54 protein-coding genes (2 of these 54 only partly in view) are annotated in these 57,671 nt (G+C 54.9%); 34 read left to right on the top strand and 20 right to left on the bottom strand.

Annotated features, from left to right (window positions below):
- The 7 genes from ACIQW9_RS06335 to ACIQW9_RS06305 all read right to left on the bottom strand — a co-directional run.
- Positions 1 to 288, bottom strand: the 5' portion of a protein-coding gene (locus ACIQW9_RS06335) for a glutathione binding-like protein (protein WP_402334351.1). Its footprint begins 405 nt before the window's first position; the window shows 288 of its 693 coding nt (coding positions 1-288); the start codon lies at positions 286 to 288; its stop codon lies off the left edge, out of view.
- Positions 289 to 414: 126 nt separating this feature from the next.
- Complete coding sequence (locus ACIQW9_RS06330) at positions 415 to 1,119, bottom strand: histidine phosphatase family protein (RefSeq protein ID WP_402334349.1); 705 nt, start codon at positions 1,117 to 1,119, stop codon at positions 415 to 417.
- A gap of 150 nt (positions 1,120 to 1,269) precedes the next feature.
- Entirely contained in the window at positions 1,270 to 2,694 is a 1,425-nt protein-coding gene (locus tag ACIQW9_RS06325; RefSeq protein ID WP_402334347.1) for an efflux transporter outer membrane subunit, read from the bottom strand.
- 17 nt (positions 2,695 to 2,711) lie between these two features.
- Positions 2,712 to 5,801 carry a multidrug efflux RND transporter permease subunit gene (locus tag ACIQW9_RS06320; protein WP_402334344.1) on the bottom strand — a complete coding sequence of 1,030 codons (3,090 nt, stop codon included), beginning with the start codon at positions 5,799 to 5,801 and terminating at the stop codon, positions 2,712 to 2,714.
- Positions 5,798 to 8,938 carry an MdtB/MuxB family multidrug efflux RND transporter permease subunit gene (locus tag ACIQW9_RS06315; RefSeq protein WP_402334341.1) on the bottom strand — a complete coding sequence of 1,047 codons (3,141 nt, stop codon included), beginning with the start codon at positions 8,936 to 8,938 and terminating at the stop codon, positions 5,798 to 5,800. The genes ACIQW9_RS06320 and ACIQW9_RS06315 overlap by 4 nt, the downstream gene beginning before the upstream one ends.
- 9 nt (positions 8,939 to 8,947) lie before the next feature.
- On the bottom strand, positions 8,948 to 10,231 hold the full coding sequence (locus ACIQW9_RS06310; RefSeq protein WP_402334338.1) for an MdtA/MuxA family multidrug efflux RND transporter periplasmic adaptor subunit: 1,284 nt from the start codon (positions 10,229 to 10,231) through the stop codon (positions 8,948 to 8,950).
- A 406-nt stretch (positions 10,232 to 10,637) separates the two neighbouring features.
- Positions 10,638 to 11,417, bottom strand: a complete 780-nt coding sequence (locus ACIQW9_RS06305) for an oxepin-CoA hydrolase, alternative type (protein ID WP_402334335.1) — start codon at positions 11,415 to 11,417, stop codon at positions 10,638 to 10,640.
- A gap of 238 nt (positions 11,418 to 11,655) precedes the next feature.
- Here ACIQW9_RS06305 and ACIQW9_RS06300 point away from each other — a divergent pair, with 238 nt between their 5' ends.
- The 16 genes from ACIQW9_RS06300 to ACIQW9_RS06225 all read left to right on the top strand — a co-directional run bounded on the left by ACIQW9_RS06300 (position 11,656) and on the right by ACIQW9_RS06225 (position 29,643).
- Entirely contained in the window at positions 11,656 to 13,359 is a 1,704-nt protein-coding gene (locus ACIQW9_RS06300; RefSeq protein WP_402334332.1) for a GspE/PulE family protein, read from the top strand.
- A gap of 446 nt (positions 13,360 to 13,805) precedes the next feature.
- Complete coding sequence (locus ACIQW9_RS06295; protein ID WP_402334329.1) at positions 13,806 to 15,035, top strand: type II secretion system F family protein; 1,230 nt, start codon at positions 13,806 to 13,808, stop codon at positions 15,033 to 15,035.
- A gap of 8 nt (positions 15,036 to 15,043) precedes the next feature.
- Complete coding sequence (locus ACIQW9_RS06290; RefSeq protein WP_402334326.1) at positions 15,044 to 15,601, top strand: type II secretion system protein; 558 nt, start codon at positions 15,044 to 15,046, stop codon at positions 15,599 to 15,601.
- A gap of 31 nt (positions 15,602 to 15,632) precedes the next feature.
- The gene (locus ACIQW9_RS06285) at positions 15,633 to 16,097 is read left to right on the top strand and encodes a type II secretion system protein (protein WP_402334323.1); all 465 of its coding nucleotides are present in this window, start codon (positions 15,633 to 15,635) and stop codon (positions 16,095 to 16,097) included.
- A 73-nt stretch (positions 16,098 to 16,170) separates the two neighbouring features.
- Complete coding sequence (locus tag ACIQW9_RS06280; protein ID WP_402334320.1) at positions 16,171 to 16,686, top strand: prepilin-type N-terminal cleavage/methylation domain-containing protein; 516 nt, start codon at positions 16,171 to 16,173, stop codon at positions 16,684 to 16,686.
- Entirely contained in the window at positions 16,676 to 17,239 is a 564-nt protein-coding gene (locus tag ACIQW9_RS06275) for a type II secretion system protein (RefSeq protein WP_402334317.1), read from the top strand. The genes ACIQW9_RS06280 and ACIQW9_RS06275 overlap by 11 nt, the downstream gene beginning before the upstream one ends.
- A complete protein-coding gene (locus tag ACIQW9_RS06270; RefSeq protein ID WP_402334315.1) occupies positions 17,236 to 18,117 on the top strand; it encodes a prepilin-type N-terminal cleavage/methylation domain-containing protein in 882 nt (293 codons plus the stop codon). The genes ACIQW9_RS06275 and ACIQW9_RS06270 overlap by 4 nt, the downstream gene beginning before the upstream one ends.
- A gap of 35 nt (positions 18,118 to 18,152) precedes the next feature.
- The gene (locus tag ACIQW9_RS06265; RefSeq protein ID WP_402334313.1) at positions 18,153 to 18,584 is read left to right on the top strand and encodes an agglutinin biogenesis protein MshP; all 432 of its coding nucleotides are present in this window, start codon (positions 18,153 to 18,155) and stop codon (positions 18,582 to 18,584) included.
- 252 nt (positions 18,585 to 18,836) lie between these two features.
- The gene (locus ACIQW9_RS06260) at positions 18,837 to 22,889 is read left to right on the top strand and encodes a DUF6701 domain-containing protein (RefSeq protein WP_402334310.1); all 4,053 of its coding nucleotides are present in this window, start codon (positions 18,837 to 18,839) and stop codon (positions 22,887 to 22,889) included.
- A 255-nt stretch (positions 22,890 to 23,144) separates the two neighbouring features.
- A complete protein-coding gene (locus tag ACIQW9_RS06255) occupies positions 23,145 to 23,987 on the top strand; it encodes an agglutinin biogenesis protein MshI (protein WP_402337917.1) in 843 nt (280 codons plus the stop codon).
- Positions 23,984 to 24,712 (top strand): PilN domain-containing protein, encoded by a 729-nt coding sequence (locus ACIQW9_RS06250; RefSeq protein ID WP_402334307.1) that lies wholly within the window; start codon positions 23,984 to 23,986, stop codon positions 24,710 to 24,712. Before ACIQW9_RS06255 ends, ACIQW9_RS06250 begins: the two co-directional genes overlap by 4 nt.
- Positions 24,713 to 24,750: 38 nt before the next feature.
- Positions 24,751 to 25,413, top strand: coding sequence for an MSHA biogenesis protein MshJ (locus ACIQW9_RS06245; RefSeq protein WP_402334304.1), 663 nt, complete (start codon positions 24,751 to 24,753; stop codon positions 25,411 to 25,413).
- Positions 25,398 to 25,778, top strand: coding sequence for a hypothetical protein (locus ACIQW9_RS06240; protein WP_402334302.1), 381 nt, complete (start codon positions 25,398 to 25,400; stop codon positions 25,776 to 25,778). The genes ACIQW9_RS06245 and ACIQW9_RS06240 overlap by 16 nt, the downstream gene beginning before the upstream one ends.
- A gap of 14 nt (positions 25,779 to 25,792) precedes the next feature.
- Entirely contained in the window at positions 25,793 to 27,541 is a 1,749-nt protein-coding gene (gene mshL / locus ACIQW9_RS06235; protein ID WP_402334299.1) for a pilus (MSHA type) biogenesis protein MshL, read from the top strand.
- Positions 27,542 to 27,550: 9 nt separating this feature from the next.
- Positions 27,551 to 28,447 carry an ExeA family protein gene (locus ACIQW9_RS06230; RefSeq protein ID WP_402334296.1) on the top strand — a complete coding sequence of 299 codons (897 nt, stop codon included), beginning with the start codon at positions 27,551 to 27,553 and terminating at the stop codon, positions 28,445 to 28,447.
- Positions 28,444 to 29,643: a tetratricopeptide repeat protein gene (locus ACIQW9_RS06225; protein ID WP_402334293.1), complete on the top strand. Its 1,200-nt coding sequence runs from the start codon at positions 28,444 to 28,446 to the stop codon at positions 29,641 to 29,643. The genes ACIQW9_RS06230 and ACIQW9_RS06225 overlap by 4 nt, the downstream gene beginning before the upstream one ends.
- A gap of 63 nt (positions 29,644 to 29,706) precedes the next feature.
- Here the strand turns inward: ACIQW9_RS06225 and ACIQW9_RS06220 are convergent, their stop codons facing one another.
- Positions 29,707 to 30,168 (bottom strand): putative toxin-antitoxin system toxin component, PIN family, encoded by a 462-nt coding sequence (locus ACIQW9_RS06220; RefSeq protein WP_402337915.1) that lies wholly within the window; start codon positions 30,166 to 30,168, stop codon positions 29,707 to 29,709.
- Between the two features lie 30 nt (positions 30,169 to 30,198).
- Between ACIQW9_RS06220 and yaaA the strand changes: the two genes are divergently transcribed.
- Positions 30,199 to 30,975, top strand: coding sequence for a peroxide stress protein YaaA (gene yaaA, locus ACIQW9_RS06215; protein ID WP_402334290.1), 777 nt, complete (start codon positions 30,199 to 30,201; stop codon positions 30,973 to 30,975).
- 65 nt (positions 30,976 to 31,040) lie between these two features.
- Here yaaA and ACIQW9_RS06210 read toward each other — a convergent pair whose 3' ends face one another.
- On the bottom strand, positions 31,041 to 31,838 hold the full coding sequence (locus ACIQW9_RS06210; RefSeq protein WP_041322390.1) for an outer membrane protein assembly factor BamD: 798 nt from the start codon (positions 31,836 to 31,838) through the stop codon (positions 31,041 to 31,043).
- Positions 31,839 to 31,930: 92 nt separating this feature from the next.
- Between ACIQW9_RS06210 and ACIQW9_RS06205 the strand changes: the two genes are divergently transcribed.
- Both ACIQW9_RS06205 and pgeF read left to right on the top strand, forming a co-directional pair.
- Positions 31,931 to 32,911: an RluA family pseudouridine synthase gene (locus ACIQW9_RS06205; protein WP_402334287.1), complete on the top strand. Its 981-nt coding sequence runs from the start codon at positions 31,931 to 31,933 to the stop codon at positions 32,909 to 32,911.
- A 46-nt stretch (positions 32,912 to 32,957) separates the two neighbouring features.
- A complete protein-coding gene (pgeF, locus tag ACIQW9_RS06200) occupies positions 32,958 to 33,710 on the top strand; it encodes a peptidoglycan editing factor PgeF (RefSeq protein WP_402334284.1) in 753 nt (250 codons plus the stop codon).
- A 31-nt stretch (positions 33,711 to 33,741) separates the two neighbouring features.
- On the opposite strand, the gene ACIQW9_RS06195 is transcribed toward pgeF, so the two are convergent.
- The gene (locus ACIQW9_RS06195) at positions 33,742 to 34,005 is read right to left on the bottom strand and encodes a hypothetical protein (protein WP_402334281.1); all 264 of its coding nucleotides are present in this window, start codon (positions 34,003 to 34,005) and stop codon (positions 33,742 to 33,744) included.
- 55 nt (positions 34,006 to 34,060) lie between these two features.
- Between ACIQW9_RS06195 and ACIQW9_RS06190 the strand changes: the two genes are divergently transcribed.
- The 5 genes from ACIQW9_RS06190 to ACIQW9_RS06170 all read left to right on the top strand — a co-directional run bounded on the left by ACIQW9_RS06190 (position 34,061) and on the right by ACIQW9_RS06170 (position 39,562).
- Positions 34,061 to 35,674, top strand: a complete 1,614-nt coding sequence (locus tag ACIQW9_RS06190) for a PHA/PHB synthase family protein (protein ID WP_402334278.1) — start codon at positions 34,061 to 34,063, stop codon at positions 35,672 to 35,674.
- Between the two features lie 182 nt (positions 35,675 to 35,856).
- Entirely contained in the window at positions 35,857 to 36,429 is a 573-nt protein-coding gene (gene phaR / locus ACIQW9_RS06185; RefSeq protein WP_011871395.1) for a polyhydroxyalkanoate synthesis repressor PhaR, read from the top strand.
- Between the two features lie 88 nt (positions 36,430 to 36,517).
- Complete coding sequence (gene rimO / locus ACIQW9_RS06180; RefSeq protein WP_011871394.1) at positions 36,518 to 37,882, top strand: 30S ribosomal protein S12 methylthiotransferase RimO; 1,365 nt, start codon at positions 36,518 to 36,520, stop codon at positions 37,880 to 37,882.
- Positions 37,879 to 38,379, top strand: coding sequence for a hypothetical protein (locus ACIQW9_RS06175; RefSeq protein WP_402334274.1), 501 nt, complete (start codon positions 37,879 to 37,881; stop codon positions 38,377 to 38,379). Before rimO ends, ACIQW9_RS06175 begins: the two co-directional genes overlap by 4 nt.
- Before the next feature lie 16 nt (positions 38,380 to 38,395).
- Positions 38,396 to 39,562 carry a cystathionine beta-lyase gene (locus ACIQW9_RS06170; RefSeq protein WP_402334271.1) on the top strand — a complete coding sequence of 389 codons (1,167 nt, stop codon included), beginning with the start codon at positions 38,396 to 38,398 and terminating at the stop codon, positions 39,560 to 39,562.
- Positions 39,563 to 39,589: 27 nt separating this feature from the next.
- Here the strand turns inward: ACIQW9_RS06170 and ACIQW9_RS06165 are convergent, their stop codons facing one another.
- The 5 genes from ACIQW9_RS06165 to mfd all read right to left on the bottom strand — a co-directional run bounded on the left by ACIQW9_RS06165 (position 39,590) and on the right by mfd (position 47,452).
- A complete protein-coding gene (locus ACIQW9_RS06165; RefSeq protein WP_402334268.1) occupies positions 39,590 to 40,189 on the bottom strand; it encodes a hypothetical protein in 600 nt (199 codons plus the stop codon).
- Positions 40,190 to 40,660: 471 nt separating this feature from the next.
- Entirely contained in the window at positions 40,661 to 41,020 is a 360-nt protein-coding gene (locus ACIQW9_RS06160; protein ID WP_011871390.1) for a membrane protein, read from the bottom strand.
- Positions 41,021 to 41,242: 222 nt separating this feature from the next.
- Complete coding sequence (locus ACIQW9_RS06155) at positions 41,243 to 42,913, bottom strand: L-lactate permease (protein ID WP_402337913.1); 1,671 nt, start codon at positions 42,911 to 42,913, stop codon at positions 41,243 to 41,245.
- Between the two features lie 221 nt (positions 42,914 to 43,134).
- Positions 43,135 to 43,980 carry a phosphoserine phosphatase SerB gene (gene serB / locus ACIQW9_RS06150; RefSeq protein WP_402334265.1) on the bottom strand — a complete coding sequence of 282 codons (846 nt, stop codon included), beginning with the start codon at positions 43,978 to 43,980 and terminating at the stop codon, positions 43,135 to 43,137.
- Between the two features lie 25 nt (positions 43,981 to 44,005).
- Entirely contained in the window at positions 44,006 to 47,452 is a 3,447-nt protein-coding gene (mfd, locus tag ACIQW9_RS06145) for a transcription-repair coupling factor (RefSeq protein ID WP_402334261.1), read from the bottom strand.
- 221 nt (positions 47,453 to 47,673) lie between these two features.
- Here mfd and ispD point away from each other — a divergent pair, with 221 nt between their 5' ends.
- The 4 genes from ispD to ACIQW9_RS06125 all read left to right on the top strand — a co-directional run bounded on the left by ispD (position 47,674) and on the right by ACIQW9_RS06125 (position 49,746).
- Entirely contained in the window at positions 47,674 to 48,372 is a 699-nt protein-coding gene (gene ispD / locus ACIQW9_RS06140) for a 2-C-methyl-D-erythritol 4-phosphate cytidylyltransferase (RefSeq protein ID WP_402334259.1), read from the top strand.
- Positions 48,369 to 48,875: a 2-C-methyl-D-erythritol 2,4-cyclodiphosphate synthase gene (ispF, locus tag ACIQW9_RS06135; protein WP_402334257.1), complete on the top strand. Its 507-nt coding sequence runs from the start codon at positions 48,369 to 48,371 to the stop codon at positions 48,873 to 48,875. The genes ispD and ispF overlap by 4 nt, the downstream gene beginning before the upstream one ends.
- 84 nt (positions 48,876 to 48,959) lie before the next feature.
- Positions 48,960 to 49,256 (top strand): encapsulin-associated ferritin-like protein, encoded by a 297-nt coding sequence (locus tag ACIQW9_RS06130; protein WP_402334254.1) that lies wholly within the window; start codon positions 48,960 to 48,962, stop codon positions 49,254 to 49,256.
- Positions 49,257 to 49,446: 190 nt separating this feature from the next.
- Positions 49,447 to 49,746, top strand: coding sequence for a hypothetical protein (locus tag ACIQW9_RS06125; protein WP_011871382.1), 300 nt, complete (start codon positions 49,447 to 49,449; stop codon positions 49,744 to 49,746).
- 138 nt (positions 49,747 to 49,884) lie between these two features.
- Here ACIQW9_RS06125 and ACIQW9_RS06120 read toward each other — a convergent pair whose 3' ends face one another.
- Positions 49,885 to 51,252 (bottom strand): ATP-binding protein, encoded by a 1,368-nt coding sequence (locus tag ACIQW9_RS06120; protein ID WP_402334251.1) that lies wholly within the window; start codon positions 51,250 to 51,252, stop codon positions 49,885 to 49,887.
- Positions 51,253 to 51,282: 30 nt separating this feature from the next.
- Entirely contained in the window at positions 51,283 to 52,050 is a 768-nt protein-coding gene (gene ompR, locus ACIQW9_RS06115; RefSeq protein WP_402334248.1) for a two-component system response regulator OmpR, read from the bottom strand.
- A gap of 173 nt (positions 52,051 to 52,223) precedes the next feature.
- On the opposite strand from ompR, the gene ACIQW9_RS06110 reads away from it, so the two are divergent.
- On the top strand, positions 52,224 to 52,553 hold the full coding sequence (locus ACIQW9_RS06110; RefSeq protein WP_402334245.1) for a hypothetical protein: 330 nt from the start codon (positions 52,224 to 52,226) through the stop codon (positions 52,551 to 52,553).
- A 108-nt stretch (positions 52,554 to 52,661) separates the two neighbouring features.
- Here the strand turns inward: ACIQW9_RS06110 and ACIQW9_RS06105 are convergent, their stop codons facing one another.
- From ACIQW9_RS06105 to flgA, 3 genes are all read right to left on the bottom strand, one after another.
- Entirely contained in the window at positions 52,662 to 53,108 is a 447-nt protein-coding gene (locus tag ACIQW9_RS06105) for a flagella synthesis protein FlgN (protein ID WP_402334242.1), read from the bottom strand.
- Positions 53,109 to 53,148: 40 nt separating this feature from the next.
- Positions 53,149 to 53,457 (bottom strand): flagellar biosynthesis anti-sigma factor FlgM, encoded by a 309-nt coding sequence (gene flgM, locus ACIQW9_RS06100; protein ID WP_402334239.1) that lies wholly within the window; start codon positions 53,455 to 53,457, stop codon positions 53,149 to 53,151.
- Positions 53,458 to 53,578: 121 nt separating this feature from the next.
- Complete coding sequence (flgA, locus tag ACIQW9_RS06095) at positions 53,579 to 54,286, bottom strand: flagellar basal body P-ring formation chaperone FlgA (protein WP_402334237.1); 708 nt, start codon at positions 54,284 to 54,286, stop codon at positions 53,579 to 53,581.
- A 187-nt stretch (positions 54,287 to 54,473) separates the two neighbouring features.
- On the opposite strand from flgA, the gene flgB reads away from it, so the two are divergent.
- From flgB to flgF, 5 genes are all read left to right on the top strand, one after another.
- Positions 54,474 to 54,893: a flagellar basal body rod protein FlgB gene (gene flgB / locus ACIQW9_RS06090; RefSeq protein WP_402334234.1), complete on the top strand. Its 420-nt coding sequence runs from the start codon at positions 54,474 to 54,476 to the stop codon at positions 54,891 to 54,893.
- Between the two features lie 2 nt (positions 54,894 to 54,895).
- Complete coding sequence (gene flgC / locus ACIQW9_RS06085; RefSeq protein ID WP_353156669.1) at positions 54,896 to 55,300, top strand: flagellar basal body rod protein FlgC; 405 nt, start codon at positions 54,896 to 54,898, stop codon at positions 55,298 to 55,300.
- A gap of 18 nt (positions 55,301 to 55,318) precedes the next feature.
- Positions 55,319 to 55,987 carry a flagellar hook assembly protein FlgD gene (locus ACIQW9_RS06080; RefSeq protein WP_402334231.1) on the top strand — a complete coding sequence of 223 codons (669 nt, stop codon included), beginning with the start codon at positions 55,319 to 55,321 and terminating at the stop codon, positions 55,985 to 55,987.
- Positions 55,988 to 56,017: 30 nt separating this feature from the next.
- Positions 56,018 to 57,262 (top strand): flagellar hook protein FlgE, encoded by a 1,245-nt coding sequence (flgE, locus tag ACIQW9_RS06075; RefSeq protein WP_402334228.1) that lies wholly within the window; start codon positions 56,018 to 56,020, stop codon positions 57,260 to 57,262.
- Between the two features lie 68 nt (positions 57,263 to 57,330).
- Positions 57,331 to 57,671: the start of a flagellar basal-body rod protein FlgF gene (gene flgF / locus ACIQW9_RS06070; RefSeq protein ID WP_402334225.1), read on the top strand. 400 nt of this gene lie beyond the right edge of the window; 341 of the gene's 741 nt are visible here — the first part of the coding sequence; it begins with the start codon at positions 57,331 to 57,333; its stop codon lies off the right edge, out of view.

Here is a 57,671-nt window from a genome sequence, read left to right as displayed (position 1 = left end):
GGTCGTGAATTTTTCGCGATCGGTCGCGCCGAGAAATCTGCCTGCCTTGCTGGCGAGATAAACCAGAATGGCGCCCGATTCAAACAAGGACATCGGTTTACCGTCCGGCCCCTTGCTGTCAACAATTGCCGGGATTTTATTGTTGGGCGAAATCGCCAGAAACTCCGCTGTGAACTGGTCGCCGGCGCCGATATCGACATGATGCATGCGATAAGGGAAGCCGCATTCTTCCAGCATGATGTGAATTTTGTGACCGTTGGGCGTGGCAGTGGAATAGAGGTCTATCAATTTTTTCTCCTGAAGTAGCCGTGGTGTACAAAAACGCATGCGCAAACTTTGTACGATTATGCAGAAATTCGGGTGCGTCTGCATGGTCTGACAATTTGCCGGCCCAGAACAGACGAAGGTATGCGCTTACAGTCCGCGCGATTTACGGTATTGATGCAGCACTTCTTCCATTGTGGTGTATCGCGATTCTGTCTGCAGCGGCAGTAGCGGCGCGTAATTGATTGTTTGCACGACCCAGTCGTTGGCGCGTTCGCCGACATCCAGCACATTGATGCAGCCGGGCGATTGTTCCAGATTGCCGAGGAATAGCCGCTGGCCGGTGATGGCGTAGGACAGCACGGCGCGATTCACGCCGCCATGCAATACCAGCAGCACCGTATCCCACGATGTATCTGCGCGCAGTCTATCGATGACGGGATGTATGCGATCGATCAACTGGCCGACGCTTTCGCCTGCGAGAAATTGCCTGTGTTCCTCTGCCATGCAGGAGAAGGCGCTGGTGAAGGCTTCTTCCAGATCATCGTCGAGGATGTCTTCCAGCACGCCGCCGCGCACTTCCTGAAATTCCGGCCATTGTTCGAGTTCGATTTGCTGGCCGGTTTCTGCCAGCACGCGCAGCGCAGATTCGATCGTGCGCGGCAGATTTGATACGATCACGCGGTCGAAACGTATGTCTTGTTGCGCAAAGACCTGTCCGGCAGCGCTGGTTTGCCTGCAGCCCTGTTCATTCAGCGGTACTTCATCCGGCGCATAGGGCGTGCCGTCGGCGTCGAAGTAGGTCACACTGCCGTGGCGCATCAGATAGACACGCCGCCTTTTTGTTGCGCTCATGTGTAATTCATTTCGGGGTTGAATGGATCAATCTGGCCGGCGCAAAACATTTTTCTGCCGACAGCCAGTTCTTGGGTAGTGTTCACCTAGAAAATACAGCAAAGGGTGAATGCAGAAGATTTTAAGCTGAATATCGAAATATGCGCGACGCTATCCTTGTGATTTTTTGATGGGTGGAATATCCGTTTCCCAGCGCCCGGCAATATTTTTCAGCAGCAGATTGACGGCGGCGAGTTGCCGGTTGCGCGTATTGAGCAGGGTATTTTCACTGCTCAAGGCCGTGGTTTGTGCAATCACTACATTCAGATAACTGACGGTGCCGGCACGGTACTGATCGAGTGTGATTTCCAGCGTACGTTGCGCCGATTGCAGGGCCTCCTGCTGCAGTTGTGCTTCCTGTTGCAACTGGTAGGCCAGGACGAGATTGTCCTCGACTTCCTGCAGCGCAATCAGCACGGTTTGCCGATAGCTTGAGGTTGCCTGATCCGCAGCAGCGTGCGCCTGCGCACTGGCGAGCTGGCGCTGGCCGCCATCGAGAATGGCCTGTGCCAGCGATACGCCCAGCGACCAGAATAAATTGGGTGCACTGATCAGATTTGCCATCGAAGTATGGCTGTAACCGCCGCTGGCCGATAACGTCAGGGCAGGGAAGAAGGCGGCGTTGGTCACACCTATCTGTGCATAGGCGGCGGCCACCCGTCTCTGTGCGGCGGCAATGTCGGGGCGCCGTTCAAGCAAGGTGGCCGGCAGCATTTGCGGCACCTTGGGTGCGGTCGGCAATAGGGCGTTGCGCTCCAGTCCCAATGCCGAAGGTGGAATGCCGAGCAGGACGGCGATGGCATGCTCCAGCAGCGCACGTTGCGCCGTCGCTTCAGCCACTTGCGCCTGTGCAGTTTTGAGCTGGGTTTGCGCCTGCAACACGTCGGTGCGGGCTGCTACGCCGCTGTCGTAGCGAAATTGCGTGAGATCGAGCGAGCGTTGGTATGCCACGACACTGCGTTCCAGTAGCGATAGCTGCGCATCGGTCGTGCGCAGCGTGAAATAGGTTTGCGCCAGTGTGGCCTGGACCGACAGACGTGCGGCAGCCAGGTCATCCACGCTGGCTTGCAAGGATGCCTGCGCGCCCGTGACGGCTTGCGACAGGCGTCCCCACAGATCGACTTCCCAACTGGCGCTGGCTGACAGCGTAACGTTGTTGCTCGGATTTTGTGCCGCCGTTCTGCCGGGTGTCGAAGGGTTGCTGTCGCGCGTGCCGCTCAGGCCTGCCGATAAGGTCGGCAGCATAGCGCTGTGGCTGGCGGCTAGTACGGCACGCGCATTGGCAATCTGCGCCACCAGCGACTTCAGGTTTTCGTTGCCGACGATTACCCTGCTTTCCAGATCGTTGAGCAGCGGATCATTGAAAAGTGTCCACCAATCGTCCGGAATCGGCTGGTTGTCTATCGCAGCGGCGTGCTGCCAGATATCGATTTGCTTGTATTGTGACGGCGCCGGGGCCGGCGTCGGTGGCGCAGGAACGCTGGCGCACGCGGCAAGCAGCAGGGCGGGGGCGAGTATGCGTAAGTAGGGGCGCATGGAAAATCCTCGGTAACTCAAGCCGGAACAAGTCGGGCGGACATGCTGCGCTTGCCCGGATCTCTACGCAGCTTGTCCATCAGAACGAACACCACCGGCGTCGTGTACAGCGTCAGCAACTGGCTCAGGATCAGGCCGCCGACAATCGCGATACCCAGCGGCTGGCGCAATTCGGCACCGTCGCCGCTGCCCAGCGCCAGCGGCAATGCGCCGAAGATGGCGGCAACCGTCGTCATCAGAATCGGCCGCACGCGTAACAGCGCGGCGCGGTAAATTGCCGGGCCGGCGGTGATCGCACCGTGGCGTTGCCGGGTAATGGCGAAGTCGATCATCATGATGGCGTTCTTCTTGACGATGCCGATCAGCAGAATCACGCCTATCAGCGCAATGATGGAAAACTCGGTATTGAACATTTTCAATGCGAGTAGTGCACCGACGCCGGCTGAGGGCAGGGTCGAGAGGATGGTGATCGGATGAATCAGGCTTTCGTAAAGAATGCCCAGCACCAGATAGATGACGATAATCGCAGCGGCAATCAGCCAGGGTTGCGACGATAAGGATTCCTGGAAGGCGTTGGCGGTTCCCTGAAAGCTGCCGCGTATCGAGACTGGCACGCCCAGCCTGGCAATGGCAGCGTTCAAGGCATCGGTCGCTTGCGAGAGCGAAACGCCTAAAGGCAGATTAAAGCTGATGGTTTGTGCCGGCGCGCCGCTTTGATGGCTGACGGCCAATGGCGTGTTGGTGGTTTCTACACGCGCGAAAGCAGACAGCGGCACCTGCCCGCCTGAAGTATTGGTCAGATACAAACGCGACAACGTCTCCGGCCCCTGCAGGAATTCGGGCGCCAGTTCCATGACGACGCGATATTGATTGAGCGGATTGTAGATCACGCCGACCTGGCGCTGGCCGAACGCATTGTTCAGCGTGGTATCGATGGTGCTCATCGACAAGCCCAGGCGTGTTGCCGCATCGCGATCGATCAGCAGCGATGTTTGCATGCCTTTATCCTGCTGATCGGTATTGACGTCGGTCAGTTCGGGAAGCTGGGACAAGGCATTCATCACGCGCGGCCCCCAGATGCGCAGATCTTCGGGTGTGTCGGCCTGCAGCGTGTATTGATATTGCGCGTTGGCTTGCCGGCCGCCGATGCGGATATCCTGTACCGGCACCATGAACAGATTGGCGCCCGGTTCATGCGCCAGTTTTTTACGCAGCCGTGCCACGACAGCATCTGCCGATATCCTGCGCTCGGCCAGGGGCTTGAGCGAGATGTAAAAATTGGCGGAGTTGATCTGGCCGCCGCCGGTAAAGCCGCTGACATTGGCTACTGCAGGATCGGTGCGAATGATGCGCATGAACGTATCCAGCCGTTTTTGCATCATCTGGAACGAGCTGCCCTGATCCGCCTGCACGCCACCGACCAGGACCCCGGTATCCTGTTGCGGGAAAAATGTTTTGGGAATTGCCACATACAGGTAAACATTGAGCGCAATGACTGCTACCAGCGCCACCAGCGCGACCGCCTGATGGCGCAATGTCCAGATCAGCGAGTGGCGATAACCGCGAATGACAGCCCGGTTGAACCAGGCGAGGATGCGCCCGATACGGCCGGGGCTGCGTTTTGCAGTGCGCTGCTTGAGCAGGGTGGCCGCCATCATCGGTGTGGTCGTCAGAGACACCACCATCGAGACCAGTATGGCCGCGCTCAACACAACGGCAAATTCACGGAACAGACGTCCGACGATGCCGCCCATCATCAATAGCGGTATGAACACCGCAATCAGCGACAGGCTGATCGATACCACGGTAAAACCGATTTCGCGCGCGCCTTTCAGTGCCGCCTCGCGCGGCGTCAAACCTTGCTCCAGATAACGGGTAATGTTTTCCAGCACGACGATGGCATCGTCCACCACGAAGCCGGTTGCCACGGTCAATGCCATCGCCGATAGATTATCCAGGCTGTAACCGGACAGATACATGACGCCGAGCGTGCCGGCCAGCGATACCGGTACCGCCACGGCGGGAATCAGCGTGGCGCGCCAATTGCGCAGGAACAGCAGCACGACGAGAATCACCAGACCGATCGAGATGGCCATGGTGCGCTCCACTTCACGCAGGGAGGCGCGAATGGTGGGCGTACGGTCGCTGATCACGTTCACGTCGATGGCCTGTGGAATCGATGCCTGCAGGTGCGGCAGGATATCGCGTACGCGCTGCACGGTTTCGATAATGTTGGCGCCCGGTTCCTTCAGCAGAAAGAGCACGATGGCCGGCTGGCCGTTGGCGACGCCATAGTTGCGTACATCCTGCACGGAATCGATGACATTGGCGACATCGCGCAAACGTACTGCCGCACCATCGCGATAACTGAGCAGGACGGGCGCAAATTCGGCTGCAGTACGCGCCTGATCGTTGGCGCCGATTTGCCAGTAACGGTCATCTTCTTCCACTGCGCCTTTGGGGCGATTGGCATTGGTGCCGGAGATGGCAAGACGCACGTTGTCCAGCGCGATGCCCATGGCTGCCAGCTTGTCCGGATTGAGTTCTATCCGCACGGCAGGCAGTGCACCGCCGCCCACATTCACCTGGCCAATGCCTCTGACTTGCGAGAGGCGTTGCGCCAGCACGGTCGATGCCGCATCGTACATCTGGCCGCGCGTCAGGGTGGCAGAGGTGAGTGCAATGATCATGATAGGCGCTGCCGCCGGATTGACCTTGCGGTAGGTCGGATTGCTCGGCAAGCCAGTGGGCAGCAAGGTACGTGCCGCATTGATCGCCGCCTGTACATCGCGCGCTGCGCCATCGATATCGCGGTTGAGATCGAACTGCATCGTGATATTGGTGGAGCCCAGCGATGAGCGTGACGTGATCTCGTTGATGCCGGCAATACTGCCGAGTGCGCGTTCGAGTGGCGTGGCGACCGTAGCAGCCATGGTGTCGGGGCTGGCGCCGGGTAGCGATGCACTGACGGAAATGGTCGGGAAATCGACTTGCGGCAGCGGTGCAATCGGCAGCAGGGTGAAGCCGAGTACGCCTGCCAGCGCCACGCCGATGGTGATCAGCGTGGTCGCCACCGGCCGGGCAATGAATGGCGCCGAGATGTTCACCTTGCACCTTCGTTGGCTGCGCGTGCTACCGCACGCCGTTGCTGCCAGTCTTTCAGACGTTGCGCCTGTTGTGCAAAGCCCAGATAAATGACCGGCGTGGTAAACAGCGTCAGCATCTGGCTGATGATCAAGCCGCCCACCATCGTCACCCCCAGCGGATGACGCAACTCATGCCCGACACCAGTGCCGAGCATGAGAGGCAGGGCGGCGAGCAGCGCAGCCATCGTCGTCATCAGGATAGGGCGGAAACGTAACAGACAGGCTTGATGGATGGCGGCGCGCGGCGGCATGTTCTGCTCGCGTTCGGCATACAGCGCGAAGTCGATCATCATGATGGCGTTTTTCTTGACGATACCGATCAGCAGCACGATACCGATGATGCCGACAATGCCGAGATCCTGCCGTGCGATCAGCAAGGCCAGCAAGGCGCCGAGCCCCGCCGATGGGAGCGTGGAGAGTATCGTGAGCGGATGAATGTAACTCTCGTACAGCACGCCGAGCACGATATACATCGTGACGACCGCCGCCAGTATCAGCATCAGCGTGCTGCTCAAGGAGGCGCGAAATGCTTCCGCTGCACCCTGGAAACTGGTTTCCACGCTGGGAGGAAAGTCGAGTTTGGCTTCTTCCGCCCTGATGGCATCGACGGCGCTGCCGAGCGAAGCACCTGATGCCAGATTGAACGATATCGTTGCCGCCGGAAATTGTCCTACATGATTGATGGCGAGCGCAACCGTCTTTTCAACGATCTTCGCCACCGAAGACAAGGGGACTTGCACGGTGATCGCTGTGCCGTTAGCGCCTGCTGTGCTACCCGGAACGTACAGCCTTTCCAGCGCGGATGGACCACGCCTGTGCTCGGATGCGGCTTCCAGTACCACGCGATACTGGCTCGATTGCGTATAGATGGTGGAGATCAGCCGCTGGCCGAACGCGTTGTATAGCGCCGTATCGATGGCGGCGACGGTGACGCCCAGTCTGCCGGCAGCTTCGCGATCGATCTGTACATAAGTCTGCAAGCCCTGATCCTGTAAGTCGCTGGCGACATCGACCAGTGCAGGCACGGTTTTCAGGCGTGCCAGCAGTTGCGTGGTGGACGCTGCCAGATCGTCGGCATTCGGCGAACTCAGCAAAAACTGGTATTGCGTTTTCGATACGCGATCTTCAATGGTCAAATCTTGCACCGGCTGCATGTAGGCCGTAATGCCGGGCACGCGTGCGGTGGAGTTGTTGAGGCGCCGTATGATGTCGCTGGCCGACATATCGCGTACCGCGAAAGGCTTGAGCGTGATTTGCATGCGGCCCGTGTTCAGCGTGGGGTTGGCGCCATCCACGCCTATGAACGAGATGAGGTGATCGACATCCGGGTCCTTGATGATGATGTCGGCCAGCGCCTGCTGGCGTTTGGACATGGCATCGAACGACGTGGTCTGCGTGGCCTCGGTGATGACCTGGATCAGCCCGGTGTCCTGCACGGGGAAAAAACCCTTCGGCACGATCACGTAGAGTATGCCGGTCAGCACCAGCGTCAGCGCAAAGACGCCCAGGGTCGCACGCGGTCTGTCCAGCACCCAGTCGAGCGCGCGGTCGTAACTGGCGACCAGTCGATCGAAACTCTGCGCGCTCCAGACGCCCAGACGGGTTTGCTTGCGTTCGCGCTCCGGGCGCAACAGGCGTGCACACATCATTGGCGTCAGAGTCAGCGACACGACCGCAGAGATGAGAATGGCGACCGCTAGCGTGATGGCAAATTCGTGAAACAGCCGTCCGACCACATCGCCCATGAACAGCAATGGAATCAATACCGCAATCAGCGATACCGTCAGTGAAATAATCGTGAAGCCGATCTGCTTGGAACCCTTGAACGCGGCTTCCATCGGCGAGTCGCCTTCTTCCACGAAGCGCGAAATGTTTTCTATCATCACGATGGCATCATCGACCACGAAGCCGGTTGAAATGGTCAAGGCCATCAGCGTGAGATTGTTGATCGAAAATCCGGCTAGATAAATGACGCCGAAAGTTCCGACCAGCGATAACGGTACCGCCACGCTGGGAATGATGGTGGCCGTTGCACTGCGCAGGAACAGAAATATAACCATCACCACCAGAGAGATGGACAGCAATAATTCGAACTGCGTGTCATCGACCGATGCGCGTATCGTTGTCGTGCGGTCAGCGACGATCTGCACATCAATCGATGCCGGCAGCGATGCCTGCAATTTTGGCAGCAATGCCTTGACGCGATCGACGGTCTGGATCACATTCGCACCGGGCTGACGCTGCACGTTGAGAATCACGCCCGGCATGCGGTCGAACCAGGCGGCGAGCCGCACATTTTCGGCATCGTCGATAATCAGCGCCACATCCTGCAGGCGTAGCGGATTGCCGTTCTTCCAGGCGATGATGAGATTTTGATATTCGGCAGCAGATTTCAACTGATCGTTTGCATCGATCGTGGAAGCGCGTTGCGCACCGTCAAAACTGCCTTTGGCCTGATTGACGTTGGCGGCAACGATTGCGGTGCGCACATCGTCCAGTGTCAGACCCAGTGAAGCCAGCGCCTGCGAGCTGGTTTGAATGCGCACTGCCGGCCGCTGGCCGCCGGCGATGCTGACGAGACCGACGCCATCGACCTGCGAGAGCTTGGGCGCCAGCCGATTTTCCACCAGATCGTGCAGCTTGGTGACCTGCAGCGAGGGTGAGGTCACGGCAATCGTGAGTACCGGTGCATCGGCTGGATTGACCTTGCTGTAAATCGGCGGCATCGGCAGGTCTGCCGGCAGCAAATTACTACCGGCATTGATCGCTGCCTGCACTTCCTGCTCGGCGACATCAAGCGACAGGCCAAGTGAGAAGCGCAGCGTGATGACCGATGCACCGCCCGAGCTGGTCGAGGTCATTTGATTGAGCCCCGACATCTGGCCGAACTGACGCTCCAGCGGTGCGGTCACCGAGGTCGAAATGACATCCGGGCTGGCGCCGGGGTAGAGCGTGGTGACTTCAATTGTCGGGTAGTCGACTTCCGGCAAGGCCGACAGCGGCAACAGTCGATAGGAGAGCAAGCCGGCCAGCAGGATGGCGAGCATCAAGAGCGAGGTGGCGACAGGGCGCTCGATAAAGATGCGGGAGGGGTTCATGGCAAGCGATCAGTTCGCTGAACTCTTGGGCCTGCTGGTTTTGTTGCCTGCATTTTTCGCCGGTGTGGTGCCGCCAGCATGTTGTTGCGGATCGATGACCGCAACCTTGGCGCCATCGCGCAAACGGTCGGTGCCATCGATCACGACTTTTTCCCCAGCTGCCAGCGTTCCTTCCACCGTCATCCAGCCACTGTCCACTGCGCCAGGTTTTACCACACGCGTGGTAACCGAATTGTCTGCACTGACGACATAGACATAGAAACCCTGTGCGCCGCGCAATACGGCTGCTTGCGGCACCGCGATGACATTTTTCAGGATATTGAGTTGCAGGATCACGCTCACGGCCTGATTCGGAAACAGCGCATCGTCGAGGTTGGGGAACAGTGCCTTGACCTTGATCGTATCCGTCGTGACATCAATCGCATTGTCGACTGTTGCCAATTGTCCTGTCGCCAGCTTTGTCTTGCCGCTGCGATCCCACGCTTCCACCGGAACCGCTTCGTTTGCCCGCAGGCGGGTAGTAATCAGCGGCACATTCGCTGCCGGTACCGCAAAGACCAGTGCAATCGGGTGGGTTTGCGTGATGCTGACTATGCCATTGGTATCGGCAGGCTGTACGACATTGCCGAGATCGGCCTGTTTCAGACCGACACGTCCGGCGATCGGTGCCGTCACACGGGTATAGGACAATTGCAGTCGCGCGCTATCGACGGTGCCCTGATCGGATTTCACCGTGCCTTCGAGTTGCCGTACCAGCGCTTCCTGCGTGTCGAGTTGCTGCTTCGGTATGGCGTCCTTGGATAGCAGATCCCTGTAACGGGCGAGGTCGATGCGGGCGTTATCCAGTTGCGCCTTGTCGCGCGCCAACACACCTTCTGCCTGGCTTAATGCGGCTTGAAAAGCGCGCGGATCGATTTGTGCCAGCAACTGGCCGGCCTGCACTTGCTGGCCTTCCTTGAAGTTCAGTTCCTGCAGTACGCCGCTCACCTGCACATGGACGATGGCCGTGTTCGCTGCATTGATGCTGCCGATGGCGTTAACCGTCACGCGAATATCTTGCTGGCGTACCGCTTGCACCGATACCGGCTGCGCCATGCTGCTGCGACCGAAACGACCGCCCGCGCTGTCGTCAGCAGGTTTGGAAGAACCGGCCTTCCACCACCACAGCGCGATGCCTGCTGCCAATGCCGCGATGACAATCCAGATGATCGTCCGCAGAAACCTGCCTTGTCGCAAGCGTGCTGAACGGAAACCGGGAGGATGGCTTGAATCAGCATCGGATGGATTTGTCATGTTCGGCAAGTGAATCTGCTCGATATGGAAAATTAATTATAGGGCGCATTGATAGAAAAAAGTTAATCGATTATTTCTTTTCAAATTGCATGGAACTTATGGGAACTTTCCTGCATTTTTATATGTGTGCGCAGGAAGGAGTGGTGGCGTCGACAAGCTGCAGATTGCGATTGCCCGGAAGGCGGTAAAAATGCCTCCGTATTGGATAGATCTATCGGGATGCGGTTTTTGTGCGACGAGGCGTAATGCGAACACCTATCTGTCGCTGCATCAGATACAGGAAGCGCTTAATCAGGAGAGGTATGGGGCAGAGCCCGGGATGGTGTGGCGTGCAATTGAATGTCCGATTGATATGCCAGCCTGTCTGCGATGGCGCAGGCAATCGGCACATCTTTTCTCTCTGGGTTTATTTGTAATGCGGTGCGCGCTTTTCCAGGAATGCATGGATGCCTTCCTGTGCATCGCGATGATTCAGGCTGTCGACGAAGTGGTTTTTTTCGATCTCGAAATGCTGTGGCAGCGAATGATCGCGCGCTTCTCTCGCCAGCGATTTGATGCGTTCGACAGCGTTGCCGGACAATGCAGCCAGTTCATCGGCCCAGTCCAACGCAGTTTGCAGGGCAGAGCCATCGGCGACGATGCGGTTGATGACGCCGAGATCGTGCAAACGTTGCGCCGGAACGGGTTTTCCTTCCAGCATAATTTCGGTTGCCAACTGGCGCGGCAAGGCTTGCAACAAAAACCAGGAAGCGCCGCCATCCGGCGTCAAGCCGACCTTGACATACGACATGGCGAATTTTGCGCTGGCGCCGGCGACGATCAGATCGCACGCCAAAGCCAATGAAAATCCGGCACCTGCGGCCGCACTTTCGACTGCCGCAATGACCGGCTTCGGGCAATCGCGGATCGCTTCTATCCAGCCGCGCAGGCTGTCGACTGCATCCGCCTGATCGGCTCTATCCTGCGCACGTAGTTCCAGCAAGGTGTTGAGGTTGCCGCCGGCGCAGAAAAAATTGTCGGCGCCGGTCAGGATGACGGCGCGTATCGAGTCGTCGCGTTCGGCAGTGGAGAATGTTTCGATCGCTGCGGCGAACATATCCGGATGCAGCGCGTTTTTTGCGCCGGGATTGGACAGCGTGAGTATGAGCGTTGCTTCGTGGCGCGATGCCCGGATTTCAGCCGACATAGGGGTCTCAATAGAGTGAATCAGTGTCAGAGAATATACATGAAGGCTTTCTGTTGTACAGAATCTGCATGTGTATTCCCTTGCATCGTATGCGTCTGCAGGCAGAATTCTGCAAATAATTGTCATATGCCGCCGGTTTGCTTTGACGGTGCCTGAATTGTTAATTCACAATGACTGCGCTTGGAATGGCATTGTTCCAGCATAGAATACGCACGTATTTTTATATTAAGAGGACTCTATGGCCCGGCCCGAAAAGGTTCGTCTAGGCGAAATCCTGGTTCAACAAAAATTAATTTCCGAAGAGCAACTCCTGTTTTCTCTGACGGAGCAAAAGCGAACTGGTCGCAAACTCGGGCGCGTTTTTGTAGAAAACGGTTTGGTGACCGAAGAGCAGATATCGACTGCGCTCGCCAGGCAGCTGGACATCCCGTATATCAATATCAAATTTTTTAACGTCAATCCGGAGACCGTGCGCCTGTTGCCGGAGACGCAGGCACGTCGCTTCCGCGCCATCGTGCTGGAAGATCGCCGCAGGTCGCTGCTGATCGGCATGGCCGACCCGACTGATCTGTTTGCCTACGATGAAATTTCCCGTTCGCTCAAAAGAGATATAGAACTCGCGGTCATCAATGAAAGCGAATTGTTGCAGGCGATCGATCGCATTTATCGCCGCACTGAAGAAATCACCGATTTTGCACGTGAGCTTGAAGAGGATTTGAGCGACGGTCCGGTTGATTTCGGCACCATGGGCATGACGCCAGGGCTGGAAGAGGCGCCTATCGTCAAGCTGCTGCAATCCGTGTTCGACGATGCGACGCAGGTACGTGCATCCGATATTCATATCGAGCCGCAAGAAGGGCGTTTGCAGATTCGTTTTCGTATCGATGGCGTGCTGCATCTGCAAACGGAAGCGGATATCAAGATTGCCGCATCGCTGGCATTGCGTTTGAAGTTGATGTCCGAGCTGGATATTTCGGAAAAACGTCTGCCGCAGGATGGGCGTTTTGCGATCAAGGTACGCCATCAAAATATCGATGTGCGGATTTCGACCATGCCGACGCAGTATGGCGAATCGGTCGTGATGCGGCTGCTCAATCAGAGCGGCGGCACCTTGATGCTGGATTCCCTCGGCATGCCGGTGGAGATGATGAAACGCTTCCGTCAGATCATTCGACGTCCGAACGGTCTGGTACTGGTAACCGGCCCTACCGGTAGCGGTAAAACCACAACCCTGTATGGCGCGCTGGCAGAATTGAATTCGCTGGAACGCAAGCTGATTACAGTCGAAGATCCTGTCGAGTATCGCCTGCCCGGCATCAATCAGGTGCAGGTCAACGACAAGATCGACTTGAGTTTTGCCCGCGTTTTACGCTCTGCATTACGGCAGGATCCGGACGTGATTCTGGTCGGCGAGATGCGCGATCAGGAAACCGCGCACATCGGTATGCGCGCTGCGCTGACCGGCCATCTGGTGCTGTCCACATTGCATACGAACGACGCCATCAGTACGCCGATTCGTCTGCTGGACATGGGTGTGCCACGTTACATGGTTGCCACTTCGCTGCAAGTGGTGCTGGCACAACGTCTGGTGCGGGTTATTTGCGAAAGCTGCGCGACCGACTACGAGCTGCTTCCTGCAGAGCGCGAATGGTTGACTAGCGAATTGGGCGAGGCGATCAATACGCATCACTACAAACACGGACGCGGTTGTTCGCACTGCAATGGCACAGGTTATCGCGGACGTACCGGTGTGTATGAAATGCTGGAAATGACGGACGCCGTGGCCCATGCAGCTAATAGCCATGATCCTAATCACTTCATCAAGGCTGCCGAAGGGCAAATGGCAGGCCAAACCTTGCGGCGTCATGCCGTATCCCTGATTGTGGCCGGCAAGACCACGGTTAGCGAGGCGATGCGGATTACCAATCAGCAGGAGGATTGAGCAGACTCAGCAATGGTACCGTGTGCAAAATCTGGAATCGGATTGAACGTTGGCGTGAAATGACTATGTTGTTTCACGCAAATTCTTTATTGCAAAATCCCCTCATAAATTTGGCATTGCTTAGCCTTCAATTTTCTGCCCGTTGAAGGCCAGCCGTGTTTATCAAGAACGATAAAGTATCGATTCTGTCGAAAATGCGCTATTTTTCCTGCAAGATCCCACCACCAATATTCATTTAATCCACATGATTGTTCCTGTGTGGAAATTATATTGATTTCTCCGCGGCGACGGGAAAATGCAGAATAAGCCGATTAAATTTCCACATGGAAATTTAATCGCTCCTAGTTCCAACACATTCGTTAAATTTTGTTAATTGACGCAATTAGTTGTGTTTGAGGAAGCTTTTTTCTCTTACTCTCGCGCATGATTTAATTTTAGGAATTGATGTGCCGTTTTTTGCATACAAGGCTCGAAATGCGCGTGGGGAAATGTTGCAAGGTGTCCTTGAAGGCATGGACAGCGGCAGCGTGGCCGACCAATTGTTTAACACGGGCGTTACGCCAGTCGAGATCATTGCAACGACTCGGCCTGCCGGCAGCGATGGCAATGATTGGTGGAGCAAGCTGACTGCACCGAAGATACGTTCCATCGATGTGCAATTGTTCAGTCGCCAGTTGTACACCTTACTGAAGGCCGGAGTGCCTATCATGCGCGGGCTGGCAGGTTTGCAGGAATCGGCAATCAACAAGTCGTTTGGACTGGTGGTCAAGGATCTGCGCGAATCGCTGGATGCAGGGCGTGAATTATCTGCCGCCATGCGCCGTCATCCAAAAGTGTTCAACCCGTTTTATACCAACATGGTGCGCGTGGGCGAAATGACAGGACGGCTGGACGAAGTATTTTTGCGCTTGTTCGATTACCTCGAGTTTGATCGCGATATGCGTCAACGAATTCGTACTGCGTTGCGTTATCCCATCTTTGTAGTATCGGCATTGATGGTGGCAATGATCGTGATCAATCTGTTCGTGATCCCGACCTTTGCCAAGGTGTATGCAGGCTTCAAGGCCGAGCTGCCGTTCATGACCAAGCTGTTGATTGGTACGTCGAATTTTACGGTGCAATACTGGTATCTGTTGCTGGCGCTGGTGTTGGGTGCAGCGGTCGCTTTCAAAATGTATGTCGATACGACGAACGGCAGGTATCAATGGGACAAGTTCAAGCTGCGTATTCCGATTGCCGGAAAAATCATGTTGAAGGGGACGTTGGCACGTTTCGCCCGCAGCTTTGCACTCTCGAACAAAAGCGGCGTACCCATCGTGCAGGGCTTGAATGTGGTGGCGCAGACAGTAGGCAATACCTATGTCGCCAGTCGCATCGAGCAGATGCGCGACGGTGTGGAACGCGGGGAAAGCATTTTGCGTACGGCAGTGACAACCGGCGTGTTCACGCCAGTCGTGCTGCAGATGATCGCGATCGGTGAAGAGACCGGAGAGCTGGATAGTTTGATGGATGAAATCGCTGCCATGTATGAGCGCGAAGTCGATTATGAACTGAAGACTTTATCTGCACAGATCGAACCGATTCTGATTCTTGGACTGGGGATACTGGTGCTGGTTCTGGCTTTGGGCGTGTTCCTGCCGATATGGGATCTGGGCAAGGCAGCCTTGGGTCGCTGATGCGGAATATGCCAGGCTTCAGAACGAAATATACGCATCGACAAGGGGGATTTACCCTGCTGGAGTTGATGGTGGTGGCCTGCATTGTTGCAGTGCTGGCGACGGTGCTGCTCAACCGTGTGCGTTTCTACCAGAAGATGGTGGAAAAAACGGCGGTAGAACAGACGGTAGGTGTATTGCAAAGCGCATTGCAGTTGCGCGTTGCATCGTTAATTGTGGATAGCCGCCTGAATGAAGCAGGAGATTTGGCGCAGCAGAACCCGATGCTGTGGCTGGCGCAAAAGCCGAGTAATTATGCCGGCGAATATTTTGATCAACTGCCGGAAGGCGATGTATCGGGGCGCTGGTATTTCGATTTAAAGGAACGCCATCTGGTGTATTTCGTGCGTAATAAGAGTGATACGCACAGCGATGTGAAAGACGAAGATGCCGCGTTGCCGCAGTTGCGTTTCAAGACGAATTTGTTGTTGGCAGCAAGAAGTTTTCCAGTGGCGGAACGACCGGTTTCTGGGAAGGTAGTGGAAGGTGTAGTGCTGGAACAGATCGTTCCGTATGTGTGGGATTGAATTAATTGATTATTTTTACAGGGAGTTTGAAATGAAAGTGAAATCTTTTTCCAAGCAAGAAGCCGGTTTTACCTTGATCGAGCTGGTGGTTGTTATTGTTATTCTGGGTATTTTGGCTGTGGTAGCCATTCCACGTTTTACTAATATGACCAATGACGCAAGGATTGCTGCGGTTAATGGCATGAACGGCGCAGTGCAATCGGCTTCAGCAATTGCACACGCGCAGGCTTTGGTACAAGGCCAAGCTGGCGCCTCTGGAACTATTACCATGGAAGGTAATTCATCTGTAGGTTTGGTTTTTGGCTATCCTACGGCTGCAGGTATTCTTGCAGCCATGGCAACCACGACCGGATTTAATACTGCGACGGCAGGTACCTTTGCACTTAATAACAGCTCCGGAACAGCGATTGCCAACTGTAATGTAGTTTACGCTCCGCCTGCGGCAGCAAACGGAGTCCCCACGATTACGGTTACCACAACCGGTTGTGGTACCTAAGAGTAGCGATAGTGTAGGGAGGCCCGTGCCTGGCAGCAGGTGCGGGTTTGTTTTATGTAAATGCGGAGATGCCGTGATAGTGAAACCCCGTTTGTTCGATGCCGGTTTTACCCTTGTCGAACTCATCCTGGTTTTGATTTTAGTCGGCATTCTTTCGCTATATGCCTTGCCGCGGTTTTTCGACCGCAATACTTTCGATACGCGTGCGTTTTCCGACACGGCGCGCGTAATGGTGCGTTACGCACAAAAAACGGCGATTGCACAGAATCGTCCTGTTTTCGTCAATTTCAGTGGTGGGCGCATTGCCCTTTGTTTCGATGCAGCTTGCGCGAATCCGGTACGGGCGCCTTCAAGCAGACCGGCAGTTGCTGCATGCGCCAGCAGCACGACATGGATGTGCGCGGCGCTGCCCGCCGATGTGACGATCACACCTGCGAACCAGATTTTTTATTTCAATGCATTGGGGCGTCCGTTCAAGAGCGGTGACGTCGATCCAGTTTCTACTTTTACACTGCTGGCGATTACGTTCACCGGCAGCGGTTTCAACAGTACGATTACGATAGAACCGGAAACCGGCTATGTCCATTAATCGCGGCACACATTCCCGCACTGCACGCTCCGGTTTCACGCTGGTGGAACTGGTGATGTTCATCGTCATCGTCAGCATCGCCGTGATAGGCGTGCTGATGGTGATGAACATGACGACAAAAAACAGCGCCGACCCGCAATTGCGCAAACAGGCATTGTCGATTGCAGAAGCATTGCTGGAAGAAGTGTCGCTGGCGCGTTTTACCTTTTGTGATCCGGCCGATCCGAATGCGGAAACGGCGGACAACGCAACGGAATGTGCGACGACGCCGGAAGGCGTAGGCCCTGAGGCAGGAAACACGCGTCCCTTCGATAACGTGAATGATTACGTCTCCGCATATGGTGTGGCGCAAGCCATTGTCATCTCGGATGTGAACGGTGCCGCTATTCCGAATCTGAACGTTTACGCATCGACGATCACGATTACGCCACAGGCATTTAACGGCATTTCGGCGACAGATTCCTTGCTGATTACGATCAATGTGAATTACGGCGCCGATACGGTGAGGCTGGATGGCTACCGTACCCGTTACGCACCGAATTTGATGCCATGAGCAAGCGATCTCTTTCTCTCTCTGGAAAATACCGGCGCGGATTTACGTTGGTGGAGATGGTCATCGTCATCGTCATTACCGGCATCATAGGCGCAGTGGTCGCGGTCTTTATCCGTTCGCCGGTGCAGGGCTATGTCGATATGGTGAGCCGTGCGGAATTGGCGGATGAGGCAGATACCGCAGTGCGGCGCATTTCACGCGATCTGCGTCTGGCGCTGCCGAACAGCGTGCGTGTCACGACGGTTGGCGGCACCAACTTTCTTGAATTGCTGCTGACTCGCACGGGTGGTCGTTATCTGGATGAAGAGGATGCAGTAGCAGGCGGCGATATTCTCGATTTTTCCAATAGCGGCGACTTGAGCTTCAGAGTGATCGGTCCTCTGCCGACAGAAGCTGCGCAACAGATTCAAGTCGGCGACCAGCTTGTCATCTACAACCTGGGGCAGGAACCGGCAAATGCCTACAACTGTGCCGGCTCCTGTAATCGTGCCCAGATTGCTGGGATCAACACAGGCACGCGCACGATCACATTGACGAGCAATCCATTCGCGGTGCAGGCACCAGTCACCATGCGTTCGCCTGCGCATCGCTTCCAGGTCGTCAGTACCCCGGTGACCTATGCCTGCAATCCGCTTACTGGTGCCTTGACGCGTTATTCAGGCTACGGCATTCAGGCAAATCAGCCGAGTGCCGAACCTGTGGCCAGTGCTGCCAGAGGCCTGCTGGCCAGCGGCATAACAGCCTGTAATTTCAATTACGCCGCGCTTGCCAATGTACGCAGCGCACTGGTCGGCATCACACTGAGCATGCAGCGTCCAGGCAACGCTAGCGGTAACGTCACCTTGTTTCATCAGGTTCATGTGGACAATACGCCATGATTTTTCAACGATCCTTGCGAGTCACCCCTCAGCGTATGACATGTACGCGCAAGATGCGCGGCTTCAGTCTGGTCAGCGCCATTTTCCTGCTGGTGGTATTGGCCGCGCTCGGTGTAGCAATGGTCACGATTTCAACCGTGCAGCATCAAAGCTCGGCGCTGGACGTGCAGGGTACGCGTGCCTATCATGCTGCGCGTGCAGGCATGGAGTGGGGCGTGTATCAGAAGTTGCAGGTGCCGGCTTATTGCACTGGCGGCGTTGTAAACAGTATTGCGCTGCCGGCAGGTACATCGCTGGCCAGTTTTACCGTGACGGTGGTGTGTACGCCGGATAGCGGTTTGGGACTGAATATCAATGGCGCTGTGATCCAGGCGACGGCGTGCAATATACCGGCAGGCGGAGCGTGTCCGAATGTTGCGCCGAACAGCAGTGATTATGTGCAGCGTGTGGTGCAGGTGCGATTGTAGATGACCTTGATAAAGGTTGGCAGCATAGCGCGCATTAAAAATATAAATAACTATTAAAAACAAATAAAAGTGATGGAATACGATAAAAAACAGGGGAAGAGGGGATTTTGCAAAGACGCGCTTTGCGGCTTTTTTTCGCTTGTCTGTTGCCTATTCTTTCTGCTGGGGTTAGTCACTGATGTTTCCGCGCAGGTAGTATTTCGTGCTGCTAGTTCCGCCGCTCTGCAAGCTGGTAGTGCCGGTATTAGTTATGTGGGCCAGGGAAACGTAAATAACGGTTCTTCCGGCAACATCAGCGCGAATTTGCCGAGTTACCAGACCGGCGACCTGCTTTTGTGCCTGGTGGAGTCGCACGATAACGTTGCACATTCGATTTCAAGCGGCTGGAACACGCTTTATTCGCTTTCCAGCGGTACCGCTGGCGGACATCGCGCATCGCTGTTCTGGCGTATCGCGGCGAATACCTCGATCAGTAATCCAACGATTACTCATTCCGGCGGTAATAGCATTATTTCCCGTTGCGTCGCCTATCGGGGCGTGGATCAGACGATGCCGTTCGACGTTCCTTTTTCCTCGGCCATGTCTGCCAGCGATACGACTATCGAATCCGGCAGCGTCAATCCAGTCACCAATGGCGCGTGGGTAGTGTTCGCCAACCATATGGCTGACGATCCAGGTCAACTCAACATGACTACTACCGGAGGGCTGACCTGGACCAGGCGGTTTTTTTCCGTTACCAGCAGTGGCAACGATTCCGGACTGGGGCTGTTCGATACGGGGCCGCGGCAGCCGGGCGCAGTCGGTCCTGTTGTCGCCACCACGAACACTAGCGCAGAGAGTACGGGAGCATTGCTTGTGCTGCGTCCGGCTGGTGGCAATGTCCTGACCATCAACAAGCCGGTGGGCGTGCTGGCTGATGACATCATGATTGCATCGATCTCTGTTGGATTGAACGGAATTGTCGTGACACCACCCAGCGGCTGGATTCTGGTACGGCAGGTCGTGCGTAGCGGGACCAACTCCAGCACTTTACAGACTTACTACCGGGTTGCAACAGGTAGCGATCCTGCTAGCTATTCATGGACCTTTTCCGGGGGCACCCATGTGGGTGCCGTAGGCGGTATCACTGCCTTCAGCGGTGCGGATTTGGTGACGCCCATCGCGAATGAAGCCGGGGCAGCGACCAACAGCGCGACTACGCACACTGCGCCCAGCGTCATCACCAGCAAAGCCAACAGCATGCTGGTAACCGTGCATGAATACAGCAGTTCCGGCACCTGGACGCCGCCCGGTGGCATGACCGAAGCCGTGGATATCGCATCGCGACCAGTGCCTGATGCGGCGGGGCTGGCCATGGAAATGAACTATGAGTTGCGCCCGGCTTTTGGCGCTACCGGTACGCGACAGGCCACGGCCAATGGCAATGCGGATTTGGGCGCGACACAATCATTGGCAATCAATCCTTCGGGTGGTTTGTCCTGTTTTGGTGATGGTTTCGATCGGGCGAATGGTGCTCCTGGCACTGACTGGCTGGTTGGTAATGTAGGTGGAACGTTTGGCAATCCGGCTATTGTGAATAACAGGTTGCGACTAACCAATAATTCCGCGCAGGTATCGACCTACGCGACACTGCAGAGGTTATTTCCTGCCGCGGGCAATAAGATCGTTATCGAGTTCATGCAATATTCGTATGCTGGTACGGGCGCGGATGGTATGGGCATTGTGTTGTCAGACGCTGCGGAGTCACCGATCGCCGGTGCGTTCGGCGGGTCGTTGGGTTATGCACCGAAGCAGACTAGCCTCGGGGGGGACACGACGCATGAAGGTTTTTCCGGTGGCTGGCTTGGAGTTGCACTGGATGAGTTCGGCAATTATTCCAGCAACACCGAAGGACGATCAGGAGGCAGCGCACCGGGATTTACACCAGATTCCGTCGCTATTCGCGGTTCGGGCAGCGGTTTCACTGGCTACTCATATTTACGCGGCACCGGAACCCTGCCAGTGGGTATTGATAATGCAGCATCTGCAACCGCTGCGCCGGGGCACAAATACCGCATCATCGTTGATCATAGCGACGGTGTTCATGGATGGACCTCAGTTGAGCGCGATACCACCGGCACTGGCAACAGTTATGGTTTTGTTGTGCCGGTATTTGATGCCAAGGCTGAGCCGGGGCAAGCTGCGGTACCAACCAATTGGAGCCTTTCCTACACAGGGGCGACTGGCGGCAGTGGCAACATACATGAAATCGATTCGCTGCAGGTATGTTCCATTACGCAGCAGGTGCTGACGCTGCATCACATCCAGCTCGAATATCCTGGCAAGATGTGCAGATCGGGAGGAGTGACGGTCAAGGCTTGTGCGGATGCCGCTTGCACGGCCTTGTATACGGGTTCAGTGACTGTCAATCTTGTCGTTAACAAGACAAGCGGTAGCGGCACACTGAGTTTTTTATCGAATTCCGTTACCTTTACTGGCGGGCAGACAACGACAACGTTAAGCAACAGCAATAATAACAATGCCACTGCCAGCATTGCCGGCACATCGGCGACGTCACCGAGCGCGGGCAATGCAACGACTTGTTTGAGCGATACCGGTGCAACAAATTGCAGTGTGAGTTTTGTCAGTGCCTGTTTCGATGCGGTTGAAACAAGTACTAACACGCCGGCCACTCCGATCTATACCAAGTTGGCGAATACTTCTTTCAATTTGCGTATTTTGGCAATTAGAAATAGTGCGATCGATACTTCTAATAACGGTTCTGTCACGGTGACACTGGTGGATCCGACCATCGCTGGCAATTGTGATGGTACGGCCGCCGGTTTGGTCACATCGCAGACGATCAATCTGACTAATGGAATTGGAACAGTTAATGGAATTAACTATGCGAATGCTGCAAAGAACGTAAAGGCTCGGATGACCTCAGGTGGGATATCAACCTGTTCGACAGATAATTTTGCAATACGACCGCAACGGTTCAATCTATCCACTGATGCAGGTACGCCTGGGCCCTATGCGGCCGGCACAGATTTTCATATCACTGCAACTTCAGTCACGGGTTACGATGGAACCCCGACATTGAATCTGGCGCAGGTAACAGCAACTCCTGGAAGCACCAATATTCCTTTGAGTGGGGATTTTTCTGCGGCAAGTGGCATAACGTCACAAGGCACCTTCCAATATGACGATGTTGGAACGCTGGATTTCAACATCGCGCCTACGGACTTTACTGCTGTCTTTGATCCCGACTTTACTGCTGTTGATCAGGTGACAGGGGTTGTGAATGGTGTCAATCACGGTACATCACCGGATTGCCTGAATGGCAGTGCAACAAATGCAGCCAGCGGTGGACGTTACGGATGCACAATAGGTAGTAGCACGCTATCAGCAGGGCGTTTCAGGCCGGATCATTACGATGTGACGGCCACGCTGACGGCGGCATGCGAAAACAAATTTACCTATATGGGACAGCCTGCGCTGGGAGTTGCCATTGGCTTGCAGGCCATGAGTGCAAACGGTACACAACTCGCGCGTTTTGGCACCGGATATTCCCATCTTTCCACCTTTACGATCGCCGGGGACAATGCAGGGGTAGCAATTAGCCCCTTGAATAATCGCCTGACTCCGGGTTTGCCCGCCTTTGCGTGGACTGCCGGTGCGTATATCGTCAATCTCGCCAATTACAGTTTTGGTCGCAATACGGCTCCGGATGGTTCATACGAGAATTTCGCACTCAAGGCAACGATTACAGATTCGGACGGCGTCAACATCACATCTCTGAACGGTGCGTCGGTATCCGTTACCAGCGGACTGTCGAATACAACAGCGCTGCGCTTCGGCCGCCTGAAACTGGCGAATGTCAACGGTTCGGAGTTGATGAATGCATCGTTACAGGCAACCGCAGAGTACTGGAAAAATGGCACCGGCTTTGTGACCAACACAGATGACAATTGCACTGTTATAGATGCATCGGCCATCAAACTGCAAAATCAGCTGCTTGGTCTGAATGCGAGCAATATGCCGGCAAATAATTTCATCGCGTCGCCACTTTCCTTTGCTGCAGGCCAGTCTTCCATCACCGTGAAAAAACCGCTTCCTACGCCAACTGCAAAAGGTAGCGTGGATGTTTGCATCGATCTGGCTAGCGACAACACGCCGGGCACAGTATGTGCTGCGACATCTGCCAACATGCCGTGGCTGCAGGGAAAATGGAATGGCACTCTCTACGATGATGATCCGGGCGCACGCGCTACCCTCGGCATATTCAGAAGCGGGCCGGTGGTTTATCTACGCGAGATTTATTGATGAATTAACCGAATAGTTGACGAAAATTTACAAATACGTTGTTAATCGTTTTCCCTTTCCTTTTTATGAAGCCGCGAGACGGAAAAGCGATTGACATCAATAGTTTAATCCCCTAAGTTCACGCAGGTTCTAGACGAAAATTTCAGGATGAGTTTGTTCAGAAAAAACCACAAGATCGCAGACTGGATGGTTGTATGCATACAACCCGATAGCATTAGCGTTGCCAGTGTAAAGCGCTCGCCTTCGGCGAGGCCGGTGGTAGAATTGGCGACTTCGTTTGCATTGCAAGGGGCTGCGGTTCCGGCCGTGCTGGAGAAGCTCGCCAGGGAATTGCATGCAGAGCGCTATCACTGCATCAATCTGATGGCGGCCAATGAATATCAATTGCTGTCCGTTGAAGCTCCCAATGTGCCTGCCGACGAATTGAAGACGGCAATACGCTGGCGTTTGAAAGATATGCTGGATTTCCATATCGACGATGCAACGGTCGATGTACTGGATGTCCCGCTGGATAAAAATGCAGGCAATCGTAATCACCAGATGTATGCGGTGGCGGCGCGCAACCAGTTGATTGAACAGCGGCAGACGCTATTCAGCGACACGAAAATTTCCTTGCGCGTGATTGATATTCCCGAGATGGCGCAACGCAATCTGGCTGCCTTGCTGGAGCAGCCGGAGCGCGGCGTGGCGCTGTTGTCGTTCAATGCGGAAGGCGGTCTGTTGACCATGACTTATGCGGGCGAACTTTATCTGTCGCGCCGTATTGATGTCACGCTTGAGCAATTGATGCAAACGGACGAAGAGCAGCGACAGGCCTGCCACGAACGCGTAACGCTGGAGCTGCAACGTTCACTGGATTATTTTGAGCGGCAATACCACTACATAACCCTGTCGAAACTGATGCTGGCGCCGCTGTACGGCGAAGCTGAAAATCTGGTTTCTTATCTGGCCGAGCATTTGTATATCCCGGTTGAAATTCTGGATCTCGCAACGATTCTGGATTTTACAAAAACGCCGGAATTAACATCCCTGGAGATGCAGCAGCGCTATTTCATGGTTCTGGGTGCCGCATTGCGGCAGGAAACGGTAGCGCTATGAGCCAGCAGATCAATTTATTCAATCCGATTTTCCTCAAGCAGGAAAAACATTTTTCCGCATTGACGATGGTGCAGGTGTTGGGCGTCATTCTGGCGGCAGCCTTGCTGCTGACTGCCTATGCGTCCTACCAGTTGTCTGCATTGCAGAACGAGCAGAAATCGGTGACGACGCAATTGCAACTGGCGCAAAATCAGCTGGCGAAGGTGACGGCAGACTATGCGCCGCGCGAAAAAGACATGCGGCTGGAAGCCAGGTTGCGGCGGGCCGAGGCGCAAGTGAAGTCCTTGCAACAGGTGTCGGATGTTTTACGCAAGGGCGAGTTGGGCAATACCGACGGCTATGCGGATTACCTGCGCGCTTTTGCACATCAGATCATCGATGGCGTATGGTTGACCGGCTTCACGATACAGGGAGCTGGCAGTGCGATTTCACTGCAGGGCGGCGCCTTGCGTCCGGAGTCGGTGCCAGCCTATCTGACGCGTCTCAAATCGGAACCGATCATGCAGGGCGCTTCTTTTTCCACGCTGGAAATGCAGTTGCCCAAGAGCGATAAACCTCTCGCGCCGGGAGAGAAGCCTGCTGCACCGGCTGGCTACATCAATTTCAATCTGCATTCTTCCAGTGTGAAAATGCAAAAAGGTCTGGCTGACGAATCGGATACTTTCGGTCTACCGGCGTTCAATCTACAAGAGCAGATACGCAAAGCGGCAGGGGAAGGCAAATGAAGCAGGCATGGCACAAATTGGCGTTGAAAATTGACGCCATGTCTCTGCGCGAGCGCGCCATTATTTTTGCAATCGCCATGCTGATTCTGGTGTTGCTGATTAATGCAGCGCTGCTCGATCCGCAATATGCGAAGCAGAGCAAGCTGTCGCAGCAGATCAAGGAGCAGCAAGCGCAGATCGCCGATATTCAGAATCAGATTCAGCAAAGAGTGAAAGCGCAGGCTAACGATCCGGATTACGACATCCGCGTGCGCATGCAGGCCTTACGGCAACGTGCGCAGCAGATGAACGATGCCTTGGGCGATGTGCAAAAAGGCCTGGTGCCGCCGGACAGAATGGCGGCCTTGCTCGAAAGCGTATTGAAGAAAAATGACAAACTGCTTTTGCTGTCGCTGAAAACGCTGCCGGTAAAAAGATTGAACGACGCAGTCGACACAGACGAAAAGCCGGCGTCGGATGCGTTGCCGATATCGTTGGCCGATGAAGAGTCCGATGCCGTAAAAGGTGTTTTCAAACATACGGTCGAACTCAAGGTTCAAGGCAGTTACATGGACATGATGGCTTACATGAAGTCGCTGGAAAACATGCCTTGGCAGCTATTCTGGGGGAATGCGGAATTGACGGTGGATGAGTATCCGAAGGCAACCCTGACCTTGACGCTGTTTACTTTAAGCCTGGACAAGAAATGGCTGAATCTATGAGCGCGCGTATATTGCTGATCGCGCTGGCCGGTAGTCTGACATGGCTTCCTTCAGCATGGGCACAACAATTGCGGGACCCAACGCAACCTCCCAGCCTGCTGATGCAGGACGGCGCGGCCACCAGTGGCAGCGGTGAGACGGTTTTGCAGTCGGTGTTTATTTCACCAACGCGCAGAGCGGCCATCATCAGTGGCCAGACTGTCAGATTGGGCGAAAAATTCAACGGCTCGACTTTGGTAAAGATTACCGAAAGCGAAGTGGTGTTGCGGAATGGCGGTGAGCTTCAAACGTTGAAATTATTCCCAGGTATTGGCAAGCGATTGACGTCTGTTCATGGTCGTCAAAATCCTGATAATCGGAAGTGAAGAGGTAGGCAAGCGTGCGTAAAATTCTATTAGCCACAGTGGTTATTTCTATCGCTGGATGTGCAGCTCCGACATCCAAACGGGAAACCTACGATTTGATGAATGCCGAGATGAGCAAGGCTGCTCAGGCAAGCGTCCAGCCGGCAAAACAGGATGCGGTTGCTGCCGCGCTGCTGCCACCGATCAATATCGAGATGCCGCAGGTGCGGCAACCGCTGGAAGAACGCTTCAGCCTGGCTTTCAATAATGTGCAGGCCAGCCAGTTCTTCAATTCGATCGTGATCGGTACACGCTACAACATGCTGGTTCATCCAGAGGTGAGCGGGACGATATCGGCCAATCTGAAAGACGTGACCTTGTTCGAGGCGCTGGATGCGATCAAGGATTTGTACGGTTACGATTACAAGGTGGAAGGTTCGCGCATCGTTATCAAGCCGCTGACCATGCAAACCAGTATCTTCCAGGTGAACTATCTGACCGGCAATCGCAAGGGCGCCTCGAATACACGTGTGATTTCCGGTTCGGTCAGCGTACAGGGACAAAACAACGGCAACAACTCGAATACGCAAAACAACAATAATTCAAACAGCAATAATTCCGGTGCCAATCTCGCCGCACTGGAAAGCAGCAAGATCAGCACGACTTCTGCCAGCGATTTTTGGGCAGAGTTGAAATTTGCGTTGGATGCGATTGTCGGTAGCGGCAAGGATGGACGCACCGTTGTCATCAGCCCGCAATCGGGTGTGGTCGTTATCAAGGCGATGCCTGACGAATTGCGCAGCGTTTCGGCTTATTTGAAAGCGACGCAGCTCTCGGTAGACAGGCAGGTGATCCTGGAAGCAAAAATTCTTGAAGTGGAATTGAACGATGGTTTTCAGACAGGGGTGAACTGGTCGGCTTTCAGGACAGGCAGCAGCCGCATATCGGGCGGTTCGATTTCACCGGGAACTGTTCTACGACCCGACGGTTCGATTGCAACCGGTGCGTCCAGCATTGATGCGACAACGGGAGCCTTTATCGGCGGCGCTTTGAATGCTTTGCCGGGTCAGGATTTGAGATCGGGAGTTTCTAATCTGGGCAGCATGTTCGGCCTCGCATTGCAAACCAAAAATTTCGCTGCGCTGATCTCCTTCCTGGAAACACAGGGCAATGTGCATGTGCTGTCCAGCCCGCGTATCGCTACGCTGAATAATCAGAAGGCGGTGCTTAAAGTCGGTACCGATGAATTTTTCGTCACCAATGTCAGCAGCAATATCACTACCTCGGGTGGGGTGGGGGGGAACACTGTGACCCCGAACGTTACGCTGCAACCGTTCTTTTCCGGTGTCGTGCTGGACGTGACGCCGCAGATCGACGAGCAGGGCAACATCATTCTGCACATTCATCCTTCGGTCAGCGATGTGCAGACTTCAGTGAAAGTAGTCAATCTGGGCACCAGCGGCGGCACTTTGACCTTGCCGCTGGCGAAAAGCAATACCTCCGAAACTGATAGCGTGGTGCGTGCGCAGGACGGCAACATCATTGCGCTGGGCGGCCTGATGCGGCAGGCGACTTCATCCGACCGTTCGCAGTTGCCGGGTGCCGGCGATGTGCCGGTCTTGGGAAATCTGTTCCGCAATACCAATCAGGCAACGCAAAAGCGTGAACTCGTCATCCTGCTGAAGCCGACCATCATCCATAATGCAAGCAGCTGGTCGCAGGATATTCTGGATGCACAAGGCCGGATTCAAGGCATGGCGCCGCGCGACAAAGTGCGGGAGTAACGGAGCGCAATGTACAAGCATCACTTTGGTTTGCGCGAATTGCCTTTTGGTATTACACCCGACACCAGTTATTTTTTCGCCTGCCCGAATTATCAGCAGGCCTTGAACACCTTGCTGATCGCGGCAAAAAGTGGTGAAGGCTTCATCAAGATTACCGGTGAGGTCGGCACCGGTAAAACGCTGCTGTGTCGTAAATTCCTGTCCTCGCTGGACGACAGTTTTGTCACCGCCTATATTCCGAATCCCTATCTTGAACCGCGCAGCCTGATGCTGGCGCTTGCGGATGAGCTGGAAATCGAACTGGAAGAAGAAGTCGATCAGCATCAATTACTGAAGGCGATCAATCATCGTTTGCTGGTACTGGCGCGCGAAGGCAAGCGCGTGTTGCTGTGTCTCGACGAAGCGCAGGCAATGCCGCTGGAAAGCCTGGAAGCATTGCGTCTGTTGACGAATCTTGAAACGGAAAAACGCAAGCTGCTGCAAATCGTCCTGTTCGGCCAGCCGGAGCTGGATGTCAAATTGCAGCAGGCTGAAATCAGACAGCTCACGCAACGCATTACCTTCCACTATCGCCTCAGTCCCCTGTCGCGGGACGATCTGGATTTCTATGTCGTACACCGATTGAATGTTGCCGGTTTTTCCGGCAGTCGCCTGCTGGCGCGCGATGCGATTCATGCCTTGCATAAAGCCAGCGGCGGTATTCCGCGTCTGGCGAATATTCTTGCGCACAAGGCCTTGATGCTCGCGTATGGAGAAGGCCGGCAACAAGTGCGCGCCCAGCATATTCGTGCTGCGGCAAAAGATACGGAAGCGGCGCGCCGCATGTTGCCGCTACCTGTACTCTGGTTGGCTGGCGGCGGATTGTTGATTGCCTTGACAGGTATGGCCTGGATTTATTTGCGATGAGTATTATTAATCAGATGTTGCAGGATCTGGAGCAACGTCATGCAGATGGCGTTGTGGGTGGCAATATGGCCGGGCAGGTACGGGCAGTGCCGCAGGAAAGAAAAAGCCATGCCGGATGGTTTGCAGCAGCAATATCGACGATATTGCTGGGCGGTGTACTGCTGTGGTTATGGCTGCGTCCTGCTCTGCCTGTCCAGACTATGCCGGCAAGCGTTGTCCTTGCAGCGGTGCCAACGCCTGCACCTGCACCACCTGAATTGGCGTTGAAGCTTGAGCCGGATTTGACGATCATGGCCGAAGCGGTCGTGCCTGATGTGTCCGCTGTACCTGCCGCGCAGGCAAACAGCGAAACCGGGCCCTTGATCGCCGCTGATACGGTTGCCGATACCGGCGTCGCCAACAAGTCCGCTGGCAAAGCTGGCAACAGCCAGTCGAATATTGCCCTGTCTGCTACACCAGCCGCAGTCAGTAAACCGGCCGTAGAAAAAATAAAGGCGATGCCTGATGCACAGCCATCTGCGCGCGATTCCGGCAATCAGGCAGCAAGCAGGCAAGCGGCACAGGACAAGGCTGCAGTACCGGATGCGCCGGCCATGCTGAACAAGCAGGTCAAGGAACTGACACCGCAGCAGCGCTCTGAAAACGATTATCGCAGGGCGACTGGATTGATGCAGCAGGGTCGTATTGCCGAAGCGATCAGCCTGCTCGAACAGGCGTTGCAATCCGATGCGCAAAATGCCGGTGCGCGGCAAACATTGATTGCGCTATTGATCAACAACAAGCGGCAGGACGAGGCTGCACGTCGTGCGCAGGAGGGCTTGAGTCTCGATGCCAAACAAGCCGGCTTTGCCATGATACTGGCGCGCCTGCAAGTTGAAAAAGGCGAGCAGCAGACGGCGATCAACACTTTGCAGCGCACCTTGCCTTATGCGCAGGACAGGGCGGAATACCAGGCATTTCTGGCGGCCTTGCTGCAGCGCGAAGGGCGCCACAAGGATGCGGTGGAACAATACCTGGCCGCCGTACGCAAGATGCCGCAAAACGGTTTGTGGTGGATGGGTATGGGAATTTCCCTGCAGGTGGAGAATCGCGCTGCCGAAGCACGCGAAGCGTTTATCCATGCACGCGAGAGCGCCACACTGTCAGCCGATTTGCAGGCTTTCGTCGAACAGAAATTGAAGCAGCTGGCGCCATGATGTCCTGCCGCAGATTTTATTCTGCCTAGCCGGACGATGGGCGATTGCCAGTCGCACGAGCAATCATTCTGTCGTTTGCGGCAAGGCGGAAGTTTCCAGTGTCCACGCTTCCGGCGTCATGATGGCGAACAGGCCGTCGCGCCGGGTTTTTCTGGCAAGCTTTAATAGCGCCTTGTCCTTGGTAATCAGCACGTCGGCTTTGATATCGCGCGACAATTCCAGAAATTTCTGATCGTCTTTATCCTTGCAGATCGGCAGCTTTGCCGCCTCGGCATCCAGCGCAGGCATGGGATTGCAGCGTATCAGGGCATCAAATTCTGCCGCCACCTGAAGACGTGCGGCATCGTCCAGTTTCAGGTGCGGATAACGCAAAACGATGCTCCATTCCATACGGCAGTCGTCGCGGGTGACCGCTTCCACCGCGCCGTTTTTCAACGCTGCGTGCAATAAAGCCCAGCGTGGATCGCGGAATACGAACAGATCCAGACATACATTTGTGTCGAGTACGATGCGCTTAGGTATCATTGCCAAAATTATTCTTGTCCGGATGTGAAAATGTTGATTGTTTTATCGCCTGCAAAAACCCTAGATTACGACACGCCTGCCCATACAGAAATCTCCAGCAAACCCGACTTCATCAAGCGATCTGCAGAATTGATTGAAATTCTGCGGGAGTTCGCGCCGGATCGCATCGGTAGTCTGATGCGCATCTCCGATCAGCTGGCGACACTCAATGCGAATCGCTACGCTGCATGGTCGCCGAAATTCACGTTGAAAAATTCCAAGCAGGCGATGCTGGCTTTCAATGGCGATGTGTATGAAGGCCTGGACGCCGCCAGCCTGAATGCGAAACAACTGGCGTATGCACAATCGCATATCCGTATTCTATCCGGCTTGTACGGTGTGTTGCGCCCGCTCGATCTGATGCAGCCGTATCGCCTGGAGATGGGAACCCGTCTGGCCAATCCCGCCGGCAAGGATTTGTACGCATTCTGGGGCGATACGGTGACGACTGCGCTGAACCAGCGTATCGCCGAAGAAAAAACCGAGGCGCTGATCAATCTCGCCTCGGAAGAATATTTCAAGGTCGTCAAGCCGGCATTGTTGCACGCGCCGGTCATCACGCCTGTTTTTCAGGATTGGAAAAACGGCAAGTACAAGATTATTTCCTTTTATGCCAAACGGGCGCGCGGCATGATGGCGCGCTATGCGGCAGTAAAAGGTATCGTTCGCACCGAAGAACTCAAATCTTTTAGCGAAGACGGTTATGCTTTTGACGAAAAACTGTCGACTGAAAAATCCTGGATGTTCAAGCGACGTATCGAGCATTGAGCGCATCCTGATCGGCAGCATCGAATAAAAAAGCCTCGCAATGCGAGGCTTTTTGTCTGAATCAATTACCAGATTTGCCACCAGGGCTTGTCCTTCTTCGGGCCGCCGTGGAAATACACGCTGTTCGGGAAGTTGGTTTTCATCACACGTTCTGCATCGTCGCGCAATTGCGGCAGATTCAATGCGTCGTAGGACTGAATCATCACGTATAGTGCGCCTTCTGCAGCCGGTGCGCCCGGGTAATTCTTGACTGCTGCCTGCGCGCGGTTGGCGGCCGCCAGGTAGGCGCCGCGACGATAGTAGTAATTCGCAACGTGCACGTCGTATTGCGCCATCGCATTGACCAGATAGGCCAGGCGTGCGGAAGCATCGGGTGTGTATTTGCTGTCCGGGAAACGTTCGGTCAGTAGCTTGAATGAATCGAAGGCTTCACGTGCAGCTTTCGGATCACGTTCGGTCGGGTCCTGGCGCGACAGGAAATCGAAAACGCTGACCTTGTCGTTGAAGTTGATCAGGCCGCGCAGGTAGTACATGTAATCGACGTTCGGATGATCCGGATGCAGCTTGATGAAGCGTTCGACAGCGGCCAGTGCCTGCGGTTGATCGCCCTGGCGGTAATAGGCGTAGGCAATTTCCATCTGCGCCTGCTGGGCATAAGTGCCGAATGGATAGCGCGACTCCAGCTTTTCGAAATGACTAACGGCTTTTTCGTAATTGCCGGTATTCATCTCTTCACGAGCCTCCGAGTATAATTTGGACGGCGACCAGTTTTTGGTCTCGTCGATTTGGTCGGGTGTGAGGCTACATGCGGACAACAAAAAGGCAAGAGCAATATAAGTAAGTTTTAACATTTGTTTTTGCATGAGATTTTGCGAGGATACCGCCAGACAATGAATGATTATAGCCGATGGGACTTGCAGTGAACCCAACTGAAACACCGATTGAGAATAAAACAATGCCGACAGGCGATTTGGACGGCATGGACGAAGCGGACGGCGATTTGCTTGACGTTCCGCCGATAGAGCTGGATTTGACGCCTGCAGTCTGCGGCGTCCGCTTGGACAAGGTGCTTTCCACTCTTGTTCCGCAATATTCCCGTAGTCGTTTGCAGCAATGGATAGATGCAGGCCATGTCAGCGTCGACGGCGAGATTGCGCGCGCCAAAATGACCGTGTACGGCGATGAAAAAGTCGTGATTTATCCTCAGCCTGCACCGGAAGACGAGGCGTTCAAACCGGAAGCGATGGATTTGAACATTGCCTATGAGGATGCGGCGATTCTGGTCATAGACAAACCGGCCGGGCTGGTTGTGCATCCGGCGGCCGGCAACTGGTCGGGTACGCTGCTGAACGGCTTGCTGCATTACCTGCCGGCAATTGCCGGTGTGCCGCGCGCCGGTATCGTGCACCGGCTGGACAAGGACACCAGCGGCTTGATGGTGGTGGCAAAAACGCTGGTGGCGCATACCGATCTGGTGCGCCAGTTGCAGGCGCGTACCGTCAAGCGCGAATATCTGGCGCTGGTGTGGGGCACGCCCAACGTGTCGGGCAAAGTGGATACCTCCATCGGTCGTCATTCGCGTGATCGCGTCAAGATGGCGGTTTCCGAGAATTTGACCGCCAAACCTGCACTTACGCATTTCCAGCGCCTGGCAACCGGCATGCTGGATGGCCGTCCGGTCAGTCTGATGATGTGTCAGCTGGAAACAGGACGCACGCATCAGATACGCGTGCATATGCAATCGATAGGTTTTGCGCTGGTCGGCGATGCCTTGTACGGCAAGCAGCATTTGACTACCGTGTTCCCGCGTCAGGCTTTGCATGCACGCCGCCTCGGTCTGATCCATCCAGTCTCGGGTGAGGCAGTCGAATGGTCGTCCGAATTGCCGCAGGACTTTGCCGATCTGATTGCACGTAGCGGCATCAAAGCCTACTGAAGCGTTCTTCATTTTCTCTCATGCACGTTCGCACTCCCGTCCGATCATGGAATTGATACTGCCGCAATGGGGTAAGAAACTGCCTGGCGTGCGCGCCTTGGCAACCACGCGCCCCTGCGGCAACAGTCCGGCGCCGTATGACGATGGGCAGGGCGGTGGTGGATTGAATCTGGGCGTGCATGTCGGCGATGCAAGCGATTGCGTGCAGCTTAATCGTGCGCAGATTCGCCGTCATCTGCCGGCCGAACCGGCGTGGCTGACGCAAGTGCATGGTACGACCGTGCTCGATGCGGCAAAGGTGAATGATGCGCCGTCTGCCGATGCCAGCTTTACGACGCAGCGCGGCGTGGTGTGCGCGATCATGACGGCAGATTGCCTACCGGTTTTGTTCGCCGATGCGGCTGGGCGTGTCGTCGGTGCGGCGCATGCCGGCTGGCGCGGTCTGGCAGGCGGCGTACTGGAAAATACGGTGGCCGCCATGCGCGCCGCCGGAGGCGACACGCTGCATGCGTGGCTGGGCCCGGCGATCGGGCCTATGCAATTTGAGGTGGGGGAAGAGGTGCTGCAGGTTTTTGCGGCGAAAGATCCGCTCATGCGCCATGCCTTCCAGCCTGTCGCCGCGCGTCCCGGGAAATATCTGGCCGACATTTATCAACTGGCGCGATCCACCCTGGCAAACGTCGGCGTGATGGATGTCAGTGGCGGCAATTTCTGTACAGTCAGCGAAACCCGGCGCTTTTATTCATATCGCCGCGATGGTGTCACCGGACGCATGGCCTCTCTGGTCTGGCTGGAATAAGCAGGCAGTACGCTGCCGGCAAGACTGCAGTTCAAACTTCGGGCCGGCATTCAGCCGATGGCGCGCTCTTCATTGCGCTTTTTTCCCGCTCCGCATTGTTCATCATTTCTTCGCGCCGCTGCATTTCCTGCACCTGACGTTTGCGCTTGCGCTGTCCGGCGCCCATCACGTATACAATAATCGAAACCGGCAGGACGCCGTACAGCAGGAAGGTCATGATGCCCGCGATGACGGATGTTTCCATGATGGACATCATGAAAACGACGTAAATCCATGCGATGGCAATAATGTACATATAAGTATGTGAAGTTACTCAAACCGCAAAGATACTCGAAAAGAGAATTGCCAGTATGAATAAGCCTGAATTGCCTCCGTCTTCTGCCGTGCTTATCGATCCCGCCGTTGCTGCGGAATTGCAGCGCGACTATGCGCAAAAATTTTTGACTTTATGGCAGCAGATGCTGACGGCGCAAGTGCCGCCGCTTGCCGACAAGCGTTTTTCCGCTGCTGCATGGCAATCGAGTACCTTGCATGCTTTCAATGCGTCCGTGTATTTGCTGAACGCACAATTCCTGGCGGCGATGGCGGATGCGATACAGGTCACGCCCAAGGTAAAGCAAAAAATTCGCTTTGGGGTAGAGCAGATGGTCAACGCGATGTCGCCGGCAAATTTTCTTTTTTCTAACCCGGAAGCGCAGCAGAAAATTGTCGAGACCAATGGCGCAAGCCTGACCAATGGTCTCAAGCACCTGTTTGAAGATATGCAAAAAGGCCGTATTTCGCAAAGCGATGAATCGGCATTTGAAGTCGGTCGCAATGTGGCGATTACCGAAGGTGCGGTGATTTTCGAGAATGATTTGTTCCAGTTGCTGCAATACAAGGCGCTGACGCCCACCGTGTACGAGCGGCCGCTGCTGTTGGTGCCGCCCTGCATCAATAAATACTACATTCTCGATTTGCAGCCACATAATTCCTTCGTGCGTTACGCAGTCGAGCAGGGGCACACGGTATTCCTGATTTCGTGGCGTAATGCCGATGCATCGATTGCGCATGCGACCTGGGATGACTATGTGGAAAGTGGTGTGCTGCAGGCGATCAGCGTCGCACAAGCTGTCTCTGCACAGGAAAAAATCAATGTACTGGGTTTTTGCGTAGGCGGCACCATGCTTGCAAATGCACTGGCGCTGGCATGCGCGCGCGGCGAGAAACCGGCGGCGAGCCTGACTTTGCTGACGACCTTCCTTGATTTTTCCGATACCGGCATTCTTGATGTGTATATCGATGAAGCAAAGATCAAGGAAACTGAGGAATTGATTGGGCACGGCGGCTTGATGAAGGGGCTGGATTTCAATGCGGCGTTTGCCAGCTTGCGCTCGAATGAACTGATCTGGAATTACGTGACATCCAATTACCTGAAGGGCGAAAATCCGGTGCCTTTCGACATGCTGTACTGGAATGCCGACAGCACCAATCTGCCGGGCCCCATGTATTGCTGGTATGTGCGCAATACCTATTTGGAAAACAATTTGAAGCAGTTAGGGAAATTCAAGCTGGCAGGCAAAAAAATAGATTTTGGCAAAATCGATGCCCCCAGTTTTATTTACGGTTCGCGCGACGATCACATCGTGCCGTGGACCAGCGCCTATGCATCGACCGCTATCTTGAATCGCAAGAAGCTGCAGCAAAATCGTTTTGTGCTCGGTGCGGCCGGTCACATTGCCGGCGTGATCAATCCGCCTGGCAAGAGCAAACGCCATTACTGGATCAATGATCAGAGGGAGACAGATGCGCTGTCATGGCTGGCTGGCGCCACGGAAGTGGCTGGCAGCTGGTGGCCGGCATGGAGCGATTTTCTGGCGCAGCATGCGGGTAAAAAAGTAAAGGCGCCGCACAAGATGGGGAACGCTCAGTTCAAGCCGATCGAAGCCGCGCCGGGTCGTTATGTGAAGGTGAAGGCAAGCTAAATAAAAGAAGGGCAGGCATGGCTGGAGATTTTCTTGCAGTGCGGCAGACAGGTAAACCTGCTACTTGTTGCGTAATCCCCTTTTTTTTAGCACTATAATGGCCTGACGAAGCGAGCAGAGCTCGCTGCCTGAGACAACTGAAACAAATAATTGCGTTGCGACGCAGCAAGTTGGGATTCCTGATGACGAGTACAAAAAAAATGGCCGAGCGTTTGATCAAGAAGTATCCGAATCGTCGTCTGTACGATACGCAAACCAGTTCCTACATTACGCTCGCCGACGTCAAACAGCTGGTGCTCGATAGCGAACAGTTTTCGGTAGTCGATGCCAAGACCGATGAAGATCTGACGCGCAGTATTCTGTTGCAGATCATTCTGGAAGAAGAAGCCAACGGTTCGCCGATGTTTTCCAGCGCGGCCTTGTCGCAAATCATTCGCTACTACGGGCATGCAATGCAGGGCATGATGGGTTCGTATCTGGAAAAAAACATCCAGGCCTTCATCGATATCCAGAACAAGCTGACCGAAAACTCCAAGGGCTTGTATGAAGGCAAGCCCTTCAGTCCAGAAATGTGGGCGCAATTCATGAACGTGCAAGGCCCGATGATGCAGGGCATGATGAGCAACTACATCGAGCAGAGCAAAAACCTGTTCGTGCAAATGCAGGAGCAGATGCAAACGCAGTCGAAGAATATGTTTGGCGCCTTTCCTTTTGTTCCGCCCGTCCCGCCTTCTGGTGATAAAAACAACAAGTAATAGCGTAGAGCCATCCACCTTGCGTGAGATGGCAGGCAGGGCGGTCAAGAGGGTACAATAGCGGCTTCGTTTCTTACCTGTCTGCACCATGACCAACGCTCCCCCAGCAACACCCAAAATCGGCTTCGTTTCCCTCGGATGCCCGAAAGCCCTGGTCGATTCAGAGCAAATCCTTACCCAGTTGCGCGCCGAAGGCTATGACACTGCCAAGTCCTATGATGGCGCCGATCTGGTCATCGTCAATACCTGCGGTTTCATCGATGCTGCCGTGCAGGAATCGCTGGACGCCATCGGCGAAGCGCTGCATGAAAACGGCCGCGTCATTGTGACCGGCTGCCTGGGTGCGAAAAAAGACGCCAATGGCGATGACATCATCCAGAAAGTGCATCCGAAAGTTCTGGCCGTTACCGGCCCGCACGCGCTCGGCGAAGTAATGGATGCCGTGCATCTGCATATGCCGAAACCGCATGCTCCTTTCCTTGATCTGTTGCCGCCGCAAGGCATCAAGCTGACGCCCAAGCATTTTGCGTATCTGAAAATTTCCGAAGGCTGCAACCATCGCTGCAGCTTCTGCATCATTCCTTCGATGCGCGGCGATCTGGTATCGCGCCCGATTGCAGACGTGATGATGGAAGCGGAAAACCTGTTCAAGGCCGGCGTGAAGGAATTGCTGGTCATTTCGCAAGATACCAGCGCCTACGGTGTCGATATCAAATTCCGCATGGGCTTCTGGAACGGCAAGCCGGTCAAGACGCATATGACGCAACTGGTGGAAGCACTGGGCGAACTGGCGGCTCCTTATGGCGCATGGGTGCGTTTGCATTATGTGTATCCATATCCACACGTGGACGCGATCATTCCGATGATGGCCGAAGGAAAAATCCTGCCGTATCTGGACGTGCCTCTGCAGCACGCGCATCCGGATGTATTGAAGCGCATGAAGCGTCCGGCCAGCGGCGAAAAAAATATTGAGCGCATCCAGGCGTGGCGCGCGATGTGTCCCGATCTGACGATACGTTCGACCTTCATTGCCGGTTTCCCCGGTGAAACCGAAGCAGAGTTCGAATACCTGCTCGACTTCCTGAAGGAAGCAGAAATCGACCGCCTCGGCTGCTTTGCCTATTCACCGGTGGAAGGCGCAACGGCAAATGATTTGCCGAATGCGGTGCCGGAAGAAGTGCGCGAAGAACGTCGTGGCCGCGTGATGTTGCTGCAGGAAGAAATTTCGAAAAAACGATTGCAGGCAAAAGTCGGCAAGACCATGCGCGTGCTGATCGATGAAGTCAACCGCACTGGCGCAGCCACTGCACGCTCTGGTGCAGATGCGCCGGAAATCGATGGCGTGGTCTACGTCAAGGCGCCATACGAACCGCATATCAAATACAAGGTCGGCGAGTTCGTCGATGTGAAAATCACTGGTGCCGATGCGCATGATCTGTGGGCTGAAGCATGATGAAAAAATATTTGCTTGCTTCTTTGGTCGCACTGGCCTGCACCGGTGCTGGCGCGTTTGCACAGGAACCTGCCAAAACCATCGCGCCCGCTGCAACTTCTGCTGCCAGCCCGTTGATTCCTGCAGTTCCGGCACTGTTCCTGAAACCGGTTACCCTGCGCGGCACTTTGGGCGATACGGATGTGCAAGTTCATATTCGTCCCAAAGCTGAAATCGATGAAGGCATAGAAGGCGAGTATTTCATCTTCGGCAATTCGGCCAAGATCCTGTTGGCCGGTGAAATCGAAGGCGAGATACTGTTCATGGAAGAGTCGGAAAACGGCACCAATATTTCCGGTCAATGGGACGGCAAGCTGGAAGGCGATATGCTATCCGGAACCTGGATGTCGGCTGACGGTTCGTTCACCAAACCGTTTGCCTTGAAAGTAGTGCCGCTCAAACCAGTTGCCGCTTCCAGGCCTGCCAAGAAGGCGATCGCCAAGGCTGATAAACCGTAATTTATTGGAGAAGCGCGTGACCGATCGCACCTCGTTCCAGACCGCCCTGATCCACCATGATTATGTGGCGCCCGAAGGATTCGCCGCCTTTCCGCAAGCCATCCATCACGCATCGACAGTCTTGTTCAAGGATGTGGCCAGCATGCGCTCGCGCAACTGGCAGGACAAGACGGCTTATACCTACGGCTTGCACGGCACGCCGACCACCTTCACGCTGGAAGCGCGACTGGCCGCTATCGAAAACGGCAAGCATTGCCTGCTGGCGCCCAGCGGTCTGTCGGCGATTGCGATGGTCGATTTCGCTTTCCTCAAAAGCGGCGACGATGTACTGATCCCCGATAACGTCTACAACCCGAATCGCGAACTGGCCAACTGGCTGGCGCATGATTTTGGTATTGCTGCGCGCTACTACGATCCATTGATCGGCAGCGGCATCGTCGATTTGATTCAGCCCAATACCAGACTGATCTGGACCGAAGCGCCGGGCTCGGTGTCGATGGAAGTGCCGGACATTCCCGCCATTTGCAAAGCAGCGCATGCGCAAGGCGTACTGGTTGCACTCGACAATACCTGGTCGGCGGGGATTGCATTGCGTGCTTTCGATCTGGGTGTCGATATCGTGATGCAGGCGCTGACCAAGTATCAATCCGGCGGTTCTGATGTGTTGATGGGTGCAGTCATCACGCAGGATCAGGCCTTGAATCACAGGCTGGAACTGGCGCATATGCGACTGGGTTTCGGCGTGAGTGCCGATGATAGTTATCTGGTGCTGCGCAGTTTGCCGACCATGAAATTGCGCTTCGAGGCACACGATGCCGCAGCGCGCAAGATAGCCGTCTGGCTGCAGACCCAGCCGCAGATTGCGACCGTTTTGCATCCGGCATTACCGGAATGTCCGGGACATGAAATATGGCAGCGTGACTTCAGCGGCGCCGGCGGATTATTTTCCATCGTGTTTGATGCACGTTATACCGAAGCGCAGACGGATCGCTTTGTCGATAGCCTGAAACTGTTCAAGATAGGTTTCAGCTGGGGTGGCGCCAACAGTCTATGCGTGCCGTATCGTATGCAGCACATGCGACGGAACTGGCCGCATCAGGGGCAATTGTTGCGACTGAATATCGGCCTGGAAGATCCTGACGATCTGATCGGCGATCTCAGACAGGCGTTTGACGCGCTGTAAAACCGGGCATCCCTTGTGGATGCTTTTTTATTGGCGGATGCGCGCGTAGCGCGGCAGTTTCACTTTTTCACTGGCAGTTTCCAGCGGCGGAAGCCCGAGGAAAATGTGTCGGTATGATGCATACAGAATCCCACCCAGGATAGGATACAGCGGCACTACAGTCAGGCCGTGGAGCAGTGCACCGCCCATCAACAGCACGGCACAGACAAAGACGACGATGACAACAAACTTGTTTTGATTGAAAGCCTTGAAAGTGTGGTCCAGGCATAGTCTGAGCGGCAGGTCGGTGCATACGATGAGCGGGATCGCAAACCACGGCAGGATTACCAGCAACCAGATGCCGATGGAAAAAAGCGCCTTCGATCCAGCCATGAATTCACTTAGTTGGTGCGATTTCTCAATATAGACCGACGGTTCTCCCGAGGGAACGACGGTACTTTGGACAATATGCAGAATGACGAACATCGCGATCGTCATAGTCAGCACTGTTGCAGTTGAACAAAACAGGATGCGCAACAGGGAAAAGGACGATGATTTCAGTACCTTTGCAAGCGACTCAGATGAGTCTGCACTATATGCCACGAGGACAAAGGCGCCGACCAGGACGGGGGAGATAATCGTCAGCACTAGCGCAGGGAACTGGCTGGCTACACCCAGTGTGAAAAGAACGAGGGCGACATTCAGTACGAAATGCTTGCTGGATAAGTGCAATGCTTCGCTGACCCAGCGTCGCCAACTGGATGCGTCAACCTGTCTCGGGCCAAAAGTATTCATCGCGTGAATGAAGCAAGTGATTGAGTTAATGAGTGACGTTTGATGTTGCTAAAGTCTGTTTTTTCAACTTCCGGTGCATTGCAATAAGGCCGCTTGCGATTCGCTGCTGTGATTCATCGCTGTGATTCACTACGCGCCTTTTTTACAGCATAAGTAAATTTAAGCGGGAAAGCAAACCTGTCTTGCCTTATGCCGGAAGCGAGTGTTGATTTTCCCGTGCAGGGATCAGCTCTTCAACTGATTGAATAGCTGATGCAGGCAAACATCATGAATAAAAAAAGCATCCGGATGGATGCTTTTTTTGATGGCTGCAAGAAAATACTGTCAAGGCATCGCCTTGTTGTCGTTCAAGTCCACGATGCCCTTGATCAGGCGATACAGCTTCCACAGCCATGCCACGGTCCAGATCAGGAAGGCGACGGGTATGCCGATGAAGGTCATGAAGAAGATGCCGCCCAGCGTCATCCACACCAGATACCACCAGAAGGAACGGATCTGCCAGCCGTGATGGCTGTAGACAAAGGTATTGGCGCTGTCCGCACGTTTGACGTAATTGATGATCAGCGGGATGAAGGAAAATGCACCGAGTGAAAAAATCAGGCTGGCGGCGTGCGCGATATACAACCACCACGCGAGATTTTTTGCTGATTGTAAAGGGCTGTCTAAAACAAGGTTTTGATTCATGGTCCGGTCTTTATGAAGGTTCAGTCACTCTGATGCATAAAAGAAACTGAAGTTCCGCTTGTTAACATTGTTTGACATGTATGTCTGCAAACATTTTAAACGATCAAGCTTGAGCGGGGCAGTGAGGATGAAGGATGCGGCAGATGGCGTGTCGATGTATCAGGAAAAATGATCAAAAAAAACGGGCCCGCAATGGGCCCGTTTTCTTATCTGCTGCTTTTCTTATTTGACGACCATATACGTGAATGGAATCACATAAGCCTGCAGCGTCACCAGGAAGCCGACCAGGATGGCCAGAGCGATCGAGTGGAAGAACACGTAGCGCAGAATGTCGCCCTCGTGGCCATACCATTTGGTCGCGGTAGAGGCGACCACAATCGATTGCGCATCGATCATCTTGCCCATCACGCCGCCCGCGCTGTTGGCGGATGCCATCAGCACTGGTGGCAGACCGAGTTGTTCAGCAGTCGTTTTTTGCAGACTACCGAACAGAACGTTGGCGGCAGTATCAGAGCCTGTCAGCGCCACGCCCAGCCAGCCGAGCAGCGTACCGAACATCGGATAGAACACGCCGGTATGCGCAAATGCCAGGCCAAGAGTTGCGTCGAGACCTGCGTATTTGCTCAGGTAACCGACAGCGAACATCGCGCAAATGGTCATGAGCGAATAACGTACCAGTACGATGGTGTTCCAGTATTCCTTGAGCATGCGGCGGAAGGAATAACCCATCAACGCACCTGCCACGATGGAAGAAACTAGAATGCCGGTGCCAGCCATTGAAAGAATGTTGAAGTTATATACGGCCGCTTCGACGAATGGTTCCTTGGCCACTGGCGGCATCTTCATGACCATCTTGTCGAGGCCGGGAATCGCATACTTCCACGACCAGACCGCATCAATCGCCTTCTTGAAGAACGGTGTACCCCAGATGAACACGAAGACAGACAAAATCACCCAAGGCATCCACGATTTGGCAACGGTAATGTTGGCAGTGGCAGTATTGTCCGCGGTGACGGGCTCATCCTTGATGTCGTCCTTGGAATTGTCGTTGCGATTGCGCAGGGCAGTCGAGGTCCAGATTTTCTTTGGTTGCCATACTTTCAGGAACAGGGTCAGCGCACCCATCGACACGATGGCGGCAATGACGTCAACCAGCCACGGGCCGTGATAGTTGGAAACCAGGAATTGCGGAATGGCAAACGATGCGCCAGCCACCAGAATTGCCGGCCAGATTTCACGCATGCCGCGGAAGCCGGCAAATGCCCAGATCAGCCAGAACGGCACCAGTACCGAGAAGAAAGGCAGTTGGCGTCCGATCATTGCAGACAGATCCAGTACGTCGATGCCGGTCACGGAAGCCAGTGCGATCACCGGTGCACCCAGTGCGCCGTAGGCAACTGGAGCGGTGTTGGCGATCAGTGCCAGGCCGGAAGCAGCCAGCGGCGAGAAGCCGAGACCGATCAGGATGGCGCCGGTAACTGCAACCGGGGTGCCGAAGCCTGCAGCGCCTTCAAAGAACGCGCCGAAACAGAAGGCAACCAGCAGCAATTGCAGGCGACGATCTTCAGTGATGCCGCCTATGCTGTTTTGCAATACCTTGAAATATCCGTTCAGCGTCGTCAGGCGATGCAGGAAGATAATGTTCAGCACGATCCAGCCGATCGGGAACAAGCCTGCAGCAATACCGTAGCCGGCTGCCTTGCCGGCCATGGTCACCGGCATGCCGAATACAAGAGCTGCAATCGCGATGCCGACGACGAGTGCAAGGCCGGCGGCGAGGTGAGCCTTCATGTGGAAGAATGCCAGTGCCGCCAGCAGCACTGCAACCGGAATGCCGGCTGCCAGTGTAGAGAAACCGAAGCTGTTAAGCGGATCGTAGATTTGTTGCCATATCATGTCTTTTCCTTTGATCGGGGGAGCTATTTTTCTACCCTTGCTGGTTGTCCCAGCGCAGGGCACAGTACGATAGCAGCCGCTTCACAGCGCATTGATGCAAAAAATTAACCTATCAATGAAATATTTTGATGTGGATGAGGGCTTATGTTGAGCGTTCTTTTTTTACAGAAATAAAATGCGCCAGGAAAAGTATTTGAAGTTTGAAAGAGTTGGATGAATTAACTGGAAAATAGTTGCAGGATTCCATCCAGTCCGACGAAATTTAAAGCGACGTCAGCTTGCGCGCGCACCACCGGTTTGGCGCGGAACGCCACCGACAATCCGGCAATGCCCATCATCCGTAAATCGTTGGCGCCGTCGCCCATGACGATAGTCTGGCGCGGCGCGATATCCAATTCCTTGCACACGCGTTCAACCGTCGCTTTCTTTTCTGCGCCGTCAACAATGCCGCCCATGACGCGACCGCTCAGCTTGCCGTCCACGATTTCAAGTTCGTTGGAGTGCGTGTAGTCGAGCTGAAGTCGCTGCTTCATGCGATCGGTGAAGAAGGTAAAGCCGCCAGAGACCAATAGCGTTTTCATGCCGGCGACCTGGATCGCCGCGAGCATTTTTTCAGCGCCCGGCGACAGGGCCAGGCGTTCATCGTAGACGCGCTGCAGTGCGCCGGCATCCAGGCCCTTGAGCAGGGCGACGCGGCGCGTCAGGCTTTCCTTGAATTCGATTTCGCCGCGCATGGCGGCTTCGGTGATTTCTGCAACCTGCGGTTTCAAACCTTGCATATCGGCAATCTCGTCTATGCATTCGATCGTGATCAGCGTCGAATCCATATCCATGACAAGCAGCTTGAAGTCGGACAGCGAGCGGCTGCGTTCGATGAAGGCGTAGTCCAGCTGCGCGGCCCACGCCGCCATATCGATTTGCGATTTCACTTCATCGTTGTAACTGACATCGATACAGCGGTAGGCATGCTCACCGATGGCGACGATCGTGCGCGGGCGGGCCAGACCGGCGATCTGTTCGACGATGTGACGTTGTGCACTCAGGCCTTGCAAAATCAGATTCATGGTGATGTCGATTAAAGATAGATTCTTATGTTAGCAGTGCGCGTATCGTGTTCTTGATCTGGAGTACGCGTGCGGCGAGGTCGGGCATGTTTGCGGTAATACGTAATTTATCCTGACCGCTCAACTTGATGTGACGATTTTTTTGTATCAGTTCGATGATGCGCATCGCATCGATAGGTGGATTCGGCTCGAACTGCAGGGTCGCAGATTCTGCGTGTGCGTCTATCTTGATGATGCCGACCGGCACCGCTGCTACACGCAGCCTGTGCGTTTCCACCAGCGCCTGTGCCGCATCCGGCAGCTTGCCGAAACGGTCGATCAATTCTTCCTGCAGATCGTTGACGGCATCCTGCGTTTTGCAATTGGCCAGACGTTTGTAGATCGATAGCCGCTCGTGCACGTCGCCGCAATAGGTGCTTGGCAGCAGCGCAGGAACATGCAGATTGATCTCGGTCGTGGTGGCCAGTGGTGCCGCCAGATCCGGCTCCTTGCCATTCTTCAGCGAACGCACGGCTTCGTTCAACATGTCGGAATACAGCTGGAAGCCGATCTCGGTCATTTCGCCAGATTGATTGTCGCCCAGTACTTCGCCGGCACCACGGATTTCCAGATCGTGCATGGCCAGATAGAAGCCGCTGCCGAGTTCTTCCATTTGCTGAATCGCATCGAGGCGGCGTTGTGCCAGTTTGCTCAAGCCCTGCACGTCGTGCACCAGCAGATACGCATAGGCTTGATGATGCGAACGACCGACGCGACCGCGCAACTGATGCAATTGCGCGAGGCCGAATTTGTCGGCCCTGTGCATGATGATGGTATTGGCGGTCGGCACGTCGATGCCGGTTTCGATAATCGTCGTGCACAGCAGAATGTTGAAACGCTGTGCGACGAAATCGCGCATGATGCGTTCCAGATCGCGTTCGTGCAACTGACCGTGTGCAACGCCTATGCGCGCTTCCGGCATCAATTCTTCCAGCATCGCCTTGCGGTTTTCGATGGTTTCGACTTCGTTATGCAGGAAGTAAACCTGACCGCCGCGTTTCAATTCGCGCAGGCAGGCTTCGCGTATCACGGATGCATTTTCACTGCGCACGAAAGTCTTGATGGCCAGACGTTTTTGCGGCGCAGTGGCGATGATGGAGAAGTCGCGCAAGCCTTCCAGTGCCATGCCCAGCGTACGCGGGATCGGCGTGGCGGTCAGCGTCAGTACATCGACTTCTGCACGCAAGGCTTTCAGTGTTTCCTTCTGTCTTACACCGAAGCGATGTTCTTCATCGATGATGACCAGACCCAGGCGCGAGAACTTGGTATCGGCCGACAATAATTTATGCGTACCGATCACGATATCGATGGTGCCGTCGGCCATGCCTTTCATCGCTTGCGTGATTTCCTTACCACTTCGGAAACGCGATAGTTCGGCGATGCGTACCGGCCAGTCGGCAAAACGATCGGCGAAGGTTTGCGCATGCTGTTCTGCGAGCAGCGTCGTCGGCGCCAGAATCGCCACTTGCTTGCCGCCGAGCACGGCGACGAAGGCAGCGCGTAGCGCGACTTCCGTTTTGCCGAAACCGACATCGCCGCAGATCAGCCTGTCCATCGGTTTGCCACTGGTCATGTCCTGGATGACGGCATTGATGGCGGCAGCCTGATCGACGGTTTCTTCAAAGCCGAAACTTTCGGCAAAGGCTGCGTAATCGTGTGCCGAGTATTCGAAACTGTGGCCTTCGCGCAGTGCGCGGCGGGCGTACAGATTCAACAGTTCGGCGGCGGTATCGCGGATTTTTTCAGCGGCGCGGCGTTTGGCTTTTTCCCATTGGCCGGAACCGAGTGCATGCAGAGGCGCATCATCGGGCGAGGCGCCGGAATAACGCGAGATCACATGCAATTGCGACACCGGCACGTAGAGCTTGGTGTCCTTCGCATATTCGAGATGCAGGAATTCGGTTTCGCCTTCACCGAGATCCATGCTGATCAAACCCATGTAGCGGCCTATGCCATGATTGATGTGCACCACCGGATCGCCGATCTTGAGTTCGGACAGATCGCGCACCATCGATTCGACTTGCGTTGCGCCTTCCTGTTTCTTGCTGCCGATGCGGCGGCCGGAGCCGGCATACAACTCGGTTTCGGTAATGAACGCCAGTCCGCCCAGCGCCTCGCCCAATTCAAAGCCGGCGTGCATGGGCGCCACGCCCAACATCAATTTGGCGGACGCGGTGCTGAAGTCGGCAAAGCCGTCTGCCGGCGTGAGTGCCAGATCGTATTCGTTGAAATACTGCTGCAGCGTTTCGCGTCTGCCGTTGCTTTCGGCGCAGATCAGCACGCGCTTGTCGGTTTGCAGCAGCCAGGAGCGCAGATTGACCAGCGGATCATCGGCACGGCGATTGACCGCGATGTTCGGCAATGAAGCGGACAATTCGGAGGCGACATCTTCGCTTTGTATAACCCAGCGGCCGAAAGGTTTCGCCAGCGTGAAGAAGTTTTCATCGCTGAGAAAAATCTGCTCCGGCGCCAGCAAGGGGCGTTCGCGATCGGATTTGAGGAAGCTATAGCGCGATTGTGTGTCGCTCCAGAACCGATGTATGGCTTCGTCGATGTCGCCGACCAGAGCAAAGGTCGTGTCCGGCGGCAGGTAATCAAACAGCGTTTTGGTTTCTTCAAAAAACAGCGGCAGGTAATACTCGATGCCGGCGGACGCAATGCCGCTGCCGATATCCTTGTAGATCATCGAACGCGAGGGATCGCCTTCAAAAATTTCGCGCCAGCGACCGCGGAAAGCGGTGCGCGCTTCTTCATCCATGGGGAATTCGCGTGCCGGCAGCAGGCGTACTTCCCGTACCGGATACAGCGAACGCTGCGTATCTGCATCGAAGGTGCGTATCGTGTCTATCGTGTCGCCGAACAGGTCGATGCGGTACGGCAGCGCAGCGCCCATAGGAAAGATATCGATCAGGCCGCCGCGCACCGAATACTCGCCGGGCGACATCACCTGCTTGACCGGACTGTAGCCGGCCAGTTGCAACTGCGCCTTTAGCTTCGCCTCATCCAGCTTTTCGCCCTGCTTGAAAAAGAAGGTGTAAGACGCGAGGAAGGCGGGCGGCGCCATGCGTACCAGCGCGGTAGTGGCTGGTACGATCAGGACATCGCACTGGCCGTTCAATACTTCATACAGCGTTGCCAGTCGTTCGGATACCAGATCCTGATGCGGCGAAAAGGCATCGTAGGGCAGGGTTTCCCAATCGGGCAATAGATGACAGCGTGGCTTTTCCTGCCCTTCTCCGGTAAACCATGGAATTTCAGCCAGCAGGCGCTGCGCATCGCTGGCATTGGCGACGACGACTGCCAGCATGCATTTTTGCGATTTCAGTTCTGCTGCCGCTTGCGCCAGTACATAGGCATCTGCCGAACCGTGTACAGCAGGCAGAACAAAACGCGAAGCGGGCTTGGGGAGAGATTTTTTTAGGTCGAATGACATCAAATAGCGACATTGGAAATGTCAGGGTGGTCAAAAGTGCCGGCGGACTTGTCCAGACTTGCCCGAACTTGTTTGCATGCACTTCATTTGACAGTGAAAAATTATGATGAGATTATAAACCAAGCCCCTGTTTGAAGTTCTCTTCGCTTGGGCGTGTGCGCAAATCCCCGCAAGGCTTCCCCAACAACAAGCGCACCACGCTTCTTCCCAGCGACCACAACATGACTTTACCCCGCTATTTTGCATTGATTCCTGCTGCCGGCATCGGCGCGCGTATCGGCGGCAGCACTCCCAAGCAATACGTGTCGATAGCCGGCAAGGCTATGCTGCGGCATGTACTCGATACGTTTTCCGATACGGTGGCGATTAGCCATACTTTTGTGGTCGTCAGTGCAGAGGATGGCTACATCAACGACATCATGGCAGAGCCGGCGGACCATCATGCCGGCATCACGGTATTGCGCGTCGGCGGGCCGACGCGCCAACTGTCGGTGTTGAACGGACTGCATGCTGCCCGCGAATGGATAGGGGATGATGACTGGGTGCTGGTGCACGATGCGGCCCGTCCGGGATTGAATGACAGTCTGGTAGACAAGCTGATACAGACGCTGAAGGACGACGAGGTAGGTGGTTTGCTGGCGGTGCCGGTGGTCGATACCCTGAAACGCATGGATGAATCAGGCCGCGTCGAGAATACGGTGGCACGCGAACACCTATGGGCTGCGCAAACGCCGCAGATGTTTCGTTATGGCTTGTTGAAGAAGGCGCTGGAGCAGGCGGCAGCAGTGACCGATGAAGCCGGTGCGATGGAAGCGCTGGGTCTGAAGCCGAAACTGGTCACGGGACATGCGTGCAATTTCAAGGTGACCCTGCCGGAAGATGTGGCGCTCGCCGAATTATATTTAAAAGGACTTGTATGAGTATTCCCGCCACACTTTCCATGCCTTTTCGTATCGGCCAGGGTTACGACTGCCATGCGCTGGTAGAAGGCCGCAAGCTGATTATCGGTGGCGTGACGATTCCGCATGTGACCGGCCTGCTGGGACATTCGGATGCCGATGTGCTGCTGCATGCGATTACCGATGCCTTGTTTGGTGCGGCGGCATTGGGTGATATCGGTCGGCATTTTCCCGATACGGCAGTCGAGTTTGCCGGCGCCGATTCGCGTGTGCTGTTGCGTGAAGCGGCCAAGCGCGTGGCCGCAGCCGGTTTTTACATCGGCAATGTGGATGCCACCATCATCGCGCAAAGACCGAAGATGGCGCCGCACATTACGCAGATGATTGCCAACGTTGCGGAGGATCTGGGCGTGGCTGTCAATCAGGTCAACATCAAGGCGAAAACGAATGAAAAACTCGGTTATCTGGGGCGCGAGGAAGGGATCGCTGCCGAAGCGGTGGCCTTGATTTATCAGAGATCATGAAACGGATCGAATTTTTTGACCATTCCCTTGTCTACCCAGCGAGACTGATTTTTTCAACAGAAATACATTCATAAGAGTGCATACATGTCGAATGAAGGCTATCACGAGCCGATAGATAAATTGTCGGCGGAAACCATGGACATGCACAGGGCGATTACCTCGCTGATGGAAGAGCTGGAAGCGGTCAACTGGTATAACCAGCGCGTCGATGCCGCGACCGACCCTGAATTGAAGAAAATCCTTGCGCATAATCGTGACGAGGAAAAAGAACACGCGGCAATGGTGCTGGAATGGATACGCAGGCGCGATCCCAAAATGGACAAGGAATTGCGCAATGCCTTGTTCAAGGAAGGTCCGATCACCGCTGATCATCACGAATAAGCAGTATAAAAAGCAGTATAAAAACGACAAGCTGACGAAAAACATTGAATTTTTAGGCTTCGGCGCAATCTATTGCAGCAAAGGCTGGATTCACGCATAGTGCAGTTATACGAAATCGTGCAGAAAAAGGCCGCAGACATCCGTTTCGCACGATTCGGCTATACTACGAAGACTCAGGAGTGACACATACATGGCATCTTTTCTTTTCAGTCAGCATGCACAAGGTTGGCAACAAATGTTCCGCCGCAGCCAATCCGGCGGCTTTGCTTCGCGTTTGCTCGCGTGGCTGGTGCTGGGTCTGGTATTGATGGTCGGCCTGCTGGTGGTCGTGACGGTGCTGTTGCTGAGCTGGTTGCTGATTCCGGTGCTGCTGTATAAAAGACGTCGTGCACTGAAAGCACGATTTGAAGCGGAACGCGCCTTTCATCAATCTGCGCATGGCGACATCATCGACGGCGTAGTGACTGAAATCAGGGATGAAAAAATGTAAGCTTGCGCTTGTTTGCCAGACGGCGAACAACAGTTAATAAAAACGCACATTGCTGAAAGGCATGTGCGTTTTTTTATTGATGCGTCGATGAATCGGGCTGCTTGCTGCCTTATGCGCAGCCCGCATCTGCCAGGCAGCTCAGATGGTAAAAGGGGAGTGGCGTTTCCTGGGATTGGCCAGGACTATCTGTACCGTCAGCCCGCCGCCATCGCGATTGAACAGATGCAGCTTGCCGCCGTGCCGCTTGATGATGCGATCGACGATCGCCAGGCCCAGGCCGGCACCATTGGCTTGTCCGCGTGCACTATCCATGCGGGTAAAGGGGCGCAGCAGGCGGACAATCTCTTCTGTCGGCACGCCGGCGCCGTGATCAGCGATTTCCAGTATGACTTTGTCGCCCTCGATGCGGCAGCATATGTCGATATCGACATGATGGGCGTCAATCGCCTTGCCGTAGCGGCGCGCATTTTCAACCAGGTTATTGACGACGCGTTTGATATCGATGGCATTCCCGAGGACGATCACCTTGTCTTCAATGACGGGGTGCACCTGCACATCGGGCAGACGGGCGGCTTCGTGCGCCGCTTCCGATAGCAACGCCGTCAGGTCGATGGATTTGAAATGGCTGCTGTCTACCGGCTTCGCATAATCCAGAAATTGGCCGATGATGGCGTCCATCTGTTCCAGATCGGATTGCATGCCTTTGCGCGCATCATCCTGCAGGCCCGCCATTTCCACTTCCAGCTGCATGCGAGCGAGCGGGGTGCGCAGATCGTGTGAAATACCGGCGAGAACCACTGCGCGGTCGGACTCCACCCGGTTCAAGTCATCGACCATTTGATTGAAGCTGTGATTGGCTTCACGGATTTCAGTCGGGCCGCTTTCCGGCAAGGGCGCGGGCCACTGTCCGTTGGCAATCGCACGGGTGGCGGCGGTGAGGCGCGCCAATGGCTGGTTGATCAGGCCGGAAATCATCAGTGCGCCCAGCAGCGATAACAGCAGGGTGGCCGCACCCCAGCCTATCCATTGCGCGCCAAAACTGGCTTCCACCCGACTGCGATCCAGCATCAGCCAGTACTCATCGTCGGAAATGGTGAAGCTGACCCAGAAGCCGGCGACATCGTTGACTGTACGGGCAAAACGGGTGTCCTTGCCCAATGCAGCGCGTACGCTTTCCTGAATGCTGCGCACCACGCTGTTTTCGATAGGAGGTTCGACGCGATCGCTGTCTTCCAGCGGATAGACGCGTATGCCTTCATTGCTGGAAAGATCGAACAGCAATTCGCGCCGCAAGTCGGGCGCTGAGTGTGTCAGAGCGGCACGTGTAATGGTAACGACGGAGATGACTTGTGCGGCGATTTGGTTGGCGCGCGGTGTCTCTTCAACCGCGCGATAGCTGGCGATCCAGGCAGCCATGCTGGCGGCAATCAGAAAGGCGAGCAGAAAAAAAGTGCGCCAGAATAGACCGCTTCTTATCCAGTTCAGGCGATTTGACGATATGGACATCCGTGGATTTTTCACGCAGTTGCAAAGAGATTAGCGCGGCTTGCCTTCTGGAATGAAGACATAGCCGAGACCCCAGACGGTTTGAATATACAGTGGCGTGGATGGATCCGGTTCGATCAATTTCCGCAGGCGTGAAATCTGTACATCGAGGCTGCGATCGAATACTTCATATTCGCGACCACGCGCCAGTTCCATCAGTTTTTCACGTGATAACGGTTGGCGGGCGTGGCGTGCAAACACCTTCAAGACGGAAAATTCACCAGTGGTCAGTGGTACGGTTTCGTCATTTTTTTTCAGCGTGCGTGTGCCGAGATCCAGCGTAAACTCGCCGAAGGTAAATGATTGCGGCGTTTCGGACGGCGCACCCGGCGCTTCATCGGGGCCGACACGACGCAGCACGGCGCTGATGCGCGCCACCAGTTCGCGCGGGTTGAAAGGTTTGGCAATGTAATCGTCGGCGCCCATTTCAAGACCGACGATACGATCGACATCTTCGCCTTTGGCGGTCAGCATGATGATAGGCGTCTTGTCGCCGGCACCGCGCAGACGGCGGCAGATCGACAGGCCGTCTTCTCCCGGCAGCATCAGATCCAGTACCAGCAGGTCGTAGCGTTCACGCAGCCAGAGCTTGTTCATCGCCTGCGCATTCTCTGCCGTCACTACATTGAATCCTTGTTCAGACAGATAGCGACGCAGCAAGTCGCGCAAACGCAAATCGTCATCCACCACCAGCACCTTGGTTTGATGCGCATTGGTCGAATGGCCTGGTTCCTTCATGGGTACATTTGTCGTATTCATTTTGCTATGGTAACGTCAGAAAGACTTTTCGGTACAAGGTGAATTGCAGGCATTACAAAGTGTTACAACCTTTACGGAAATGGACTTAGGGCTGGCTGCAAAGCAGCATAAACTTTGGACATGGTTTGCAACAGGGGGCGTGTCCATCGGGAGCGCAGCGGAAGATGACAATGATGAATATAACATTGAAGAGAATGGGATTGGTGATGGTGCTGCTTGCAGCGTTTGCCGGCACAACGACAGCGTATGCGCAGTCACGCTTCCAGGGGAATGCGTTCGGATATGTGACGCAGGATGATTCTCGTCAACGTTTCAATCAGGATAGGCGTGGGGATAATGGCCAACGTCAGGCGCGCGAACGTCGTGACGACTATGGTGCAGATCGTAATGCGGGGCGGCAGGATCAGGGGCGCCGCGATCCGCGTTTGTCGCCCGACGAACGGCGCGCATTGCGCCGCCAGATTGATGAGGCTGGACGCGATATTTATGCGCCGCGCCGATAGATGCTTCAAGCCGGATAGTGAAAGCAAAAAAATATGCCGCCATCACTGGCGGCATATTTTTTTGCGGAGTGCAGACACGACGGGTGGGACCCGTCAATACATGAATAATCAGCCGGCGACGATGTGGCGGCTCATGGCCTTGCTTGCTGTCTGACCGTCCGGTCCGTAGGTATTGTTGCCTTGCACGCTGCCATGCTGCAGGATATTGAGCACGTTCTGATTACGCACTATCTGCTTGTTGAGCAGCGTTCCGTTGACGCGATTCAGTTCCTTGCCGGCTTCCGCCAGTGCAATCAGTTCATGCCAGGATGTCTTCGCAGTAGCCGAAGCGGCAGGGCTGCCTAACCAGGCTTGCATGCCCGCTTCGTTTGTTTCAAAACCTGCTGTTCCGAGGCGTGCGTGTCGTTTGGCGGCCAGTTCGGCCATGTGCAGCGCAGCTTTTGCCTTGGGTTCGGTCAAGGCGGCGATGGCTTCGATATCGGCGGCAATCAGCTTTTCCTGCTCTAGTTGCAGCAATTCCGTCAATGCGCGTACAGCTTTGTGTTCTTCACTCAAGCTGTCTGCAGGGTTGCTACCGAACGAATCCATGTTGAAATTAACCTCTCCGGGCGGAGATCAGGTCTTTTACCGTGTCCATCAGTCCATCTGCAACGCGTTCTGCGTTGACCTGGAACTGACCGCCGGCAATCGCTGCCTTGATCTCTTCCACTTTTTTAGTATCGAATGCGCTGGCACTGGAAACCTGGCTGGTCAACGCCTGTACTTGCGTCGACAGCGTGACATTGGCCGACGGAGCCTTGCTGCTGCTGGCGCCTGCGGCTTTTTCAGTTCCCTTGCCCGCGCGGGTTTGCGTCGTATTGACGCCTATGCCTGCGGTTTTCTTGCTTGAGTCATCAATTTTCACGACATCACCCCGTTTGGTTTGCGGCAAAACGCCTATCTCTTGATGGGACTAACGGCGTTATTAGGCCAAACTTTAATATTAAATTGGTGAAACGTAAAATTTTGTTTCTCAATCTAGCTTGTTAATACGTTAATTCAACGACGCCGCCCAATTTTGCAATTCCGCTAATGACCTGACCTGCCGGTGTGCGGACCTGGGTTAACTGGCCTTCATTTGCATTATTCAGTGCGCGCGCTTCGCTGGAGACGCTGAAGCCTGCGCCATTGACGATCACCCGCACCGCCTGTCCCTGCTGGATTGCCTGCTGGTTGCGCAATGCATCCTGCCGCAGCGGCGCACCCAGCGCCACCATGGTGGCTGCGGTGCGGCCTATGGCCTGCGATGCATCGGTGATGACGCCGGCCGGCAAAGTGGTGAGGTCGCCCTTGAGCGTGGCAATGTCGCCCTGTCCTATGGTTTGTCCCTGTGATAGCGGGGCAGCTGCGGCGATGTATTCGCCGTGTACCTGTACTTTTGCCTGTACATAAATGGTCCACCGGGATGGGGCGCTGCAACGCAAGCCTACGCTGGTCTTGCCCCAGGCCTTGCTGGATGCGGGCAGGAATGCTTCCGGTGCGACGCATGCCGGCAATTTGGTGCGTGGATCTATAGAGCCCATCGTTATCCGCACTTCACCCGGCAAGCCGGCAGCCTGCGTGCGCAAAAACTGTTCGGCCGTTTGTTTCAGTACGCCCAGATCCTGACGCGCTTCGGGCTCGACACCCTGCGCGACAGCACATTGCGCGGAGAGAGCGAGGGCGGCAATAACAAAATTAAAAGTGTGTCTCATGGCTGGCTATGGATTGATCGCACGACCATGGTACTGATTGGATGCTACGGCAAAGCTGGGAATAGCACGGATTTTTGTCTTCTTATCGTTTGATCGAAGCGGGTGTGTGCTCCGTATGATCCACGCTATACAAATCCATTATCGGCGCAGAACGGGAAGTTCCTGAACGCGCACTTCGGAGGTCGACATGATCGGAAAACTTGATGACTTGATGCGCTTTCAGGAGACGGCACTGAGTCTGCGCGCGCAACGTCAGCAATTGCTGGCATCGAATATTGCCAATGCGGATACGCCCAACTTCAAGGCGCGTGACATCGATTTTAACAAGGCCTTGCAAGGCGCGATAGCCAAGAGCGCCGGCGGCGCAACAGCGCCGGCCGCTCTGGTGAAGACGACTGCGGCACATCTGTCGTCGAATACGCACGCGACGATAGGCGGAGCGCCGCTGTTATACAGCAATACGCAGCAGGGCAATATCGACGGCAACACGGTCGATATGGATGTGCAGCGCAATCAGTTTACCGATAACGCGATGCGCTATGAAGTCAGCGTCACGCTGGCATCGTCGAAAATCAGGGGAATGCTCACCGCTATTCAGGGGCAATAATCATGTCGCTATTTAATATCTTTAACGTTGCCGGTTCGGCCATGAGTGCGCAGAGTCAGCGCCTCAATGTGGTCTCGAGCAATATCGCCAATGCCGAAAGCACCACCAGCGCCGATGGCAAGACCTATCGCGCCAAACAGGTGGAATTTCAGTCGCTGCCGATGGCGGGTGCGACATCCACAGGCGTCAAGGTCAAGCAGGTGGTCGAAGACGCTTCGCCGCTGAAAATGGTGTTCGATCCAAAACATCCGAATGCCGATGAAACCGGCCATGTCGCGATGCCGAATGTGAATGTCGTGGAAGAAATGGTCAACATGATTTCCGCCTCGCGTTCCTATCAAACCAATGTCGAAACCATGAATGCGGCCAAGACGATGCTACTGAAAACGCTGACGCTCGGTCAGTAAACAATAAAAGGAATAATCATGAGCGCTATCAGTAATACCTTGCCGCAGTCTGTACTCGACGCGATGAATCCGAGTGCGACGAAGACCAAATCCAGCGTAGATGAAGCGCAGGATCGCTTCATGAAGCTGTTGATTACGCAGATGCAAAATCAGGATCCGCTGAATCCTATGGATAACGCTCAGGTAACCAGTCAAATGGCGCAATTGTCGACGGTGACCGGGATCGACAAAATGAATGAAACGCTGCAGTCCCTGATTGGCAGCTACCAGTCCAGCCAAACGCTGCAGTCCGCCAACCTGATTGGTCATGGCGTGCTGGCGCCGGGCAACAAACTCGGCCTGGCAGAAGATAAAGCACTGATGGGCGTTGAATTCCCGGAAGCGATCGATTCGGCGGAAGTAGTGATCAAGGATGCAGCCGGCAACGTGGTGCAGACGCTGAGCTTGGGCAAGCAAGATGCTGGCACTGTGCCGCTGCTGTGGGATGGCACAAAAGCGGATGGCAGCAAGGCGGAAGAGGGCACTTATACGTTTGCTGTAACGGCGCTGGTCGCTGGCAAGGCAGTCACGGCCAACGAACTGCAGTTTGGGATGGTGACGACCGTGACTACCGGCCAAAACGGCGTGAAGCTGAATGTACCCGGACTGGGCGCACTCGATCTTTCCGATATTCGTCAATATCTTTAATACAGCGGCAAACCAACCCAGGAGAAATACATGAGTTTCCAACAAGGTTTGAGCGGATTGAATGCCGCTACCAAAAGTCTAGAAGCAATCGGCAATAACGTCGCTAACTCGGGTACAGTCGGTTTCAAGCAGTCCCAGGTGCAGTTTTCCGATATCTATGCCAGCACCTTGACCGGCTCCGGCGCTGCGCAGATCGGTATCGGTACGCAGGTTGCAAGGGTGGCGCAATTGTTCAGCCAGGGTAATGTCACGCTGTCCAATAATCCTTTGGACATGGCGATCAACGGTAATGGTTTTTTTCGTATGGATACCAATGGCGCGCCGTCCTATACCCGCAACGGACAATTTACTTTAAGCAAAGAGGGGTTCATTGAAAATGCATCAGGTGGGCGTCTGACGGGATTCTTGCTGGACGCAAACGGCATCCCTTCGATTGGTCCTAGCCCATTGATTATCAATAAAGCTGATTTGGCACCACAGGCCACAACTACTTATGATTTATCTGTAAAGCTGGACTCCGGAGAAGCTGATAAGACTGCGGCAGATTTTAATCATAGTGACTCTACAACTTACACTCACTCTACATCCGTACCGGTTTATGACAGCCAGGGTAACTCGCATATTTTGAGTACTTATTACGTCAAGACTGCTGCTAATCAGTGGAGCGTGTTTGCAAGTGCCGATAATGTGCCGATTGGATATGATCCAGCAGCAGTGCCACCAGCCAATGCGCCAGTAGCCTTGGGTACGATGACATTTGGTAGTGGCGGGGCTTTGACAACCAACCCCTCTACACTCGTTGTTCCAATAGCAGTTACTACTGGAGCAGCACCGTTAAGTATCACACTAGACCATAAAGGCTCTCAGCAGTTTGCCGGTAGTTTTGGGGTGAGTAAACAGTTACCTAACGGTTATGCAGCCGGTATGCTGGCCAGCTTTAGTGTATCGAATGACGGCATGATTCTCGGTAGATATACAAATGGTCAGTCCAATATATTGGGTCAAGTCGCACTAACGAATTTTGAGAATCCCAATGGTTTGCAAAACGTTGGTAACAATCAATGGGTAGAAACGGCAGAGTCTGGACGCCCAAGGACGGCGACTCCTCAAAGTACCGGCTTGGGTTCGGTGCAGTCGTCGCGGGTCGAAGAGTCCAATGTCGATCTGACCGCCGAACTGGTCAACATGATCACGGCGCAACGCGTCTATCAGGCCAATGCACAAACCATCAAGACGCAGGATCAGATTCTGCAGACACTGGTGAACTTGCGCTAATGCAGGCAGTGATGGCAGTCGTCTCGGCTGGTTTGCAAAGCTGATGCGACTGATCACAGGAGAAAGAAATGGATAGACTGATTTACACCGCGATGACTGGTGCCAAGCAGATCCTGGAGCAGCAGGCGACGGTGACGCACAATCTGTCGAATGTCTCGACTACCGGCTTTCGTGCACAGCTCGATACCTTCCGTGCGGTGCCGGTGGTCAATGCGGCTTTGCCAACGCGTACCTTCGTGGTCGACTCGACGGTAGGCACCGATTTCCGTGCCGGGCCGTTTCAGCAAACCGGGCGTGATCTTGATGTCGCGATCCAGGGCAAAGGCTGGCTGGCGATAGAGCGTGCCGACGGCACGGAAGGATATACGCGTTCCGGCAGTCTGAAAGTCAATGAGAACGGTGTGCTGCA

The sequence above is a fragment of the Herminiimonas sp. NPDC097707 genome, from assembly GCF_044761395.1.
In the GTDB taxonomy this organism is placed as follows: Bacteria; Pseudomonadota; Gammaproteobacteria; order Burkholderiales; family Burkholderiaceae_D; genus Oxalicibacterium.
This window is presented reverse-complemented; position numbering and strand designations above follow the sequence as displayed.

Bases quoted from the DNA above. Each gene is read 5' to 3' on its own strand.
- ACIQW9_RS06330 (WP_402334349.1), bottom strand. From the start codon at position 1,119: ATGAGCGCAACAAAAAGGCGGCGTGTCTATCTGATGCGCCACGGCAGT.
- ACIQW9_RS06325 (WP_402334347.1), bottom strand. From the start codon at position 2,694: ATGCGCCCCTACTTACGCATACTCGCCCCCGCCCTGCTGCTTGCCGCG.
- ACIQW9_RS06315 (WP_402334341.1), bottom strand. From the start codon at position 8,938: ATGAACCCCTCCCGCATCTTTATCGAGCGCCCTGTCGCCACCTCGCTC.
- ACIQW9_RS06310 (WP_402334338.1), bottom strand. From the start codon at position 10,231: ATGACAAATCCATCCGATGCTGATTCAAGCCATCCTCCCGGTTTCCGT.
- ACIQW9_RS06305 (WP_402334335.1), bottom strand. From the start codon at position 11,417: ATGTCGGCTGAAATCCGGGCATCGCGCCACGAAGCAACGCTCATACTC.
- ACIQW9_RS06300 (WP_402334332.1), top strand. From the start codon at position 11,656: ATGGCCCGGCCCGAAAAGGTTCGTCTAGGCGAAATCCTGGTTCAACAA.
- ACIQW9_RS06290 (WP_402334326.1), top strand. From the start codon at position 15,044: ATGCCAGGCTTCAGAACGAAATATACGCATCGACAAGGGGGATTTACC.
- ACIQW9_RS06285 (WP_402334323.1), top strand. From the start codon at position 15,633: ATGAAAGTGAAATCTTTTTCCAAGCAAGAAGCCGGTTTTACCTTGATC.
- ACIQW9_RS06275 (WP_402334317.1), top strand. From the start codon at position 16,676: ATGTCCATTAATCGCGGCACACATTCCCGCACTGCACGCTCCGGTTTC.
- ACIQW9_RS06270 (WP_402334315.1), top strand. From the start codon at position 17,236: ATGAGCAAGCGATCTCTTTCTCTCTCTGGAAAATACCGGCGCGGATTT.
- ACIQW9_RS06265 (WP_402334313.1), top strand. From the start codon at position 18,153: ATGACATGTACGCGCAAGATGCGCGGCTTCAGTCTGGTCAGCGCCATT.
- ACIQW9_RS06250 (WP_402334307.1), top strand. From the start codon at position 23,984: ATGAGCCAGCAGATCAATTTATTCAATCCGATTTTCCTCAAGCAGGAA.
- ACIQW9_RS06245 (WP_402334304.1), top strand. From the start codon at position 24,751: ATGTCTCTGCGCGAGCGCGCCATTATTTTTGCAATCGCCATGCTGATT.
- ACIQW9_RS06240 (WP_402334302.1), top strand. From the start codon at position 25,398: ATGGCTGAATCTATGAGCGCGCGTATATTGCTGATCGCGCTGGCCGGT.
- ACIQW9_RS06230 (WP_402334296.1), top strand. From the start codon at position 27,551: ATGTACAAGCATCACTTTGGTTTGCGCGAATTGCCTTTTGGTATTACA.
- ACIQW9_RS06225 (WP_402334293.1), top strand. From the start codon at position 28,444: ATGAGTATTATTAATCAGATGTTGCAGGATCTGGAGCAACGTCATGCA.
- ACIQW9_RS06220 (WP_402337915.1), bottom strand. From the start codon at position 30,168: ATGATACCTAAGCGCATCGTACTCGACACAAATGTATGTCTGGATCTG.
- yaaA (WP_402334290.1), top strand. From the start codon at position 30,199: ATGTTGATTGTTTTATCGCCTGCAAAAACCCTAGATTACGACACGCCT.
- ACIQW9_RS06210 (WP_041322390.1), bottom strand. From the start codon at position 31,838: ATGCAAAAACAAATGTTAAAACTTACTTATATTGCTCTTGCCTTTTTG.
- ACIQW9_RS06205 (WP_402334287.1), top strand. From the start codon at position 31,931: ATGCCGACAGGCGATTTGGACGGCATGGACGAAGCGGACGGCGATTTG.
- pgeF (WP_402334284.1), top strand. From the start codon at position 32,958: ATGGAATTGATACTGCCGCAATGGGGTAAGAAACTGCCTGGCGTGCGC.
- ACIQW9_RS06195 (WP_402334281.1), bottom strand. From the start codon at position 34,005: ATGTACATTATTGCCATCGCATGGATTTACGTCGTTTTCATGATGTCC.
- ACIQW9_RS06190 (WP_402334278.1), top strand. From the start codon at position 34,061: ATGAATAAGCCTGAATTGCCTCCGTCTTCTGCCGTGCTTATCGATCCC.
- phaR (WP_011871395.1), top strand. From the start codon at position 35,857: ATGACGAGTACAAAAAAAATGGCCGAGCGTTTGATCAAGAAGTATCCG.
- rimO (WP_011871394.1), top strand. From the start codon at position 36,518: ATGACCAACGCTCCCCCAGCAACACCCAAAATCGGCTTCGTTTCCCTC.
- ACIQW9_RS06175 (WP_402334274.1), top strand. From the start codon at position 37,879: ATGATGAAAAAATATTTGCTTGCTTCTTTGGTCGCACTGGCCTGCACC.
- ACIQW9_RS06160 (WP_011871390.1), bottom strand. From the start codon at position 41,020: ATGAATCAAAACCTTGTTTTAGACAGCCCTTTACAATCAGCAAAAAAT.
- serB (WP_402334265.1), bottom strand. From the start codon at position 43,980: ATGAATCTGATTTTGCAAGGCCTGAGTGCACAACGTCACATCGTCGAA.
- mfd (WP_402334261.1), bottom strand. From the start codon at position 47,452: ATGTCATTCGACCTAAAAAAATCTCTCCCCAAGCCCGCTTCGCGTTTT.
- ispD (WP_402334259.1), top strand. From the start codon at position 47,674: ATGACTTTACCCCGCTATTTTGCATTGATTCCTGCTGCCGGCATCGGC.
- ispF (WP_402334257.1), top strand. From the start codon at position 48,369: ATGAGTATTCCCGCCACACTTTCCATGCCTTTTCGTATCGGCCAGGGT.
- ACIQW9_RS06130 (WP_402334254.1), top strand. From the start codon at position 48,960: ATGTCGAATGAAGGCTATCACGAGCCGATAGATAAATTGTCGGCGGAA.
- ACIQW9_RS06125 (WP_011871382.1), top strand. From the start codon at position 49,447: ATGGCATCTTTTCTTTTCAGTCAGCATGCACAAGGTTGGCAACAAATG.
- ACIQW9_RS06120 (WP_402334251.1), bottom strand. From the start codon at position 51,252: ATGTCCATATCGTCAAATCGCCTGAACTGGATAAGAAGCGGTCTATTC.
- ompR (WP_402334248.1), bottom strand. From the start codon at position 52,050: ATGAATACGACAAATGTACCCATGAAGGAACCAGGCCATTCGACCAAT.
- ACIQW9_RS06110 (WP_402334245.1), top strand. From the start codon at position 52,224: ATGAATATAACATTGAAGAGAATGGGATTGGTGATGGTGCTGCTTGCA.
- flgA (WP_402334237.1), bottom strand. From the start codon at position 54,286: ATGAGACACACTTTTAATTTTGTTATTGCCGCCCTCGCTCTCTCCGCG.
- flgB (WP_402334234.1), top strand. From the start codon at position 54,474: ATGATCGGAAAACTTGATGACTTGATGCGCTTTCAGGAGACGGCACTG.
- flgC (WP_353156669.1), top strand. From the start codon at position 54,896: ATGTCGCTATTTAATATCTTTAACGTTGCCGGTTCGGCCATGAGTGCG.
- ACIQW9_RS06080 (WP_402334231.1), top strand. From the start codon at position 55,319: ATGAGCGCTATCAGTAATACCTTGCCGCAGTCTGTACTCGACGCGATG.
- flgE (WP_402334228.1), top strand. From the start codon at position 56,018: ATGAGTTTCCAACAAGGTTTGAGCGGATTGAATGCCGCTACCAAAAGT.